The organism is Streptomyces goshikiensis (genome assembly GCF_014650555.1).
Classification (GTDB): domain Bacteria; phylum Actinomycetota; class Actinomycetes; order Streptomycetales; family Streptomycetaceae; genus Streptomyces; species Streptomyces goshikiensis.
In genome coordinates this window covers 221,291-273,149 of record NZ_BMVE01000011.1, presented here as the reverse complement: position 1 = coordinate 273,149, position 51,859 = coordinate 221,291, and the positions used below count along the sequence as shown (strand labels likewise).

Sequence of the window (51,859 nt, the reverse complement as noted above, 5' to 3'; positions counted from 1 at the left end):
AGTTGCTCGCGTCCACTGTGTTAGTTCTGAAGTAACGACCGTGTTGTCATCCGGTTGATATCTTCATAGTGTTTCGGTGGTCATAGCGTTAGGGAAACGCCCGGTTACATTCCGAACCCGGAAGCTAAGCCTTTCAGCGCCGATGGTACTGCAGGGGGGACCCTGTGGGAGAGTAGGACGCCGCCGAACAATCATTGTGGGAAAGCCCCGCACCAGGTAACTGGTGCGGGGCTTTTCTGCGTTTACGGACAATTTCCAGCTCGGTAGTATCCCGCGATATGAGCCAGCATGTGATTCGTTCCGTACGCGCCGATGAATGGGAGAGGGTCAAGCAGCTGCGCCTCGCCGCGTTGCGGGATCCCGCGGCTCCGGTGGCGTTTCTGGAGACCGTGGAGAGCGCCGAGTCGCACCCTGATGAGTTTTGGCGGGGGCGGGCCGAAGGGGCCTCGCACGGGCGGACCGCGCGGCAGTTCATTGCCGAGGCCGATGGTGGGGAGTGGGTCGGGTCGGTGGTCGTACTCGTTGAGGACGGCGGGACTTCCGACCTCTTCGGGTTCCCGATCGAGCGGACCCAGGGGCATCTGGTCGGCGTGTTCGTACGGCCGGAGCACCGGGGGACCGGGCTGACCGAGGTGCTGTTCGCGGCCTCGCTGGAATGGGCCTGGTCGTTGGAGGAGCCGGCGCTGGAGCGCGTACGGCTGTTCGTGCACGAGGAGAATGCGCGGGCCGGCGCGTTCTACCGGCGGTTCGGGTTCCGGGCGAGCGGGCGGAGCGTGCCGATGCCGGGGAATCCGTCGGTGAAGGAGCTGGAGTACGTGTACCCGCGGCCTTAGGGCAGGTCGGCGTGGGGCCAGCGGGAGCGGGCCTGTTCGCGGCTGCGGCAGAGGGCCAGGAGCGGGAGGGTCTCGTCTTGCAGGAGCTCCGGGAGCTGGGGGACGGGAGCGACCGCGGCGATGTCGTCCAGGACGAGCGCCAGTGGTGGGTCGAGCCGACCGTGGGATGACCGTGCGGCCACGCGGCGGCCGTGCTCGACCACGCTGGAGGCGAGTGCGGTCAGCAACGGCATCGCACCCGGGTGGGCACGGGGATCTTCCAGGGATTCACCCACCACATAGAGGGTGCCCCCTTCGGAGACGAACGATGCCAAGGTCAGCGCATCTGTTCGGTTGGGGTTGCAGGCCTCGCGGATGTGGATGGAGCTGAGGCAGGACAGGGCGCGGGTCGTGAGGTCCTGGGCCTGTTCGCGGCGTTCGGGGTGTGCGGTGAGGGCGCTCTCGAGTTCGCCGGCCGCGCCGGGGGCCGCCTGGGGGTGGGTGCGCAGGACGCGGACCGGGTCCTGCGCGTTGTTGCCCTGGGCCCAGCGGTGGAGCTGCTTGAAGGGGCGCTCGTCGAGCGCGGCCGCCTGGAGCCAGCTGCGGAGGAGGGTTTCGGCGGTATCGGCGACGGCGGCGTCCATGCGGGCCTGGGGGCGTACGGGGGCCAGCAGGGCGATCGCCCGGGCGGCGGCGGTGTCGCGGTCGGCGCAGCCGGCGGCGGGGTTCCAGTGCATCCGGGCCGGGGTGTCGCACAGGTGCGAGGGGTCGTAGAGGAGGACCGGGCCGAGTTTGGCGCGGGCGTCCTTGGTCTCGGCCCACAGGGCGGGGGAGGAGGTGACGATCAGCGCTGCCGACTCCGCCTCGTTGACGGCTTGGACGGCGGTGCGGTGGCGGGTGGCCGCGTCGGCGTAGGTCAGGCGGGGTGTCCGGGCCGGGACCGGGGCCGGCGTCGGGCTCGGGGCAGGCGGTGGCGGCGCGGCGGGTGCAGGCGCGGTCGGTGCGGGTGTCGGTGGGCGGGTTGCCGGGGCGTAGCGGTGGGCCTCGTTGGCCGGGGCCGGGGTGGCCTTGCGGTGTGCGGCTACGGGGGACGGGGGCACCGCGGCTGGGAGGGGCTGGGGCGGGACGTGGGGGAGCGGGCCCGGGGTCTTGGCCGGGGCGCGGCGGGACTTCGTACGGGCGATGACGCCCAGGGTGAAGATGACCAGGACCAGCAGGACGAGGAGCTGGCTGATGAACAGGCCCCAGAAGAGGCCCCAGCCGGAGAGGGCCGCCGGGTCGGTGTCGGGCCAGGCGGCCGGGATGTCGTGCGGTTGCGCTATCAGGGCGCGGATGGCCTCCGGGGTACGGGTGAAGGTGACCGTGGCCGGCCAGGCGCCCTTCGAGAAGAGGGCCGCGAGGCCGGTCGCGGACCACACCAGTACGGCCAGGCCGAGGAGGAAGGCCAGCAGGCCGACCAGGACGCCGTCCGGGACTCCGCCGCCGCCGGCGGGAGTCCCCGTAGGTCTTGGGTCGGGCATGGTTACGCCACCGTGGTCGCGGAGCCGGGGCCGTTGCGGCGGCGTTCGATGAGGAGGGCCCTTTCCTCCGCCTCCAGTTCCGCGGCCAGCAGGTCGTCCGGGAGCTGGTGGGCCGCGGAGGACTCGGTCATCGCGCGGTCGGTGTAGACGAGGGGGCGTTCGGCCTCGGTGATCAGGTGTTTGACCACCTGGACGTTGCCGTTGACGTCCCAGACGGCGATGCCCGGGGTGAGGGTGGGGATGATTTCCACCGCCCAGCGGGGTAGGCCGAGGACCCGGCCGGTGGCTCGGGCCTCGTCCGCCTTCTGGGCGTAGATGGTGCGGGTCGAGGCCATCTTGAGGATGGCCGCGGCTTCGCGCGCGGCCGCGCCGTCGACGACGTCGGAGAGGTGGTGGACGACGGCGACGAAGGACAGGCCGAGGCGGCGGCCGAACTTCAGCAGGCGCTGGAACAGCTGGGCCACGAAGGGGCTGTTGATGATGTGCCAGGCCTCTTCCACGAGGAAGATGCGCTTCTTGCGGTCCGGGCGGATCCAGGTGTGCTCCAGCCAGACGCCGACGATCGCCATGAGGATCGGCATCGCGATGGAGTTGCGGTCGATGTGGGAGAGGTCGAAGACGATCAGGGGGGCGTCGAGGTCGATGCCGACGGTGGTGGGGCCGTCGAACATGCCGCGCAGGTCGCCGTCGACGAGGCGGTCGATGACGAGCGCCACGTCGAGGCCCCAGGCCCGGACATCGTCTATGTCGACGTTCATGGCTTCGGCGGATTCGGCTTCCGGGTGGCGCAGCTGTTCCACGATGTCGGTGAGGACGGGCTGGCGGTCCCGGATGGTGTCGACGACGTACGCGTGCGCGACCTTGAGGGCGAAGCCGGAGCGTTCGTCGAGGCCGTGGCCCATGGCGACTTCGATGATGGTCCGGAGCAGCGCGAGCTGTCCGGTCGTGGTGATCGCCGGGTCGAGGGGGTTGAGGCGGATCCCGTCGTCGTTGGCGGCGATGGGGTCCAGGCGGATGGGGGTTATCCCCAGCTGCTGGGCGATGAGGTTCCACTCGCCGACGCCGTCTTCGCCCTGGGCGTCGAGGACGACGACCTGGCGGTCCCGGAAGCGGAGCTGGCGCAGGACGTAGGTCTTCTCCAGGGCTGATTTTCCGTTGCCGGATTCGCCGAGGACGAGCCAGTGCGGGGCTGGCAGCTGCTGGCCGTACAGCTGGAAGGGGTCGTAGATGTAGCCCTTGCCGCTGTAGACCTCGCGGCCGATGATCACGCCGGAGTCGCCGAGGCCGGGGGCGGCGGTGGGCAGGTAGACGGCCTGGGCCTGGCCGGTGGAGGTGCGGACGGGCAGCCGGGTGGTTTCGACCTTGCCGAACAGGAAGCTGGTGAAGGCGTCCGTCAGAGCGGACATGGGATCTCGCATGGGCGGCACTTCCCTCCAGCTAGCGTCGGATGCCGGTGGCGAACGGCAAGGTGTTGACGAAGGCGCGGTGGTGCTCTCGGTCGCACCACTCCAGCTTCAGGTACGACTTGCCGGCGGAGGCGCGGATCGTCCGCTTGTCGCGGGCGAGGGCCTCCGGTGAACGCGAGGACACCGTGATGTACCCGACCAGGTTGACTCCTGCCGCACCGCTGGCGAGATCTTCACCTCTTTGGTCGAGGCGGCCGTGGGCGGCGATGTCGCGGGGGTCGACGGTCCGGTTCATCTTGGCGGCGCGGCTGGCGTCGGCCTCGTCGTTGGTCTTCTCGGTGAGCATGCGCTCGATGGCCACCTCGGTGGGCTCCAGGTCCATGGTGACGGCGACGGTGCGGATCACGTCCGGGGTGTGGACGAGGAGGGGCGCGAGGAAGTTGACGCCGACCGGGGTCATCGGCCATTCCTTCACCCAGGCGGTGGCGTGGCACCAGGGGGCGCGGGTGGAGGACTCGCGGGTCTTGGCCTGGAGGTACGTGGGCTCCACCGCGTCGAGTTCGGCGGGCCAGGCGTTGCGCTTGGTCATGGCCTGGATGTGGTCGATGGGATGGTCCGGGTCGTACATGGAGTGCACGAGGGAGGAGAGGCGGCCCTGGCCGAGGGGCTGGCGGACGCGGATGTCGGCCTCGGCGAGGCGGGCGCAGATGTCGGTGAGCTCGCGGGCCATGACGATGGCGAGGCCGGCGTCGCGGTCGAGCTTGCGTCCCTTGGCGGGGGAGGAGGCGCGGGCGATGGTGTGGGCCTCGGCGGCGAGTTCGCGGCTGTAGTGCATACAGGCGACGAGGTAGGCGCGGTGCTGCTCGGATGAGGTGGACACCATCGACTGGAGCTGTTCGTACGAGTCGCGCAGCCAGCCGGGAGCCTGGGTGTTTCCGCGCTGGGCGACGTCCTTGGCGTGGGCGTCGGGGTCGGCGGGGAGGGTGCGGGCGAGCATCTGGAGGCGGGTGACGAAGCCGTCGCCGTTGGCGACGTGCTTGAGGAGGGTGCCGAAGCGGTCGACGAGGGCTTCCTGGTCCTCGCTGTCGCGCAGGCCGACGCCGGGGCCCTCGATCTCGATGGCGGCGGTGACGGTGCGGCGGTCGGCGTGCAGGAGGACGGCGATCTCGTCGGGGCCGAAGGGGGCGGCGAGCCAGGCGATGCGGCCGATGCCGGGGGGCGGGCCCACCTCGACCTCGCGGCCGTCGGCGGCGCGGATGCCGGCCTCCATGGTGCCCGAGCGGTACGTCGTGCCGCGGCGCAGCGTGCGCTTGTAGCTGCGGTTGATCTCGAACCACTTGTAGAAGGTGCGGCCCCGGTAGGGGACGTACACGGCGGCGAGCGCGAGCATGGGGAAGCCGGCGAGGCTGACGATGCGCAGGGTGAGGTCGGGGACGAGCAGTCCGCTCATCATGCCGAAGAACGCGCCGGCGATGATCAGGGCGATCTCGCCGGTTTCGCGGTTCTTGCCGACGATCGCGTTCGGCCGGGCGCGGCCGATGAGATACGTACGGCGGGGCGCGATCGGGTGGAGCTGGTGCGACTGGGTCGTCACCGCCCGTCACCTCCTGTGTTGCTCGTGCTCGAACCAGTGCGGGGCGGGGGTGTGGCGGGGGATCCGCCGCCGGAGCCGCCGCCGGAGGTGGGGCGGCTGCTGTGCGCGGCCACGCCTCCGGAGAGGGGGTTGGCGGGGCGGGAGGCGCCGCCCCCGCCGCCCGCGCCGTCGCCGCCGGCGCGGTGGGCGCCGCGGCTGCTGTGGGTCTTGATGCCCTGGGAGACGAGGGAGGCCGGGGAGCTGATGACGGCGGCTGCCTGGGCGCCGTCGGTGGCCTTGCTGCGGTTGGAGCGGGCGGAGGCGATCTCGTCGCCGAAGCCGGGGACGAAGCGGTAGATCATCGCGGAGGCGAAGATCGCGAGGAGGATGATGGCGAGGCCGGAGACGACGGCGGAGAAGGCGTTCGGGCCCTTGTCTCCGGTCAGGGCGCCGGCGAGGCCGAGGACGATGACGATGACCGGCTTCACGAGGATGACGGCGATCATGATGCCGGCCCAGCGGCGGACGTGGCCCCACATGTTGCGGTCGACGAGTCCGGCGTAGACGACGGTGCCGAGGAGGGCGCCGACGTAGAGGAGGGCGGCGCGGATGACGAGCTCCAGCCAGAGCACTCCGGCGGCCAGGACGGTGACGAGGGCGACGACGATCAGCATGATCGGGCCGCCGCCGATGTCGTCGCCCTTTTTGAGGGCTTCGGCGAAGGAGCCGAAGAAGACGTCGGATTTGCCGCCGGTGGCGGAGGCGATGACCTCGGTGACGCCGTCGGTGGCGGAGACGACGGTGTAGAGGACGAGGGGGGTGAAGGCGGAGGCGAGGACGGTGAGCCAGAGGAAGCCGATGGCTTCGGACATGGCGGTGGTGAGGGGGACGCCGCGGATGGCGCGTTTGGCGACCGCGAGGAGCCAGAGGACGAGCGTGAGGATGGTGCTCGCGGCGAAGACGACGGCGTACTGCTGGAGGAAGGCGGGGTTGGTGAAGTCGACGTTGGCGGTGTGGGTGACGGCGTCGCTGAGTTTGCCGACGATCCAGGAGGCGGCGTCGGCGCAGCCCTTGGCGAGGGAGGCGAGGGGGTTGAGGGCGTCGGCGCTGCCGTCGCTGGGGGCGAGGCCGGTTTTGGAGGTGCCGCCGGAGGCGCCGGTGCCGCTTTCGCAGTAGTCCCTGGAGGGCCCGGTCAGCAGGTCGCAAGCGTTCTTGCTGGCCTGCGGCGTGGGAGTCGGCGTGGGGGTGGGGGTTGGCGTCGGCGCGGAATAGGCGCGGCTCGCCAGCGCGGCGAGGGCGACATGCACCGAGGCGATCACCCCGATCCGGAGCCGGAGACTAGCGGGCATAGGTGAACCCTCCGAACTCCTTGATGGCCTTGCTCATGTCATCGGACGTAGAGGCGGTGCCATCACTGGGTACCGGAGTGGGTCCGTCCTGCTGCTTGTCGGAAAGGATCTTCCAGTCGTTGTCAGCCCAGGACAGCTCGAAGGTCCAGGTCATCCAGGTGGTCCGGACAGGGTCCGTGGACTTCTCGCCGGACATGCCGATCAGCCCGGTGTACCAGACGGCTACCTTCGCGGAGGCGTCCGAGTAGCTCTCGACACGCGTGCCTACCGGGACGGTTCGGGTGACGAACGTGCTGCCCCGCGGGGCGTCGCCGTTCGCGTCGAGCCCGAGTCTGGTGAGGAACGAGGTGGAGTAGGCCTCGTCCAGCGCACCCTTCAGCTTCCCTGCGGCGTCCTGTGTGTAGATGGCATCCACGATGGCCTGGCGGGAGTTCTTCTTGAACATTCCGTCGGAGCCGAGGGCGACCGCGTAGTTGGCGGCGGCCGATTGGGCGCCTTGCTCGTTGTGGGCGAAGCCCTTGGGGATGGTGCCCGGGGCGGCCGGGAGCGGGGTGGTGCCGGTGGCGGCCGTTGAGGAGGAGGTCGGGGCCTTGTCCGAGGACGGCTCCGAGGGGGTGTCCTGGGACTGGTTGGCGAAGGCGATCGCGGCGATCAGGAGGACCACGACGCCGACGACCGTGACGAGGCCGCGGGAGGCGCGGGGGGTGCGGCGGGGGGTGCCGTAGGCGTCGGAGGGGGAGTCCGGGAGGCGGGTACGGGTCTGGCCCGTGCCGCCGACCTCGCCGTGTCCGCCGCCGCCGTACTGGTCGTCGTTGCTCATTCCGTGTCCGCCCCCTCCGCGTCGTACGACGGTAGCGCTCGTTCCCGCGTGGATGCGGTGTGGTGAGTCCTCATCAGGTCCGGCAGCCGGTGGGCGGCCCGGCTAGACGGCCATTCCGTAGACGATGGTGAAGAGGGTGCCGAGGGAGCCGATGATGAACACGCCGGTGAGGCCGGCGACGATCAGTCCCTTGCCCTGTTCCGCGCTGAACGTGTCGCGCAGGGCCGTCGCGCCGATGCGCTGCTTGGCCGCGCCCCAGATGGCGATGCCGAGGCAGAGGAGGATCGCGACGGCCATGACCACCTCGATCATGACCTTCGCTTCGTTGCCGAGACTGCCGAACGGCCCCCAGTTCGGGGCGATTCCGCCGATGATGGTGGTGATGTCGCCCTTTTCGGCTGCCAGGATCATGTAACTCACCGCCCCTGTATGGGTAGTTCCGGTACCCCGTGCCCGATGGCAGGGGTCACGTACTATCTTCGCTGATGAAATCGCCGCCGTATGTCGACTTGGCGGCTCTCTTTGCCCGATCTCCGCGCCCGTGTCCCGTCCCTGTGCTCTGACCTGGGCGAGGGCGGTGTGGGGGCGAGAGAAACCTATGGTCACTCTGTGTATCACGGGGTGTGACCCCGGGCAATGAATTGTCGTCTCGGCGTACGGGGGTACGAGTGACGCGCCGCCGTTCGGCGCAGTGGGGGCGCGTGTCGGCGGGCTGACGCGCCGTCGTGTTCCTTGTGGCCGGGATGGGGTGGGTGACCGGATCGGGGCGAGCGCGTGCCGTGGCCGGGGAGCGGTGGGCCGCGGGGGCGTGTGGGTGTGCGAGGGGCGCACGTGTGTGTGGGGCGTACGTGTGTGGGCCCGGCCCCCGTTGTCAGTGCCTGGGGGCAGGCTGGGGTGATGACGACTCCTTGGACACTCGGTGATGTCGAAGCGGCCATCCGGGCGGGATGGTCGGCCGAGACGTGCTCGCCGGACGATGTCGAGCGGGCGCCGTGGACGGCCGGGAACCCGGCGTGGGGGCACTGCGACATCACGGCGCTGGTCGTGCAGGACCTGTGCGGGGGCGACCTGGTGGTCGGCGAGGTCTGGCTGGACGGCGAGCAGCAGGGGTTCCACACCTGGAACGTGCTGCCGGGGGGTGTCGTCATCGATCTGACGCGGGAGCAGTTCCGGCTCGGTCAGACGGTTACCGCGGGGCGGGCGATGGGGGAGCGGCCGGCGGGGCGGTTGCCGAGGCGGTGGGAGGAGTACCAGGTGTTGCGGCGGCGCGTTTTCGAGCGGTTGGGGCTGTAGCGCCGGTGCCGCCGGGTGGGGCGGGGCCGGGTCAGAGCCAGTGGGTGGGGTGGGTGAGGGATGGGGGGAGTTTGGTCTGGGGGGTGCCCTGGGCGGCGTTGAGCTGGGGTTGGGTGAGGAAGAGGGCATCGCGGAGGTCGGCGCCGCGGAGGTTGGTGTCGCGGAGGTCCGCGCCGATCAGGTCGGCGGTGCGCAGGTCGGCGCGGCTGAGGTCGGCGGCGATCAGGTAGGCGCCGCGGAGGTTCGCGCCGCGCAGGTCCGCGCCGGAGAGGCGGGCGCCCATCAGGTCGGCGCCGCGGTGGTTCTTCTTGCGGCCCGGGGCGTGCGCGCGGACGAGCTCGCTGGTTTCGAGGAGCAGCGTGTTGATCTCCTGGCGGAGGGCGCCGACGTCGAAGGGGGCCAGGGTCTCCGCGTCCGCGCGGGTGGCTTCCGTGGTCGTGGCGAGCGCCGCGCGCAGGGCGTCGTGCAGCGGGGCCGCGGCGGGGCGGGCGAGGGCCTCGGTGAGGTAGTGGAGCAGCTCGTGGAGTTGCCGCATGACCGGGAAGACCTCGAACATCCGGCGGGCGGTCCCGGGGTCGCCGCGCCAGTCGCGGCCGCCGAAGGTGACCTGGGAGACCTGCTGGCCGGCGCCGAAGCAGTCGAAGACGGTGCAGCCGGGGAAGCCCTTGTCGCGCAGCGCGGTGTGGATGCCGCAGCGGAAGTCCTGCCGGAGGTTCTTGCAGGGGGTTCCGGCGGCCTTGTTCACGGCGAAGTCGTGGGACTTGGCGAAGGGCAGGGCGACGCAGCACAGCGCGAAGCAGTTCGCGCAGTCGGCCTTCAGGGCTGGGGTGGAGGTCGGGGACACCGTCCTATTGTGGACCGTCCGGGGCGGGCAGGCGCATCTGGAGGGCGGTCCACCAGACGCCGTCGACCTGCTCGACGTCCCGGATGACCCGGTGGGTGCGGAAGCCGGCCTTCTCGTAGAGCCGGACGGCCGGGGTGTTGTGGGCGTAGACGCCGAGGTCGAGCTCGGGCAGGCCCAGCTCCCCGAAGGCGCGCTCGACCGCCAGGGTGAGGAGGGTCTCGCCGAGGCCCTGGCCGCGGGCGTCCGGGGCCAGGAGGACGCGGCCGACGCGGGCGCCCGGGGCGTCTTGGTGGCGGCGCAGGGAGATGTGGCCCACGGGCCGCCCGGTGCCGGGGGCGACGGCGGTCCAGGTGTGCCGGCCGGGTTCGGCGGCGTAGGCGGTGAGCTGAGCCTCGTCGAGGGGCCAGCTGAAGGCGGGGCCCGACCAGGTGAGGAGTTCGGTGGGGCCGGTGATCCAGTCGAGCAGGAACGCCGCGTCGGTCGCGGGGCGGTACGGGCGCAGGGTGAGGGGCAGGGGCAGCGGCAGCGGCATGTCTCAAGTATCCGTGTTCCGGAGGGGGTTGATCGGGAGGCGGCCGGTTGTGAGGATCCGTGCATGACAGAAGTGATCGCAGTCGCCGTCATCACGCTCCTGGCGGTGATCAGCCCGGGGGCCGATTTCGCCATGGTGGTCCGCAACAGCTATCTGTACGGGCGCCCGACGGGCCTGTTCGCGGCGGCGGGCGTCGCGGCCGGCGTGCTGGTGCACGTCTCGTACACGATGCTCGGGGTCGGGCTGCTGATCGCCTCCTCGACCGAGCTGTTCACGGCCATCAAGCTGGCGGGCGCCGCGTACCTGGTGTGGATCGGGATCCGTACGTTCCGGGCGCGGGCCGATCTGACCGTGGACCTGGAGGGGAAGGCCGGGCTGACGCCGCTCGGGGCGTTGCGGTCGGGGTTCTTGACCAACGTGCTCAATCCGAAGACCACGCTGTTCGTGGTGTCGACGTTCACGCAGGTGGTGGGCCCGGGCACGCCGGTGTTGCAGCAGGCCGGGTACGGGCTGTTCATGTCGGTGGCGCACCTGGGCTGGTTCGGCGCGGTGGCGCTGTTCTTCTCGAACTCCCGGCTGCGCGAGCGGATGCTGAAGGCGCAGAAGGCCCTGAACCGGACCATCGGGTCGGTGCTGGTGGGGCTGGGGGTGGGGCTGGGGTTCGCCCGCTGAGTTGCGCGGGCAGGTCCGGCAAGTGTCCGGAAGCCCTGGCGGGGTGGGTTACCTCTCGGTAGCGTCTGCGGCATGGGTTCTGCTGAGGCGTTCTTCGAACGGGTCGACACGGGGCGGTTCCTGGCGAGCGAGCACACGCGCGGGCCCTGGGATCCGCTCGCGCAGCACGCGGGGCCGCCGGCCGCGCTGCTCGGGCGGGCCGTCGAGGACCGGGAGGGCGCCCGCGAGGACATGCGGCTCGCCCGCATCACGTACGAGATCCTGCGCCCGGTGCCGATCGGGCCGCTGGAGGTCACCACCAGCGTGCTCCGTGCCGGGCGCAGTACCGAGGTGGTCGAGGCGGCCCTCGCGCCGCCCGGGGCCGCGCCGGTGATGCTGGCGCGCGCCCTGCGGATCCGGGTGGCTCCGGAGGCGGTGCCGGCCGCGGTGCCGGGGCCGGGGCTGCCGGCGCCGGGGGAGGTGGAGGTGACCCCGTTCTTCCCGGTGCCGTGGGAGACCGGCTACCACCGCGCCATGGAGACCCGGTTCACCGAGGGCGCGTTCATGGAGCTGGGCCCGGGCACCTGCTGGATGCGGATGAAGGTCGCGCTGATCGCGGGGGAGGACGTCAGGCCGCTGGACCGGGTGCTGGTCGCGGCCGACTCGGGCAACGGCATCAGCTCCGTCATGGACTTCGGCCGCTTCGTCTTCGTCAACAGCGATCTGACGGTCCACCTGCACCGCCACCCGGTCGGGGAATGGGCCTGCGTGGAGGCCCGTACGAGTGTGGACGCGGCCGGCATCGGGCTGGCCGACGCCCGGTTGCACGACGAGAAGGGGCCGATCGGCCGGAGCGCGCAGAGTCTGTTCGTCGCCCCCCGGTAGGTCCCCCGGTGGAGCCCCGGTAGGCGGTCCGGCCCGGGCGTCAACCCGCGCCGTGCGCCGAGGGGGTCTGGACGGCGGCGCTCTTCCGCGTCGAGGATGGTTACCAGGGGTGTGCTTCCGACTGGCCTAGCGGAAGGGACGACACGGACATTTCGCACCCGAAAACGGTGGGCATGGGGGAGGGTTGACGGGTGCGCAGATTCTGGATGGCAGGCGGAATCGGGATCGGGCTGTGCTTGAGCTTCCTCGTGCTGCTCGTGGTCGGGACGTATTCGGCCGCGGCGGGACTGGTGGGGGCCGGCGGCGGCCAGGCGGTCGGTCTGGTGAAGGGCGCGGTACCGGGCAAGTACCAGGCGCTGGTGCAGAAGTGGGGCGCGCTGTGCCCGGCGATCAGCCCGCCGCTGCTCGCCGCCCAGCTGTACTCGGAGAGCGGCTGGAACCCCACGGCCGTCAGTCCGGCGGACGCGCGCGGCATCGCGCAGTTCATCCCGGGCACCTGGGCGGGTCACGGGATCGACGGCGACGGTGACGGCGACCGCGACATCTGGGACCCCAACGACGCGATCCCGTCGGCGGCTTCGTACGACTGCGAGCTCGCCAAGGACGTGGCCCGGGTGCCGGGTGACGCGGCGAAGAACATGCTCGCGGCGTACAACGCCGGTGCGTACGCGGTCATCAAATATGGCGGGGTGCCGCCGTACAAGGAGACCCAGGGGTACGTGAAGACGATCACGACCCTGGCGCAGAGCTTCGCGAAGCCGGTCGGGCGGGTCGCGCCGTCCCAGCAGGCCGCCGGGGCCATCTACTTCGCGCAGAAGCAGCTCGGCACCCCGTACCTGTGGGGTGGCAACGGAACGCCCGACCAGGACGGGCGGTTCGACTGCTCGGGGCTCACCAAGGCCGCGTACGAGACGGTGGGGATCGAGCTGCCGCGCGTCGCCAACGACCAGTACAACGCGGGCGCCCATCCCTCGCGGGCCGAACTGCTCCCCGGTGACCTGGTGTTCTTCTCCGACGATCTGACGAACTCCCGCGAGATCCGGCACGTCGGCCTCTACGTGGGCGGCGGCTACATGATCAACGCCCCGTACACGGGCGCGGTCATCCGCTTCGACAAGATCGACACGCCCGACTACTTCGGTGCGACCCGCGTCACGAAGGACGGCGCGGAGGCCTTGCCGGACCCCAAGAGCTCAGGCCGGGCCGCTTCGTGACTGTCCGTTAAGCAAAGGCCCTGAGCTGCGACGATGAGTCACTCTTCGATAACGTTGGAGTGATCATTCCGTGGAGAGTGGAACCGGCCCCTCAGAACGGGCGTTCCATGGGCGCGGGGGTTGATCGACTGGGGGCGAAGGGGCGCACACCGGGGTGCGCCCGCAGGGAAACCCAGGCAAGGGCAAGGGGCCGCAATGCCGTGGCTGGACTCACGACCGGTGGGCCGAACGTGGACGTAAGCCTGCTGTACGCGATCAACGGGCTCTCCCGGCACGTCCCGAACGGGCTCGGCCGGGCGCTGGGCCTCATCAGCGAGTACGGGATCCTGCTGGCCCTGGTGCTGCTCGTGCTGTGGTGCTGGCGCGGCGCGCGCCGGCAGGACGAGACCACCGCCGCCGAATCGTTCGCCGCGCTGGTCTGGGCCCCGCTCGGCGCCGGGATCGCCCTCCTCGTGAACGTCCCGCTGCGCGGGTTCGTCGGGAGGCCGCGGCCGTTCGTGCAGCACACCGGGCTGGAGGTCCTCGAACCGGGCCTGTCCACGACCGACTTCTCCTTCGTCAGCGACCACTCCACCCTCGCCATGGCCCTCGGCGTCGGCCTGTTCATCGCGAACCGCAGGCTCGGCTTCATCGGCATCGGGCTGGCCCTGCTGGAGGGACTGTCCCGCGTGTACATGGGCGTGCACTACCCGACGGACGCCATCGGCGGCTTCGCCCTCGGTACCGCCGTCGTCCTGCTGTTCGCCCCGCTCGCGATGGCGCTGCTGACCCCGGTGGTGCGCGCGGTGGCCCGCTCCCCGCGCGCCGGGAGGCTGGTACGGGCGAAGGACCGCCCGCTGGCCCAGCCGGTCGGGCTGGCGACGCCGCCGCCGGCGGCTCCGCGGGAGCGCGACCTGGCCGCGTAGGAGGGAGCCGTCGCGGCCCGGCTCACCGGTGCGCGTAGGAATCCCATACGGAGAGCAGTACGGCCGCCAGCAGGCACAGCCCCGCCGCCCCGAAGAACAGCCGGATCGCCGCCGGGCGGGGGCGGGGGCGCGGGCGCGGGCTCAGGGGTCGCCGCCTTCCGTGCCCCGGTCGCCCTCGTCCTCGTCGCGTCGGTAGCGGGAGCGCAGCCACAGCCCGGTGGCGACGGCCGCGGCGGTGGTGAGCCCGACGGCCAGGGCCACGTCGGCCGGGCCGTCCGCCGTGCCCACGGGCCGGGCCCAGGCCGCGGCGGCCGGGGCGGAGGCGATGAGCAGGGCCCAGAGGAGGGCGGCGAGTCGGGGCGCGGGTCCTGGCATGAGTCCAGGGCATCCGCTCCCGCGCAGGCAGGCCAGCCGGGCCGTCCGAACGGGCTATCAGAACGCGCCACCGGGCCGCCGCGCCGCCCCGTCGCCGGGTCGGGGCTCCGCCCCTACCCCGCCGTGTGCAGTGTGGCGTCCTTGCGGGCCAGGTCGCGGGAGCGGCGGGCCGGGCCCCTCCAGCCGCAGGTGCACAGGGCCAGGCAGAACGACCCGCGCTCGGTGGTGCTCGTGCTGTGGCCGGCCGGCGGCTGTGCGGGCCTCTCGGACCGCGCGTCCGCACGAGGCAGCGGCAGGGTGGCGAGCGGCAAGGTGGCGAGCGGAACGGTCGGCGGCGCCTTGGGATGCGGGTCCACGCCACCACGGTACCCGGGTTCGGCGCGCCCGGACACGGCCCCGCACCGTGACGGGAAACCCCGGACCTCGTTAAGCGGAGCGGGTGGGGGCCTCGGGCAAGCAGCGGTCATGCGTTGGGGGTTGGCAGGCGATGGTGGTGCACCAGCACAGGCGGCGGCGAGTGCGTGCGGGTGGGGTGGTGCTCGCGGTCGGCGTGGCCGTCACCGTGGCCGCGCTGGCAGCGTGCGGCGGCGCGGCGGACGCGGGAGCGGGGGCCGGCGCGGGCGCCGGCGGCGACGGCAAACCGCCGGCGGACCCGGCCAGGGCCGTCGCGGCGGTGCGGGCGGCCGCCGACGCGCTGACGGCGGCCGGGAGCGCGCGGGTCCGTACGGCGATGGAGATGGCCGCCGGCGGCACCCGCGTCACGATCCGCGGCGAGGGCGGGGTGGACTTCGTGCACCGGATGGGCCAGCTCCTGGTGATGCTCCCCGCCGACGCGGCGGGCAAGGACGAGCACCGGCCGATCACCGAGCTCCTCGTCCCCGGCGCCCTCTACATGAAGAACCGGGGCGCGGGCGTGCCCGACGACAAGTGGGTGCGCGTCGACACGGCGACCCTCGGGGACGGGAACCTGGTCACGGGCGGGGCAACCGATCCGCTGGCGGCGGCCGAGCTGCTGCGCGGCGCGCAGGAGGTGACGTACGTGGGGGAGACCGAGGTGGCGGGCACCAGGGTGTGGCACTACCGGGGGACGACCGACCTCGGGCGGGCGGCGCGCAGTGCCTCGCCGGACATCCGGGGAACGCTGGAGGCCGCGGCGAAAGGGTTCAGCAAGGACTCCGTCCCGTTCGACGCGTACCTCGACGATGAGGGCCGGCTGCGGAAGGTCCGCCACCGTTTCAGTTACCAGAACAATGGCGTGATCGATGTCTCGTCGACGACGCTGCTCTACGGGTTCGGGACTCCGGTGACCGTCGCATTGCCCCCGAGCGGGGACATTTACGCCGGGAAGATCGCCGAGTAGTCGGTGCGATGGGTCTAGACCGGTGCCATCGGGTCATGGCCCGGTATCCGGAAATGGTCCATCCGTGTCATGCGCGCAGCGACCCGCGCTCCCTACGCTGAGAAGCCGATCGCCGACGACCTATGGCGGCGGGAAGAGGTGACACGCGTGACTCCCGGAGGCGGTACGACGGTGCAGGATTTCGTGGCCCTCGCCGAGATCGAGCTGTGCGGTGAGCTGATCATCGCGGCCTCCACGGCGGACGAGGAACGGCTCAGCCAGGACCGCATCGACGAGGTGCTGATGGTCGGCGTCAGCCGCTGACCCCGGCGCCAGGCCCGCAAGAACCCGCACGAACCCGCACGAGCCCGTGCCGGACCGGACCGTGCCGGTCCGACGCGGTGCGGGGAGGGGCGGGCAGCCGCCGCGCGCGGGGCCGGGTCCTCGCGCCGCCTCAGGTGCGCAGGAGGCGGGCGATCGCCTTCGTCGCTTCCTCGACCTTGGCGTCGATCTCCGCGCCGCCCTTGACCGCCGCGTCGGCCACGCAGTGCCGCAGGTGCTCCTCCAGCAGCTGGAGCGCGAAGGACTGGAGCGCCTTCGTGCTCGCCGAGACCTGCGTGAGTATGTCGATGCAGTAGACGTCCTCGTCGACGAGCCGCTGCAGGCCGCGGATCTGGCCCTCGATCCGGCGCAGCCGCTTGAGGTGCTCGTCCTTCTGGTGGTGGTACCCGTGCACCGCCGCGCCCGGGGTCTCCTCGGGGGCCGCGGCGACGCCGGCTCCGGAGCCCTCCGCCTCGATGGTCGTCATGCAGTCCTCCCGTGGTCCGGAAATGAGGGATGCATACCCCTCATGGGTATAGGTTACGTCGCCCTCGCCGTCCGGGCAGGGGTCCGTTCCGCCCACTGTGCCTGATGGAGCACACTGGTGAACGGCCGGTTAGCCCTCGCCGGGGGTTGCGCCTAGCATCAGCCTGACCGAATCCAATGCACCCCGAGGACCTCACGTGCGATTTCGTCTGACCCCCAGGGAGACGAGCTTCTACGACATGTTCGCCGCATCCGCGGACAACATCGTCACGGGCTCCAAGCTCCTGATGGAACTGCTCGGAGCGGATTCCTCCGCCCGGGCCGAGATCGCGGAGCGGATGCGGGCGGCGGAACACGCGGGGGACGACGCGACCCACGCGATCTTCCACCAGCTGAACTCCTCCTTCATCACGCCGTTCGACCGCGAGGACATCTACAACCTGGCCTCGTCGCTCGACGACATCATGGACTTCATGGAGGAGGCGGTCGACCTGGTCGTCCTCTACAACGTGGAGGAGCTCCCCAAGGGCGTCGAGCAGCAGATCGAGGTACTGGCGCGGGCGGCCGAACTGACCGCCGAGGCCATGCCGCACCTGCGGACGATGGACAACCTGACCGAGTACTGGATCGAGGTCAACCGCCTCGAGAACCAGGCCGACCAGATCCACCGCAAGCTGCTCGCCCAGCTCTTCAACGGCAAGTACGACGCCATCGAGGTGCTCAAGCTCAAGCAGATCGTCGACGTGCTCGAAGAGGCGGCCGACGCGTTCGAGCACGTCGCGAACACGGTGGAGACCATCGCGGTCAAGGAGTCCTGAACCTCGTGGACACCTTCGCTCTGATCGTGACCATCGGTGTCGCGCTCGGTTTCACGTACACCAACGGTTTCCACGACTCGGCGAACGCGATCGCGACCTCGGTCTCGACCCGCGCGCTGACCCCGCGTGCCGCCCTCGCGATGGCCGCGGTGATGAACCTCGCCGGCGCCTTCCTGGGCAGCGGCGTGGCCAAGACCGTCAGCAAGGGGCTCATCGAGACGCCGACCGGTGACCGGGGGATGTGGATCCTCTTCTCCGCCCTGGTCGGCGCGATCGTCTGGAACCTGATCACCTGGTACTTCGGCCTGCCGTCGTCCTCCTCCCACGCGCTCTTCGGAGGCATGGTCGGGGCGGCGCTCGCGGGCGGGATCGGCGTCATCTGGTCGGGAGTGCTCGACAAGGTCGTCATCCCGATGTTCCTGTCGCCGATCGTCGGCCTGGTCGTGGGCTACCTGGTGATGGTCGCGATCATGTGGATGTTCCGCAGGTCCAACCCGCACAAGGCCAAGCGCGGCTTCCGCATCGCCCAGACCGTCTCGGCGGCCGCCATGGCGCTGGGCCACGGCCTCCAGGACGCCCAGAAGACCATGGGCATCGTGGTGATGGCCCTGGTCATCGCCGACGTCCAGAGCTCCGACGCGCCGATCCCCGTATGGGTCAAGATCGCCTGCGCCGTGATGCTGTCGCTGGGTACGTACGCGGGTGGCTGGCGCATCATGCGCACGCTCGGCCGCAAGATCATCGAGCTCGACCCGCCGCAGGGCTTCGCCGCCGAGACCACGGGCGCCTCGATCATGTACACCGCGTCGTACCTGTACCAGGCGCCGATCTCCACCACCCACGTCATCACCTCGGCGATCATGGGTGTGGGCGCGACGAAGCGGGTCAACGCGGTCCGCTGGGGCGTCGCCAAGAACATCATCCTGGGCTGGTTCATCACCATGCCGGCCGCGGCGCTGGTCGCGGCGCTCAGCTTCTGGATCGTGGACCTGGCCATCGCCTAGGGTCCGCCCCGGGAAACGAAAGCGGGCCGGCTCCCCCCACCCAGGGGGAGCCGGCCCTTTTCTTTCGCCTTGCGGTGGCACCGCCATGCAGCACCGCAGGACGTGTCGCACATCCGCGGGGGGTCCGGGTTTAACCGAAGCGGCCCGAGATGTAGTCCTCGGTCGCCTGGACGGACGGGTTGGAGAAGATCCGCTCCGTGTCGTCCAGCTCGATGAGCTTGCCGGGCTGGCCGACGGCCGCGAGGTTGAAGAAGGCAGTGCGGTCCGAGACGCGGGCCGCCTGCTGCATGTTGTGCGTCACGATGACGATCGTGAAGCGCTCCTTCAGCTCGCCGATCAGGTCCTCGATGGCCAGGGTGGAGATCGGGTCGAGGGCCGAGCAGGGCTCGTCCATCAGCAGGACCTCGGGCTCGACCGCGATGGCGCGGGCGATGCACAGACGCTGCTGCTGGCCGCCGGAGAGGCCGGAGCCCGGCTTGTTCAGGCGGTCCTTGACCTCGTTCCAGAGGTTGGCGCCCTTGAGGGAGCGCTCCACGATCTCCGCGAGCGCGGCCTTCTTGAAACTGCCGTTCAGGCGCAGGCCCGCCGCCACGTTGTCGAAGATCGACATGGTGGGGAAGGGGTTCGGGCGCTGGAAGACCATGCCGACGGTGCGGCGGACCGCGACCGGGTCCACGTTCGTGCCGTACAGGTTCTCGTCGTCCAGCATCACCTTGCCCTCGACGCGGCCGCCGGGGGTGACCTCGTGCATCCGGTTCAGGGTGCGCAGGAAAGTGGACTTGCCGCAGCCGGACGGGCCGATGAAGGCGGTCACGGAGCGGGGCTCCACGGTCATCGAGATGTCGTCGATGGCCTTGTGGGTGCCGTAGAAGGCGGACAGTCCGCTGACGTCGATTCGCTTCGCCATGGGGGGTCACTTCGCTTTCATTGGTCGCGTCAGCGACCGGTCTTCGGGGCCTTCCAGCGGGCGATGCCGCGGGCCACCAGATTGAGGATCATGACGAAGGCGATCAGGACGAGCGCGGCGGCCCATGCCCGGTCGTAGGAGGCGTCACTGCCGACCTTGTACTGCTCCCAGATGTACAGGGGGAGCGAGGACTGGGCACCTTCGAAGGGGTTGTTGTTGATCAGCTGGGTACCGAAGACCAGCAGCATGATCGGAGCGGTCTCGCCGGCGATGCGGGCGACGGCCAGCATCAGGCCGGTGGCGATGCCGCCGATGGCCGTGGGGAGGACGACCTTGAGGATCATGCGCCACTTCGGCACGCCGAGGGCGAGGGCGGCCTCGCGCAGCTCGTTCGGGACGAGCTTGAGCATCTCCTCGGTGGAGCGGACCACGACGGGCATCATCAGGATCGACAGGGCCATCGAGCCGGCGAAGCCGGAGGGGCCGAAGCCGAGCGCCAGGTTCCAGGTCGTCAGGATGAACAGGCCCGCGACGATGGAGGGGATGCCGGTCATGACGTCGACGAAGAAGGTCACGGCCTTGGCGAGCGAGCCCCGGCCGTACTCGACCAGGTAGACGGCGGTCAGCAGACCGATCGGCGCGGCGATCAGGGTGGCCAGGGCGATCTGCTCGATGGTGCCGAGCAGCGCGTGGTAGACGCCGCCGCCCTCTTCGAAGCTGGTGACGCCGTTCATCGAGTGGCTGATGAAGTCCCCGTCGAGGACCTTCATGCCGCGGCTGACGGTGGTCCAGATCAGCGAGAGCAGCGGGATGACCGCGAGGACGAAGCAGACCCATACGAGGGAGGTCGTCACCCGGTCCTTGGCCTGGCGCCGGTTCTCGACGACCGCGCTGGCGGCGTACGTGATCCCGATGAACAGGAGGGAGGCGATCAGGCCCCACTGGATCTTGCTGTGCAGATCGGCGACGAGGCCGATGCCGCAGCCGAGGGCGATCGAGAGGACCGCGATGCCGGCCGGGGCCCAGCGGGGCAGGCCGCCCCGGGTGAGGCCGGCGGGTGCGGGGGACTTGCGGGCCGGAGCGGGCCGCTGGTCCTGGAGTGCGTGGCTCATCAGGCGTTCGCCCCCGAGAAGTCCTTGCGACGGGCGATGATCAGCCGGGCGGCGCCGTTGACCAGCAGGGTGAGCAGGAAGAGCACGAGGCCGGAGGCGATCAGGGCGTCGCGGCCGAACTCGTTGGCCTCGTCGAACTTCGCGGCGATGTTCTGCGCGAACGTGCCGCCGCCCGGGTTCAGGATGTGGCCGGAGATCAGGAAGCTCGGGGAGAGGACGGTCGCGACGGCCATGGTCTCGCCGAGCGCGCGGCCGAGGCCGAGCATCGAGGCGGAGATGACGCCGGAGCGGCCGAAGGGCAGCACGGACATCCGGATGACCTCCCAGCGGGTCGCGCCGAGGGCCAGGGCGGCCTCCTCGTTCATGCGCGGGACCTGGAGGAAGACCTCGCGGCTGACGCTGGTCACGATCGGCAGGATCATGATCGCGAGCAGGATGCCGACGGTGAAGAGCGAGCGGGCGACGCCGACCTGCGTCTTGTCGAAGACGTAGGTCCATCCCAGGTACTCGTCGAGCCAGAGGTTGAGGCCGGCGAGCTGCGGTACGAGGAAGAGGGCGCCCCAGATGCCGTAGATGATCGACGGCACGGCGGCCAGCAGGTCGACCACGTAGGCGAGGGGGGCGGCCAGCTTGCGCGGCGCGTAGTGCGAGATGAAGAGGGCGATGCCGACGGCGATCGGAACCGCGATGGCCATCGCGATGATCGAGCTGACGACGGTGCCGAAGAGCAGGACGGCGATGCCGAAGACGGGGGGCGTGGCGGATGCGTTCCAGTCGAAGGTGGTGAGGAAGTTGCCCTCGTTCTTCGACAGTGCGATCGACGCGCGGTAGGTGAGGAAGACGGCGATCGACGCCATGATCACCAGGAGCAGGATGCCGGAGCCCTTGGAGAGGCCCGCGAAGATCTTGTCACCGGCGCGGCCGGTGGACCTTCCGCTCTTGGAGACGGGCGGAGCCGTGTCTATGCGGGTGGGTGTGGTGGAAGCCATGATCTTTCCGGTCTGGATGGGGGGCAGGCCCCCTGGCGGCGGTGCACCGGATCCCCCGGGTGGAGGGGGAGGGTCCTCGGGTCCGGGCCGCCCGGACGGGGGCGGCCCGGACCAGAGGTTCTGGATCAGCTGAGCGACTTGATGACTTCGCGGACCTTGGCGTTGATCTCGGCCGGGATCGGGGCGTAGCCGTTCTCGGAGAGGACCTTCTGGCCCGCGTCGGAGGCGGTGTAGTTCAGGAAGGACTTCACGGTCGGGAGCGTCTCGGCCTTGTTGCCCTTGTCGCAGACGATCTCGTAGGTCACCAGGACGATCGGGTACGCACCCTCGGCCTTGGTGGTGTAGTCCAGCTTCAGGGCCAGGTCGGAGCCGGTGCCGGCGACCTTCGCGGCGGCGATGGCCTTGGACGCGGTCTCGGAGGAGGCCTTGACCGGGGCGGCGGCACCGGTGTTCAGGTCGACCGTCTTGATGCCCTGGGCGCTGGCGTAGGAGAGCTCGAAGTAACCGATCGCGCCGTCGACCTGCTTGACCTGGGTGGCCACGCCCGCGGAGCCGGAGGCACCGAGACCGCCCGGGGCCGGCCACTTCTTCGCGGCCTCGTACGGCCAGGCGTCACCGGCGGTGGCCTTGAGGTACTTGCCGAGGTTCTCGGTGGTGCCGGAGTCCTCGGAGCGGTGGAAGTGCTGGATCGGGGTCGAGGGGAGCGTGACGCCCGGGTTCAGCTTCTTGATCGCCTCGTCGTCCCACTTCTTGATCTTGTCGTTGAAGATGTTGGCGATCGTGGCGGCGTCCAGGTTCAGCTTGTCCACGCCGGAGACGTTGAAGCCGAGGGCGATCGGGCCGCCGACCATGGGCAGGTTGACGCCCTGGCCACCGGTGCAGATCTTCTTCGACTCCTCGACGGCCTCGGGCTTCAGCGCGGAGTCCGAGCCGGCGAAGCCCACGGTGCCCTGGTTGAAGGCGACGATGCCCTCACCGGAGGAGGAGGACTTGTAGTTGACCTCGACGCCCGAGCAGGCGGCCATGTAGTTCTTGACCCACAGGTCCACGGCGTTCTTCTGGGCGGAGGAGCCCGAGGCGAGCAGCTTGCCCTTGGCGTCGTCGCACTTGACGTCGCCGGCGGCGGGCGCCGAGGCCTTGGTCGCGCCGTCGGCGGTCTTCGTGTTGTCGTCCGAGCCGCACGCCGTGAGGACCAGGGCGCCGGACACGACAAGCGCCCCGAGGGCGGAGGCACGAAGCATGTTCTTGCGCTGAAGCTTCACTTTCGGGTGTTCCTTCCAGAAGCCGCCGGCCGCTTTCTGTGTCGGGGCGGCGTGCGAAGAGGACTACGGGGTGGCGGGGTGCGGGCCGGCGGTTTTCGTCGCGGCTCGCACCGTGCACTGCCGAAATTAGGCAGATCAGGTGAAGCCGTCGACGGCGCTTGGTGAACGGACGGTGAACCGTGGCGGACGGCCCGGTGCGGAAGGGGGCTTTTGTTCCAGGGCGTCATCTGCCGTTATCCCGCCGTTATCGGTGCGTGACCTTCCGCTCCCCGCCGGTGGCCGGATTTCGCCGGTCTGGTCGGGGGCGAAAGGAGCGGGGGGTGGGACGGGCGTACGCCCGCACCACCCCCTCCCGGATCAGACCGGCGCGGGCTGCCAGAGGTCCTGGAAGGCCGCGCGGGAGGCTTCGACCTCGTGGCGCTGGTCGGCGTGCAGGACGCCGAGGGCGTAGGCCGTGGCCGGGGCGATACGGGGGGTACGGGCCGCCGTCGCGGAGGCGGCGGCCGCCTCGGCGGCGTCGCGGTGGCGGTCCAGGGCCGAGCCCGCCGACGCGAGGCGGGTGACGTCCTCGCCCAGCGCCTCCCGCGCGTACCGGTGGACCCGCAGCAGCCGGCGCACCTCGTGCCAGGCGCCGTCCTCGTGCGGGGAGTACGGGGTGCCCGCCGGGAGCGGGAGCGCGGCGACAGCCGCCGACAGCCGGGTTTCGGCCACCGTTGCCAGCGGGACCAGTACCTCGTCCACCCGCCCGCGCGCCGCGACCGCGTCGAGCGGGACCTCCGAGGCCAGCACCGCCACCGCGTCCGCGACGGCGTGGAAGCGGGAGGAGCCGAGCGCCTGGAGGGTCGCCGAGTGGGCCCTCGTACGGGCCAGGGTGAGCTGGCGCTCCAGCAGGGCGCCCGCCCGCGCCGAGCCCACCGTCAGCGCCCCCGCCGAGCCCCGCGGGGACGGCAGTTCGGGGGTGCCGGAGAGCCGGTGCAGCGCCTCCATCAGGCGCTGTAGCCGGGCCCCGTGGGCGTGCTCGTCGGCCAGGGTCGAGGACAGCCACACCAGCTCGGTGCGCAGCCCGTCGGCCCAGGCGGAGTCGGTCACCACCCGGAACGTGGACAGCGAGCCCGAGATCCGGCGCGCGGCCCCCCGCAGGCCGCGCGCCGCCTCGGTGCCCTCCGCCGAGTCGGAGCCGTGGGCCCCGCTCTCGTCGTGCAGGCGCAGCGCCCGCAGGAACGCGGTGGCCTGGGCGCGCAGGTACGCGCCCAGCACATCGCCTGCGGTACCTGCCGTCAGGTCATGGTTTGGCTGAGCCACGCCGGCGCCTCCGCGCGTCTATGAGCATCTCCTGTACGTGCCGCAGCGGCTGGCCCTCGGCATCGGTGCTGTGCCGGGTCCACTCGCCGTCCGGGCCGAGGTGCCAGGAGGCGGTCGCGTCGGACATGCCCGTCTCCAGCAACCGGTCCAGTGCCGCCCGGTGGGCCGGGTCCGCGACCCTGACCAGCGCCTCGATGCGGCGGTCGAGGTTGCGGTGCATCATGTCGGCGCTGCCGATCCACACCTCGGGTTCGCCGCCGTTGCCGAAGGCGAAGACCCGGGAGTGTTCCAGGAAGCGGCCGAGGATCGAACGGACCCTGACGTTCTCCGACAGGCCGGGGACCCCGGGGCGCACGGCGCAGATGCCGCGGACCCAGATGTCGACGGGGACCCCCGCCTGGGAGGCCCGGTAGAGGGAGTCGATCAGGGCCTCGTCGACGATCGAGTTCATCTTCAGCCGTACGTACGCGGGGCGGCCGGCCCGGTGGTGGTCGGCCTCCTTGTCGATCCGCGCGATCAGCCCGTCCCGCAGCGAGCGCGGGGCGACGATCAGCCGGCGGTAGGTCTCGCGGCGCGAGTAGCCGGACAGCCGGTTGAACAGGTCGGAGAGGTCCGCGCCGACCTGCGGGTCGGCGGTGAGCAGGCCGAGGTCCTCGTACAGGCGGGCGGTCTTGGGGTGATAGTTGCCGGTGCCCACGTGCGAGTAGCGGCGCAGCGTGTCGCCCTCCTGGCGGACGACGAGCGACAGCTTGCAGTGCGTCTTGAGGCCCACCAGGCCGTAGACGACGTGGCAGCCGGACTCCTCCAGCTTGCGGGCCCACTTGATGTTGGCCTGCTCGTCGAAGCGGGCCTTGATCTCGACGAGGACGAGGACCTGCTTGCCGGATTCGGCGGCGTCGATCAGGGCGTCGACTATCGGGGAGTCGCCGGAGGTCCGGTACAGCGTCTGCTTGATCGCGAGGACGTCCGGGTCGGCGGCGGCCTGCTCCAGGAAGGCCTGCACCGAGGTGGAGAAGGAGTCGTACGGGTGGTGCAGCAGGACGTCGCGCTCGCGCAGCGCGGCGAAGATGTCGGGCGCGGAGGCGGACTCCACCTCGGCGAGGTCGCGGTGCGTGCCGGCGACGAACTTCGGGTACTTCAGCTCGGGCCGGTCCAGCGAGGAGATCCCGAAGAGGGCCGTCAGGTCCAGCGGGCCGGGCAGCGGGTACACCTCGGCGGCGGACACCTTCAGCTCCTGCACGAGGAGGTCCAGTACGCCGGGATCGATGGACTCCTCGACCTCCAGGCGCACCGGCGGGCCGAAGCGGCGCCGCATGAGCTCCTTCTCCAGGGCCTGGAGCAGGTTCTCGGCGTCGTCCTCCTCCACTTCGAGGTCTTCGTTGCGGGTCACGCGGAACATGTGGTGCGCGAGCACCTCCATGCCGGGGAAGAGCTCCTCCAGGTGCGCGGCGATGACGTCCTCCAGCGGGACGTAGCGCTGCGGGGAGGCCTCCAGGAAGCGGGAGAGGAGCGGTGGGACCTTGACCCGGGCGAAGTGGCGGTGGCCGCTGACCGGGTTGCGGACGACGACGGCCAGGTTGAGCGACAGCCCCGAGATGTACGGGAAGGGGTGCGCGGGGTCCACGGCCAGCGGGGTCAGCACCGGGAAGATCTGGTTCCGGAACAGCGTGAAGAGGCGGGCCTGCTCCTTCTCGGTGAGGTCGGGCCACCGGATGAGGTGGATGCCCTCCTCGGCGAGCTGCGGGGCGATGTCCTGCTGGTAGCAGGCGGCGTGCCGGGCCATGAGCTCGCGGGAGCGGGTCCAGATCAGGTCCAGCACCTCGCGGGGCTGGAGGCCCGAGGCGGAGCGGGTGGCGACGCCGGTCGCGATGCGGCGCTTGAGGCCGGCCACGCGGACCATGAAGAACTCGTCGAGGTTGCTCGCGAAGATGGCCAGGAAGTTGGCGCGCTCCAGCAGCGGGGTCGTCGGGTCCTCGGCGAGCTCCAGGACGCGTTCGTTGAAGGCGAGCCAGCTGCGTTCGCGGTCGAGGAACCGGCCGGGGGGCAGTTCGCCGTCGCCCTTGTCCTCGTAGGCGTCCAGATCGGCGTCGAGGTCGGGATCGAGATCGGCGTGGGGCCGGTGCGCGGCTATGGATCCGATGCGCGCGGTGGCGGGGGCCGAGGGCGACGCGGAGGCCGCGGCCGACGTGTGAGACGGGTGCTGCGCGGGGACCTCGGTGGGGCCGGCGCTGGACTTGTGGCTCATGACTCCATTCTTCCGCGCGCGCGGCAGGACAGGCGCGTCGGAAGTGTCGGCCGTCAGGCGGAGTCGGGGGTGCATGGGGGGAGAGTCGCAAGGCCGTCTGAATGCCCGGTTAATGGTGTGTGGCTTCCAGGGTCCGGGTGGCGCACGAAATGCGCAGTGCGCGCGGCTCCCGTGCCCCCGATGCCCCCAAATGGGTCCCCGGGGGCCCGGCCGGTACCCGCCGGGGCCCGGGCCGGGCTGGATTCAGTCCGGTTCCGGACGGAATCCAGCCCGGAGGTGCCGGGGCGGGTCAGCTTTCGGTGCGGTACATGAGGTCGACCTCGTGGGTGGTGAAGCCGAGGCCCTCGTAGACCGCGAGCGCGGCCGGGTTGTCGGCGTCCACGTACAGCATCGCCGTCGGCATGCCGGCCGCTTCGAGGTGCCGGAGGCCGATCGCGGTGAGGGCCTTGCCGAGGCCGCCGCCCTGGGCGCCGGGCCGGACGCCCACCACGTAGACCTCGCCGAGCCGCTCCGCCGAGTGGATCTTCGTCCAGTGGAAGCCGACGAGCTCCCCGTCGCGCTCCGCGAGGAAAAAGCCCTTGGGGTCGAACCAGGGCTGGGAGATCCGGTCGTCGAGGTCCCGCTGCGTCAGCGCGCCCTGCTCGGGGTGGTGGGCGAAGGCGGCCGCGTTCGCCGCGAGCCAGGCCGCGTCGTCGGCGCCGGGCACGAAGGTGCGGACGCTCACGCCGGCCGGGAGCGCCGGATCGGGCAGCGGGGCCGCCTGCGCGCCCAGCGGGCGGCGCAGCTGGCGCAGCTCGCGGAAGAGGGTCAGCCCGAGCACCTGGGCGAGGTGGCGGGCGGCGGACTTGCCGCCGTGCGCCCACACCCGGATCCGCTTGCCGGAGGCGGCGAGCAGCGCCTGGCCGAGCGCCCGGCCGTGGCCGCGCCCGCGCAGCGCCGGGTGGATGACGAGCTCGGCGGCGGGCGCCTCCACCGGGTCGGTGTCCTCCAGCTGCCCGTATCCGCAGAGCCGGCCCCCGTCGGTGAGCAGGAGGTGCCGGATCCCCTCGCGCGGTCCGCCGCGCAGCTGGAGCCGGCCCTGTTCGGACACGGCGGTGGTGCCGTCCGTACGGGCCGCCTCCTCGATCAGGGTCAGTACGGCCGCGGCCTGTTCCTCCGTCAGCTCGTCGAGGGTCACAATCTGCCGTCCCGGCTCGGGGGCCGCTGCTGCGTCAGTCATGCCACGAGCGTACGACCGTGACGGGGGCGCGGGAGTGTTGCCCCTGGGGCGGATCCGTCCGGATCCGAACTGTTTGGCGGGGAACCGACTTGTGCATGTAACCAGCTCGATACCCGGTATCCCTGTCGTGCTACGCGCGTTGACCATAGGCTGCGGCGGACCTCCATGTTTTACCGCTGTCACATAAGGGGACTAAATGTCAGCGACGCCACAACGGAACCGCCGAGCCCGCCGGTTGACCCTCGCCGCCCTCGCCGTCACGGCCGGGGCCGGGGCGATGGTCGCCGCCGCACTGCCGGCCGGGGCCGCGAGTGGTGGCGGTGCCGCCAAGAGCCGGACCGTCGATGTGCAACTCCTGTCGTTCAACGACTTCCACGGCACCCTGGAGGCCCCGCAGGGCTCCTCGGGCACCGTGACGGAACGTCAGGCGGACGGCACCACCAAGGCCATACCCGCGGGCGGTGTCGAGTACCTCGCGACCGGCCTGCGCGAGGCCCGCAAGGGCCACGAGTACTCCGTCACCGCCGCGGCCGGCGACATGATCGGCGGCAGCCCGATGCTGTCCGGTCTCTTCCACGACGAGCCGACCGTCGAGGCGCTCAACAAGCTGAAGCTGGACGTCACCAGCGTCGGCAACCACGAGTTCGACGAGGGCAAGGCCGAGCTGCGCCGCATGGCGTACGGCGGCTGCCACCCGGTCGACGGCTGCTTCGAGTCCGGCAAGGAGTACACGGGCGCCGAGTTCAAGTACCTCGCCGCGAACGTCACGGACGAGAAGACCAAGCGTCCGATGCTGAACCCGACCTTCATCTGGCAGAAGGGGGACGTGAAGATCGGCTTCATCGGCGTCACCCTGGAGGGCACGCCGGACGTCGTCACCGCCGACGGAGTCAAGGGCCTGAAGTTCGGCGACGAGGTCGAGACGATCAACAAGTACGCCGCGGAGCTGAACAAGCAGGGCGTCAAGTCGATCGTCGCGCTCATCCACGAGGGCGGCCTGCCCGCGAGCGGCGCCTACAACTACGACTGTGACGTCCCGGGCGCCGGCGCCGGCGTCTCGGGCGCGATCGTGGACATCGCCAAGAACGTGGACCCGAAGGTCGACGCGCTGGTGACCGGCCACACCCACCAGGCGTACGCCTGCAACATCCCGGACCCGGCGGGCAACCCGCGCATGGTGACCTCGGCCGCCTCGTACGGCCGCCTGTTCACGGACACCACGCTGACGTACGACCGCCAGACCAAGGACATCGTCCGTACGGCGGCCGTGGCGCCGAAGCCGGTCAACAAGATCGTCAGCCGGGACCTGCCCAAGGCGCCCGACATGACCGAGCTGATCACCCGCTGGAACGCGCTGGCCGCCCCGGTCGCCAGCCGCCCGATGGGCTTCATCTCGGCGGACATCGCGGGCCGCGGCTCCGAGGCTCCCGAGAAGCCGCTCGGCGACCTGATCGCCGACGCCCAGCTGGAGGCCACGGCCCCGGCCGCCAAGGGCGGTGCCCAGCTGGCCATCATGAACCCGGGCGGCATCCGCGCCGACCTGGCCTACAAGGCCGCGGGCGCCGAGGGCGACGGCGTCGTGACGTACGGCGAGTCCTACACGGTCCAGCCGTTCAACAACCTGATGAACATCGTGGACCTGACCGGCGCCCAGCTGATCACCGCGCTCCAGCAGCAGGTCAGCGGCACGGTCAACGGCCCGAACCCGAAGATCCTCCAGGTCTCGAAGGGCTTCACCTACACCCTGGACATGACGAAGACGGGCGCGGACCGCATCGTCGTGGACTCGGTGAAGCTGAACGGCGCGGCGATCGACCCCGCCAAGACCTACCGGGTCGCGATGAACGAGTTCCTCGCGGGCGGCGGTGACGGCTTCACCGTACTGAAGGACCACAAGAACAAGCTGGTCGGCGTGCCCGACCTGGAGGCCTTCAACGCCTACCTGGCGAAGTCCACCGAGGCGTCCCCGATCGCCCCGCCGGCGGCGGACCGCATCACCGTCGTCAAGTAACACCCGCGTAGAGCACGCCCGAAGGGGCGGTGGGCCTTCCCGGCCCGCCGCCCCTTCGGCGTTCTCACAGCCCGCCGAGGAACTTCGCGACGGCCCCGTGGAACTCCCCGGGGTGGGTGAACGGCAGGAAGTGGTCCCCGGCCACGGGGGCGTACGAGGTCCCGGGCCGCCGGGAGACCATCGCGTCGGCCGTGTCCTGCCGGAGGGACTGGCTCTGGGCGCCGTGGACCAGCAGCGCCGGGCAGTCGCTCCCGAGCCAGGCGTCCCAGTGGTCGCCGCGGCAGGCCTCGGCGGAGTCGAGCATGTCCTGCGGGTGGAACGGCAGCCGCCAGCCCCCGTCGGGGAGCGGCCGCAGCGCCTGCTCGACGAAGGGCGAGCCCGCCGGCCCGGCCGCGGCGAGGAGTTCCTCGCGGGTGGCGGCGGTGTACCGCATGCCCCGCAGGAAGCCGAAGAGCCCGCTCGCCGTGTCGGGGTCGATCTCCACGGTGGCGTCCACGTTGACGAGGGCGGAGACCCGGCCGGGGTGGGCGGCGGCCAAGTGGTAGGCGTTGAAACCGCCGAGGGAGTAGCCGAGGACCGCGACGGGGGCGTCGAGGCCGAGGTGGTCGAGCAGCGCGACGGCGTCGGCGAGGTATCCCTCGCGGCGGTAGTCGGGCGCCCGGTCGGAGTCCCCGTGCCCGCGCTGGTCGGGGGCGATCACCCGCCACCCGCCGCCGAGGGTCTCGGCGAGCCCGGCGAAGGCGAGGCCTTCGGACATGCCCCCGTGGAGGGCGAGCAGCGGACGGCCCGTGCCCCCGAAGTCCAGGTACGACAGTGTGCGGCCGTCGATCGTCAGCGTGTGGCGCATGTTCCGCTCTCCCCTGTGTGTCCGTGTCCTGCGGTGACGGTGCGGTTACCGGTACGGGTACGAGCCTGACAGGATTTGGGCGGTTGCGCAATACGTTCGTTTTGGGCACTTGCCCAAAACGGGGCGCGGATACGATCCCGGCATGGGAAATCGCGAGGACCTGCTGGCCGGAGCGCGCCGCTGCCTGGAGGAGAAGGGCTACCTCCGCACGACCGTGCGCGACATCGCGGCGGCCTCGAACGTGAGCATGGCGGCCATCGGCTACCACTTCGGCTCGCGCGACGCCCTGCTCAACCTGGCCCTGTCCGCCGCCATGGACGAGTGGGCCGCCGGGTCCGGCCGGCTCGCCGGCGAGGGCGACACCGCCGAGGAGCGCTACGCCGACACCTGGGACCGCAAGATCCGGGACTTCGGCGAGATGCGCTGGCTGTGGACCGCCTCCGTCGAGGCCTTCGTCCACGCGCAGTCCTCGCCCGAGCTGCTCGCGCCCCTCGCCGAGAACCAGCGCCAGGCCCGGCGCATGGTGGCCGCGCAGCTGCGCGGGGTCCCCGTGGACGCGGTCGCGGAGGAGGACGTACGCGCCCTCGGGTCGTTCCACATCGCCCTGCTGAGCGGGGTGATGGTGCAGGCGCTGACCGACCCCGGGCAGGCGCCGACCGGACGGGAACTCGCCCAAGGGCTCCGCGCCATGGCCGAGTTGCTCGAAAGCTGAGCGCTACCGGAGGGTAGTAAAGCCGCGCCCCGCACGCCAGAATCCCGGAGGCAGCACCCCAGCGGAGGCTGGGAGTCCATCACCGGGCACGCAAAGGGGCGGGCATGGCACTGGATCGTCGGGCATTTCTGGTCGGGGCGATGGCGGCGGGCGCGGCCGCGGGGCTAGGAGCGGCGGGGACGGCGTCGGCCCGCACCCTCGGCACGCAGGACTGGATGGCCGGGCTCCCGGACGCCACCGCGCTCCAGCGGATGACCATCCCCGGCACCCACGACTCGGGCGCCACCAAGGGCGGGCTCTACGTCGCCTGTCAGAACACCTCGATCGCCCAGCAGCTCGACTCCGGGATACGGTTCCTGGACGTCCGCTGCCGCGTCACCGGCGGCTCCTTCGCGATCCACCACGCGGCGTTCTTCCAGGACCTGATGTTCGGCGACGTCCTCGTCGCCTGCTGGAACTTCCTCGCCGCGCACCCGTCCGAGACGGTGCTGATGCGCGTCAAGCAGGAGTACTCGGGGGAGAGCGACGCCACCTTCCGGGCCGTCTTCGACGACTACCTCGACCACCGCGGCTGGCGCCCGCTCTTCCGGATCGGGGACGCGCTGCCCACCCTCGGCCAGGCCCGCGGCAAGGTGGTCCTGCTGGCCGACAACGGCGGTCTGCCCGGCCTGCGCTACGGCGACGGCAACGTCTTCGACATCCAGGACGACTACAACACCGAGCCCTTCGCCAAGCGGGGCCGGATCGAGAACCACTTCCGCAAGGCCGTCCAGCAGCCCGGGAAGCTGTTCGTGAACTACGTCAGCACCGCCGCCTACATGCCGCCGCGCTGGAATTCCGACCGGCTGGGCCCGCAGGTGCACGGCTTCGTCGACGGCGGGGAGCTGGCCGGACGCACCGGGCTCGGGATCGTCCCGATGGACTTCCCGAACACCCGGTCGGGCCTGGTGTCCTCACTGATCCGGCACAACTGACGGCTGCTCCGGCGGCGGCGCCGGGGCGCCCGGGACGCGGAGCACCGCCTCCGTGCCCGGGCCGCCGTCCGGGGCCGCCCGCAGCTCCACGCTGCCGCCCGCGCGGCGCACCGTACGGTCCACGATCGACAGGCCCAGCCCGCTGCCGGGCAGGGCGCGGGCCGAGGAGGAACGCCAGAACCGCTCGAAGACGTGCGGCAGGTCCTCGGCCGGGATGCCGGGCCCGTGGTCCCGTACGGTCAGCTCGCCCGCCCGCAGCGACACCTCGACCGTGCCGGCGGGCGGGCTGAACTTCACCGCGTTGTCCAGCACGTTGACCACCGCCCGCTCCAGCGCCGCCGCCTCGCCCCGTACGTACCAGGGCGCGAGCTCGTCGGTGAAGCGCAGCTCGGGGCCGCGCAGCCGGGCGCGGGAGAGGGCGCTGCGCGTCACCTCGTGCAGGGCGACCACCTGGAGCGGGCCGTGGCCGTGCGCGTCCGGGCGGGAGAGCTCCTGGAGGTCCCCGATGAGCGAGGCCAGCTCGGTCATCTGCGCCTTCACCGAGGCCAGCAGCTCCCGGCGGTCCTCGGGCGGGATGGCCCGGCCGGTGTCCTCACTGCGCGCGAGCAGCTCGATGTTGGTGCGCAGGGAGGTCAGCGGGGTGCGCAGCTCGTGCCCGGCGTCGGCGATCAGCTGCGCCTGCCGCTCCTGGGAGGAGGCGAGCGCGGCCGTCATCGCGTTGAAGGACCGGGAGAGGCGGGCGATCTCGTCCTCGCCCTCCACGGGGATCCGTACGGTGAGGTCCTCGGTGCGGGCGATGTGCTCGACGGCGTCGGTGAGCTCGTCGACCGGCCGCAGTCCCGTCCGGGCCACCCACAGGCCGGCCGCGCCGGCGCCGACCACGCCGATCCCGCTGACCAGCATCAGCACCCAGGCCAGGGTGGAGAGCGGGTCGTCGATGTCGGCGAGCGGTTTGGCGATGGAGATCGCGAACAGCTGGCCGTTCGTCTGCGCGGTCAGCGTGTAGACGCGCATCGCGGTGCCGTCGGTGGTCGTCACGTCGTGCAGGGTGGGCAGGCGTTTGCCCGCGGCGACCGCCCGGTCGACCGGGGTGACGGGGAGGGTGGACAGGCCGCCCACCCAGCAGTGGCCGCCGTCGGCGGTGACGATCTGGACGGTCGCGTTCAGGTTCCCCGCGATCTCCTGGGTCGGCCGGGCGGGCGCGGTGACGCACCCCTCCCGCAGCACCCGTACGACCTGGGCGTTGGGGTTGGTCGCCATCAGGGAGCGGTCGAGCTGGTCGCGCAGCTGGGTGCGCACCATCACCCACGAGACGGCGGCGACGGCGGCGACCGCGACCGCCACCGCGACCGCGACCAGCAGCGCGAGGCGGGACCGCAGGGGCAGGGCGCGGAACCGGGCGACGGGGCTCACTCGGGACCGCTCTCCCCGGCGCGCAGTACGTAGCCCACCCCGCGCACGGTGTGGACGAGACGGGACTCGCCGCCCGCCTCGGTCTTGCGGCGCAGGTACATCACGTACACGTCCAGGGAGTTGGAGCTGGGCTCGAAGTCGAAGCCCCAGACGGTCTTGAGGATCTGCTCGCGGGTCAGGACCTGGCGGGGGTGCGCGAGGAACATCTCCAGCAGGGTGAACTCGGTGCGGGTCAGCTCCACCGGGCGGCCGGCCCGGGTGACCTCGCGGGTGGCCAGGTCCATCCGGAGGTCGCCGAAGGTCAGCGCGTCCTCGGGCTCGGCGCTGCCGGCCGCCGGGGCGGCGTAAGCGCTGCGGCGCAGCAGGGCGCGGACGCGGGCGAACAGCTCGTCCAGCTCGAAGGGCTTGACGAGGTAGTCGTCGGCGCCCGCGTCGAGGCCGGTGACGCGGTCGCCGACGGTGTCGCGGGCGGTCAGCATCAGGATCGGGGTGGTGCTGCCGGCGGAGCGCAGCCGGCGGGCCGCCGTCAGGCCGTCCATCCGGGGCATCTGGATGTCGAGGACGATCAGGTCCGGGGCGTACGAGGCCGCCTTGTCGAGGGCGTCGAGGCCGTCGACGGCGGTCTGTGCCCCGTATCCCTCGAAGGCGAGGCTACGGCGCAGGGCCTCGCGGACGGCCGGTTCGTCGTCGACGACGAGGATGCGCTGCGGGTCGCCTTCGGCGGTCATCTCGGTCCTTCGGGGTGCGGGGTGCGGTCGGGGTTACAGGCTAGGCGCCGGTGCCGCCGCTGCCGCCTCGGAGGGACTCCAGGTCGGCCTTGATGGTGTTCACCGGGATGGCGAACCCGAGGCCGACGCTGCCCGCGGTGGAGCCTTCGCTGGAGGGGGAGTAGATCGCGGAGGGCATGCCGACGATCTCGCCGTTCAGGTTGACGAGGGCGCCGCCGGAGTTGCCGGGGTTGAGGGAGGCGTCCGTCTGGATGGCCTTGTACGAGGTGGTGTCCGAGCCGGTGTCCCCGTTGAACTCCTGGCCGTCGTACGAGAAGGGCCAGCCGCCGCCGCCCGAGCCCTGGCGGTTCTGGCGGTTCTGGGGGGTGCGCTCCTCGGACTTCGGGACGTTCACCTCGCGGTTCAGCGCGGAGACGATGCCGCTGGTGACGGTGCCGGTGAGGCGGTCGGGGGAGCCGATGGCGACGACCTGCTCGCCGACCTTGAGGCCGTCGGAGTCGCCGAGCCTGGCGGGCTTCAGGCCGCTCGCGCCCTGGACCTTGATGAGCGCGAGGTCCTTGCCGGGGTCGGTGCCGACGAGCTTGGCCTCGTACTTCTTGCCGTCGCTCATGGTCACCTGGATCTGGGCGGCGCCGCTCACGACGTGGTTGTTGGTGACGACCTCGCCGTCGGCGGTGAGGACGATGCCGGAGCCGGTGCCGGTGCCCTGGGCGGTGCGGGTGTCGATGCGGACGACGGAGGGGCTGACCTGTTCCGCGACGCCGGCGACCGAGCCGGTGCTGGACTGGGAGACGTTGGTGCCGGGGAAGCCGCCGGCGGCTGCGGGGGCCTTGTCGCCGAGGAACTGCTCGACGCCCGCGGCGGCGCCGCCGCCGACGAGGGCGGCGACGAGGGCGACGGTGGCGAGGAGGGTGACGGGGCGCTTGGCGCGGGCGGCGTGCGCCGGGCCGGCCGGCGGGCCGTGCAGCTCGTGCGCCGCGTGAGCCTCGTGTGTCTCGTGGGCCTCGTGCGTTTCGTGCGCCTCGTGCCAGCCGGGGGCGTAGGCGGGGGGCGGCGGGTAGGCGGCGTCCTGGGCGAGCCGGTCGCGTCCGCGCTGCCAGTCGTCGCCGAACGGCGCGGGCTGGGCCGGGGAGTTCTCCTGCGGGTGCTGCGGGTACTCGCCTTCGCGGCGGAAGCTCTCGGTCATGGCTATGACTCTGCTCGCGAATGATGAGAGCTTCCTGAGCGCCCGCTGAGAAGCCCGACAGAACCGTGTATGCCGGATATAAGCGAGCCCGGCCGCGGGCGCCCCGCGGGACCGTCCCCGGCCCGCCCTTCACCGGCCGAGGAGCCGGTGGGGACGGTGGGTCAGCGGCAGCCGCAGGAGCGGCGGATGACCAGGGCCGACGGGAACTGCTTCAGGCGTTCCCGGCGGGAGCCGGCGACGCGGAGGCCGTCGTCCAGCACCAGGTCCACCGCGGCGCGCGCCATGGCGGGGCGGTCCGAGGCGATCGTCGTCAGCGGCGGGTCCGTCAGGGCCGCCTCCTTGACGTCGTCGAAGCCGGCCACGGCCAGCTCCCCCGGCACGTCGATCCGCAGCTCGCGGGCGGCCCGCAGGACGCCGATCGCCTGGTCGTCGGTGGCGCAGAAGATGGCCGTCGGGCGGTCCGGCCTGGCCAGGACCTCCAGGGCGACGGTGTACGCGTCGTAGCGGTTGTACGGGGCCTCGAAGAGCCGGCCCTCGGTCGAGCGGCCCGACTCCTGCATGGCCCGGCGCCAGCCCTCGACGTGGTCGGCGACCGGGTCGCCGACGGAGGGGGTGTTCTCGACGCCGCCGATGCAGGCCACGTACGCGTGCCCGTGTTCCAGCAGGTGCCGCGTCGCGAGCTGGGCGCCGCCGATGTCGTCCGTGACGACCGCGACGTCGTCGATCGCCTCCGGGCGCTCGTGCAGGAGCACCACCCGCGCGTCCCACGCCTCGATCTCCGAGGCGGCCCGCTCGCTCATGCCCTGGCTGACCAGGATCAGCCCGGACACCCGCATGCCGAGGAACGCCCGCAGGTAGTGGACCTCGCGCTCGTCGCGGTAGTCGGAGTTCCCGACCAGCACCATCTTTCCGCGCTCGGCGGCGGCCTGCTCGACCGCGTGCGCCATCTCCGCGAAGAACGGCTGCCGGGCGTCCGGGACGATCATGCCTATGAGGTCGGTGCGCCGGGACGCCATCGCCTGCGCGACCCGGTCCGGGCGGTAGCCCAGGTCCTTGATCGCGGCGAGTACACGCTCGCGCGTGGCCGGGGCAACCGGCCGGGGTCCGTTGTTGATGACATAGCTCACGACGGCGGTAGAGGTACCCGCAAGTCGCGCCACGTCATCCCGCGTCACCTTGGCCACGCGCGGCAGTCTACGCGGGGTGACCTACCTCTGGGCAGGCCGTCCTCCGGACGGGACGATCGCGGGTGATTCCTCCGTCCGGGTGACGGACGCCGCGGCCTGCCGGGCGCTCTGCGCGGCCGCCTGCCGCTCCGCCTGCGCGGCCGCCTCCGCCGCGGCCCGTTCCACCTTCTCCGGCGTGACGAAGCGGTAGCCGACGTTGCGGACCGTGCCGATCAGCGACTCGTGCTCGGGGCCCAGCTTCGCGCGCAGCCGCCGTACGTGGACGTCGACCGTCCGGGTGCCGCCGAAGTAGTCGTAGCCCCAGACCTCCTGGAGCAGCTGGGCGCGCGTGAAGACCCGGCCCGGGTGCTGCGCGAGGTACTTGAGCAGCTCGAACTCCTTGAAGGTGAGGTCGAGGACCCGGCCCTTCAGCTTCGCCGAGTACGTCGCCTCGTCGACCGAGAGGTCGCCGTTGCGGATCTCCATCGGGGAGTCGTCCGAGCCGAGCTGCTGGCGGCCGGTGGCCAGCCGCAGCCGCGCCTCGACCTCGGCGGGACCGGCGGTGTCGAGGAGGACGTCGTCGATGCCCCAGTCGGCGGTGACGGCCGCCAGCCCGCCCTCGGTGACCACGAGGATCAGCGGGCAGCCGGGCCCGGTGGAGCGCAGCAGCTGGCACAGGGAGCGCACCTGCGGCAGATCGCGGCGGCCGTCGATGAGGATCACGTCGGCGCCGGGGGTGTCCACGAGGGCCGGCCCCTCGGCGGGCGCCACGCGTACGTTGTGCAGCAGCAGGCCGAGGGCGGGCAGCACCTCGGTCGACGGCTGCAGGGCGTTGGTCAGCAGCAGGAGTGAGCTCATGCCCGAACACCTGCCCAAGTCGGACGGTTCTGCACGGTTCGCTGGTCCATCACGTCGGTTCCTCCTCGGTCCCGTCGAGGACTTTCGCGGTACTGCTTCGTACGTTCGCAGCGCGCCGCGTCCTGCCCGTGCGCTGCGTCCTGCCCGGTGCCCCTCCGGCCCCGCGCCCTGAGGCCCGGATCGGCACCAGTGTTCTCGTTCCGTTCAACGGTCTGAAAGCACAAAAGGACCCGGGGGCTACGTTGCCCGGATCCTCTACGCCGCCAGAATAGCCCACCGCGCCTTTCCGGGCCGAGGTCTCTCCGTCCCTGTTCTGTGGTTCACGCCACGCCCGATATCAGGCTATGCCCCGTTTTCACCGGATCGGCGGCTTGGCGGGTGCTCCGGTCGGGGCGCCCCGGCAGGCGCGGGCCGGGCGGAGGCACGCCGGGCCGGCCGGCCGGAGGGTTCATGATGGACGCCGACGGTAGAGAGCCGACGATAGGAGCTGCAGTGGCAACCGGAACCATCCGCTACTGGGCGGCGGCCAAGGCCGCGGCCAAGACGGCGGAGGAGCCGTACTCGGCGCGGACACTGGCCGAGGCCCTCGACGAGGTGCGCGAACGCCACCCCGGGGAGCTGACCCGAGTCCTGCTGCGCTGCTCCTTCCTCGTGAACGACGAGCCTGTGGGCAAGCGCCCGCACGATGCCGTCCTGCTGAGCGAGGGGGGCACCGTCGAGGTGCTCCCGCCGTTCGCGGGCGGGTGAGCGGAAGCCGATGAGCACTCCCGAAGAGCAGCACCAGAACCAGCAGAACCAGCAGCAGCGGCCCCCGGAGCAGGACCCGTACGGGACCCAGACCTGGCAGTCGGAGACCTGGGACACCAGCTACCAGCCGGTCCACCCGCCGCTGGGCGGCGTCCCCGGGCGGCCGGCGGAGCCGGCGCAGCCCGCGGCGCCCGAGGGCTGGTTCCGCGACGAGGCCCCCGCGCCGTGGCCGGAGGCGGTCGGCGAGACCGCGTACCTGCCTCCGTACCAGGAGCAGTACCAGGCCCCGTACCAGCAGCCGCAGCAGCCACAGTCGCCGCAGCAGCAGACGGCCGCGCCCGACAGCTGGTTCCGCGAGGAGGCCCCCGCACCCGCCCAGGCCTCCGCCGAGACCACGTACCTGCCGCCGTACCAGGAGCCGCAGCCGTACCAGCAGCCGCAGCAGCCGCAGTCGGCCGCGCCCGACGCCTGGTTCCGCGACGGCGCACCGGCGGCGCCCGCCCCGGCCCCCGGCCAGGAGTGGGCCGAGACCGCCTACCTCCCGCCGCAGACCGCCGCGCCCGCGCAGCCGGCCGCCCCGGCGGCGCAGAGCGCCGAGCGGGCCGAGTACTCGCCGCCCACGCTGGGCGGCAACACGCTGCGCGCCGTCGACCCGGCCCAGGCCCGCGCCGAGGGCCGCTCGCCCATCATCGACCCCGGTCCGCAGCCGGCGCTGCTGACCGCCGCGCTCGGGATCCTGCTCGCGGTGGCCGCCGCCCTCGGCCAGTACGCCCTGCTGGTGCCGCTGATCGCCCTCCAGGGCCTGACGGCCGCCGGCTGGTTCCGCCTCAACGGCATGTGGCCCGCCCGCCAGGGGATCGCCCTCGCCTTCCTCGGAGCCCTCGTCTCCGACGTCGCGGTGCTCGCGGTGGACCACGAGTACGGACCCGGCGCGATCATCGGCACCCTCGGTGCCTGGGTGCTGCTCACGCTGGTCCTCCAGCTGCGCAGCCACGCGGATCCCGACGAGCGGATGTACGGCCTGATGGCCTCCGTGGCCTCGGCCGCCCTCGCGATCGTCTGCGCCGGCTACCTGGCGGCCGAGTCCGAGGCCGTCAGCGTGGGCGCCGCCGCCGTCGCGGTGGCCGTCTTCGCCCGTGCGCTGCCGCTGCCCACCGCGCCCTCCGTCGGCGTCTCGCTGGCCGCGGCGGCCGGCGCGGGCATCGCCCTCGGCACCCTCACCGGCATCGGGGCGGGCGGGGCGCTGCTCGGCCTGGCCGCCGGGGTGTGCGCGCTGGTCGGCCTGCGGGTGGCCGCGTACGACTACCCGTCCAAGTTCGTGCACATGACGGCCGGGGTCGCGCTGCCGCTGGCCGTGGCCGCGCCCGCCGTGTACCTCATCGGACGGGTGGTGGCCTGAGGGCCGCGGCCCGCGGGTCCGGACCGGCGGTGCGCCGCCGGTCCGTCCACCCCCAAGGTCACGGCACGGTCACGGCGTGGTCCACTAGGGCGCACGTATCGATCTACAGGGGGAGGGACACGTGCGTGCACTGCGTGTCGTTGTGATCATCGGAGTGATCCTGGGGGCGCTGTTCGCGGGCGCCGACCGCTGGGCGGTCGGCTACGCCGAGAACCGGCTGGCCGAGCGGATACAGCAGGCGCGGCCGGGGCAGGTGGGCGGCGCGGAGGTGGAGATCCACGGATTCCCCTTCCTGACGCAGGCGCTCAGCCACGACCTCGACCAGGTCGACCTGAGGCTCAAGGACGTCGAGGCGACCGCCGACGGCCGCAAGACGCGGCTCTCGCAGGTCGACGCCAGCTTCCGCGGGGTGAAGCTCAACGGGAGTTACAGCGGGGGGACCGCCGAGCGGGCGGAGGGGACCGCGCTCCTCACGTACGCGGACCTCACCGAGGCCTCGCAGAACGGCGTGACCCTGACCTACGGCGGTGCGCCGGGCAAGGTGAAGGTGACCGCCACGGTGGACGTGCTCGGCAAGAAGGTCACGCGCAGCGTGGTGTCGACCGTCACGCTCGTGGACGCCCCGGGGGCCAAGGGTGCGAACGGCGAGAAGGTCGTGCGGGTGCGCGCCGACCAGGTTCCGGGTGAGGGCATCCCCGGGATCGAGGGCATGATCCGCAAGAAGACGGACTTCGACCGGCGCCTCGACGAGGGCCTGCCGAGCGGGCTCCAGCTGTCCGCGCTGACCTCGGACGAGAGCGGCGTCCACCTCACGCTGGCCGGTAAGGACGTGTCCCTGGCCGGATCGTGAGACGGAGTGGTCCGATCCGCAGATGGCCGGACCGCCGGGAGGTGCCCCGGGGGCGGCCCCGCGGCCCCTCCGGGTCTTCTGATCCCACTATCCGGACGATCCTGTCTCGATATATGACACGCCGGTGACAGGGCGGCCGATTCGTCCCTACGATCCATGGCTATGAAGCATCAGCAGGCGGACCTCACGAAGCGGCGGGCAGTAGACCTGTGTCGCGTCGCCGCCATGCTCTGTCGATCCATGTGACAGCCGAGCGCGTCGCGTGCGGCATCGGAGACTCCGCGCCCCGGAACTCGGAGACTGCCCCCGACGGATCCCGCTCCATCGACCGGACGACGGCCCTTTGGGCCCTCCCGCGTGACGACTCCCGCCTCCGCCCCTGACGCGTCCCCGCACAGGCTCGGAGCGCGATCCGGAGACGTACGCACCAGCGCCACCCCGCAGCAGCACCAGCACCGCCCCGCCGCACACTGCCCCGGAGGAGAACACCATGAGCCGCAGCGACGTCCTCGTAGACGCCGACTGGGTCGAGGCCCACCTGAACGACGCCAACGTCGTGATCGTCGAGGTGGACGAGGACACGTCCGCGTACGACAAGAACCACATCACCAACGCCGTCCGGATCGACTGGAAGCAGGACCTCCAGGACCCGGTCCGCCGCGACTTCGTGGACCAGGAGGGCTTCGAGAAGCTCCTCTCCGCCAAGGGCATCTCCAACGACGACACCGTGGTCCTCTACGGCGGCAACAACAACTGGTTCGCGTCGTACGCCTACTGGTACTTCAAGCTCTACGGCCACCAGGACGTCAAGCTCCTCGACGGCGGCCGCAAGAAGTGGGAGCTCGACTCCCGCGACCTGGTCGACGGCAAGGACGTCCCGAACCGGGCGGCCACCCAGTACAAGGCCAAGGCCCAGGACGCCTCCATCCGCGCCTTCCGCGACGACGTCGTCTCCGCGATCGGCTCGCTCAACCTGGTCGACGTCCGCTCGCCCGACGAGTTCTCCGGCAAGCTGCTCGCCCCGGCCCACCTCCCGCAGGAGCAGTCGCAGCGCCCCGGCCACGTGCCGAGCGCCCGCAACATCCCGTGGTCGAAGAACGCCAACGACGACGGCACCTTCAAGTCGGACGAAGAACTGACCGCCCTCTACGAGGCCGAGCAGGTCGACCTGGCGAAGGACACCATCGCCTACTGCCGCATCGGCGAGCGCTCCGCGCTCACGTGGTTCGTGCTGCACGAGCTCCTGGGCCAGGAGAACGTCAAGAACTACGACGGTTCCTGGACCGAGTACGGCTCGCTCGTCGGCGTGCCGATCGAGCTCGGCGCCAACAAGTAACTCCCGGGCACGCGACGCCCCGTAGGCAGTACGACCCCTCCAGGACAGGACAGAGAACATGTGTGGAGCACAGATCGGCGGGCCCGACCTCGCCACGCTCAAGCCCGGTGAGACCGCCATCCAGGGTCAGGTGACCCGCGGCGGCGAGCCCGTCAGCGGCTACGTCCGCCTGCTGGACTCGACCGGCGAGTTCACCGCCGAGGTCCCCACCACGGCGACCGGCCAGTTCCGCTTCTACGCCGCCACCGGCACCTGGACGCTGCGGGCGCTGGTCCCGGGCGCGCAGGCCGACCGCGCCGTCGTGGTCGCCCAGGCCGGCGGAGTGACGGACGTGGCGATCGCGGTCTGAACCGCCCGCGTGCGCCGCGCGCGCTGAACGACCGGCCGGAGGGCCGCACCCCAGGGGGTTGGACGCCACTGGAACGGGGTGCGGCCCTCCGTGCCGTTCCGGCCGGGCACCGGCGGCTCTACCCTGGAGGCATGTACGCCCGGCGTCGCCGCGTCTACTTCCTGCTCATGGGCGGATGCCTGTTCCTCTTCGTCTCCGCCTGGACCTTCGTGCGCCTCCTGTCGGTGGAGGCGGCCGTCGCGCTGTGCGTCGTCGCCATGGTCATCCCCCCGGTCGCCGCGATGGTCGCGAACCGGCGCGGACCGGAAGACCGCTGGTGGGACGACCCCTCCGGCGATCAGAAGTCCGACGAGTGGTGGGACGAACTGGACGGAAAACGACGCCACGAAGACTGACGGGCCCCTACACCAAACCGTGATGAGGGCGCGTACAACCGGGTTCCGCCGGGGTGGGTCATGTGTGTGCCCGGGTATCCACACCCGGTGCGCACAGCCGTGTGGGGGACTCTCTTTTGGAACACGCACAGATCATTCCCGAGGCGCGCGAAGGGGGAGGGACCGACCCGGAGACCGCATCCGCCCTCCCGCGCCGCCGCCGGGGCCGCACCACGCTCCTGATCGCCGGAGCCGCCGTGCTCGGCGTCCTCGCCGGCACGGTCGCCGGGTACGCCGTCCAGTACGACCGCGAGCCCACCCCGCTGCCGCCGCTGGCACAGCCGCTGCCGGCCGGGCCCAAGGCACTCGCGCCGGACGACACCACGACCAGCAAGACGATCAACGCCAACCGCTGGCACAAGACGGACGACGACCTGGCCAAGCTGCTGGTCGAGGCCCCCGGCGGGGCGAAGGTCGCGGGCACGGGCTACGAGCCCGCCGACGCGTTCGCCGCGGAGTTCTTCACGGCCCCGGACCGGGCCCTCACCAACCTGGTGCAGACCGGCTTCCGCCGGGTCGCCTCCACCGTGTGGGCCCAGGACGACAAGGTGTTCGTCAAGATCCGGCTGCTTCAGTTCCAGAACCGCTCAGGGGCGGACGACTACCAGGTGCAGCAGTCCGCCTACATGTCCGACAAGGACCGCGCGGGCAACGACGGCGTCGCCGTCCCGGGCCTGTCCGGAGACCTGGGCCGCGTCTGGGTGGACTCCAAGGCCGAGGAGACGCCGGGCTACCTCCCCGTCCGCGGGGCGCGCGCCATCGCCCGCCGGGGGGACGTCGTCATGGACATCGACTACTACGACAACCGCGGCAAGATCGCGGAGCGCGACGTCATCGACCTGGCCAAGCGACAGCTGGAGCGACTGTGACCGAGACTCCAGCGACCGAGACCCCCGCCGTCGAGACCCCCGCGGCCGCGCCCCCCGCCGTCGAGACCCCTGCCGCACGCCCCGGCCGTCGGCGCCGGGTGGCCGCCCTCGTCACCGGCGTCGTCGTCCTCGGGGTCCTCGCCGGCGCCGGCGTGTGGGCGCGGTCCGCGCTCGCCGAGGCTGACCGCGAGACGCCGACCCGCTACTGGGAGGCGGCGGGCAAGTCCGCGCCGCTCCGCAAGACGCCGGACGCCGTCCCCGCCAACGAGCTCTCCGGCAAGCTGCTGCCGGTCCCGCCCGGTTACGTCCTCGGACCCGACCTGGACGCGGACGGCAACAACTTCTTCATCGCCGGCGACAAGGCCGTCGAGGGCTTCAAGGAGTCCCGCAAGGGACTCTCCAGCAGCGACCGCAAGAAGCGCGACGAGATGTTCGCGGAGCTGAAGCTCAAGGGCCTCGCCGGCCGGACGTACGCCGACAGGGACGGCGCCAAGATGGTCGCCGAGGTCCGCATCATGCAGGCGGACCCGAAGGCCGTGGGGAAGTTCTCCGAGGTGTCCAAGAAGGTGCTCGACCAGCTCAAGGACGGGCGCGAGGCGCCGAAGGTGGAGGGGTTCCCCGACGCCAAGTGCGGGCTCTTCACCGTCGGCGAGAAGAAGGAAGCGAAGATCGAATCGGTCTTCTGCGTGGCCGTCGAAGGCGATGTGATGGTCACCTTCCGCGCGTACGGGCCCAAGCCGCTCTCCCAGCCCACCGCCGTCCAGTTCTTCCGGAACCAGATGAGCCACCTGAAGTCCCCCGGGGAGTCCGCGTGACCGAGCAGAACACCACCGGAACCCCGACCGAACCGACGCCCCCGGCCCCCGAGGCTCCGGCGCCCGCCGCGCCCGCGCCGAAGGACCGGCGGAGGCTGTTCGCGGCGCTCCGCTGGACGGCCGCCGTCGTCGTCTTCGCCGCCGTCGGCGCCGCCTGCGCGTACGGGATCGTCCGGTCCGACCGCACCGACGTCCCCGGGCTCTCCACCCGGTCCGACGGCCGCTGGGACTACCCCGCGCTCGTCAGGCCGACCCCGCCCCCCGGCGCGGCCGTGCCCTTCGCCGCGGACAACGCGGACGGCATCCACTACGCCGGCCTCACCCAGCTGCTCCTGCCGGCCCCGCGGGGCGCCGCGCCGGACGCGAAGCTGAAGCTGGAGAAGGACTCCGTGGTGGCCGTGGACACCTTCCTGGAGGAGTACGAGCCGACCGCCCGCGAGAAGATGAAGCAGGCGTTCACGGACGAGGGGCTGCGCCAGATCGTGGGCCGCGGCTGGACCACCCCCGACGGCACCCGCACCCGCGTCTACCTGCTGCGCTTCCACTCGTCCGGCTTCGTGAACGCCTTCACCGGCTGCGGCCGCGACATGAACCTCAGCGGAGTCAACCGGATCGACGCGGATCCCGACTGGAGCAAGGCCAAGCTGGCCCAGTCGGCGCCGGACAGCAACGAGCGCCAGCTCTTCGAGGAGGTTCCGCCGGTCGGCGACGAGCAGGTCAAGGCCGGGTGCATCCAGTCCGGTGACGTCCAGGCCGTGATCCTGCAGAGCCGCAAGGACGCGGTGGCGGCCGTTCCCTTCCACCAGACGGTGATCCTGCAGAACCAGCTGCTGGGCTGAGGGAGGAACGGCGTACGGCCCACCTCACGGAGTGCTCCGGTCCCCGGGCCAGTAGGCTTGGGGACCGGCCCCGTACACGCCCACATCATCGCGAGGAGCACACCGTGCTTGAGGCAGTCTTCACCTCCCTGCTGGTCCTGGTCTGCGTCGGCGTCCTCGCCTTCACCGGCCTCGCCGTGAAGAAGCTGTACCAGGGCCAGCGCTGATCACCACCTGATCAGCCGCTCGCCCCGCCCCGGATGCCGGAATCCCTCCCTACAGATCGCCTGAGCAGCCATTCATGATCCAGATCCCGTCCGACCTGAACCCGGGCCTCGTCCCGCTCGCCTTCCTCCTCGGTACCTGGGAAGGTGCGGGCGTCTTCGACTTCCCCGGTGAAGAGAAGTGCAACTTCGGCCAGGAAGTCGTCTTCAGCCACGACGGCCGGGACTTCCTGGAGTACACCTCCCACACCTGGGCGCTCGACGCCGAGGGCAACAAGGTGCGGCCGCTGGAGTCGGAGTCCGGCTACTGGCGCATCGACAAGGACCGCCAGGTCGAGATCGTCATGGTCCGCGACCAGGGCGTCGTCGAGGTCTGGTACGGCGCGCTCGCCGACCAGAAGCCGCAGATCGACATCGTCACCGACGCCGTCGCCCGTACCGCGGCCTCCGGCCCGTACAGCGGCGGCAAGCGGCTCTACGGCTACGTCAAGGGCGACCTGATGTGGGTCGGCGAGAAGTCCACCCCGGACGTCGAGCTGCGCCCCTACATGTCGGCGCAGCTGAAGAAGGTCGTCACGCCCGAGGAGGTCGCCGAGATGGCGCGCAACCTCCCGGACATGCCGGACGACGGCATCGCCTTCTTCCGCTGAGGCGGACACGGCCCCTACCGGGCGATATCCACAGACTGTGAGGGAAGGGGACCACGGCCAGGGCCGCGGTCCCCTTCCCGCGCTTACACTGGCCGGGTGGGCAGCAGCGTGGACACCGAAAGCTCTGACTGGAAGAGCGACCTGCGGCAGCGCGGATACCGCCTGACGCCGCAGCGCCAGCTCGTGCTCGAAGCCGTCGACCACCTGGAGCACGCCACTCCGGACGAGATCCTCGCCGAGGTGCGCAAGACGGCCTCCGGCGTGAACATCTCCACGGTCTACCGCACGCTGGAGCTCCTGGAGGAGCTGAAGCTCGTCTCGCACGCCCACCTCGGGCACGGCGCGCCCACCTACCACCTCGCCGACCGGCACCACCACATCCACCTGGTCTGCCGCGACTGCACCGAGGTCATCGAGGCCGACGTGGACATCGCCGCCGAGTTCACCGCGAAACTGCGCGCCACCTTCGGTTTCGAGACCGACATGAAGCACTTCGCGATCTTCGGGCTCTGCGCGAAGTGCGCCGCCGAGCACCGCGCCGGGCAGGCCTAGGGCAGATCCGGGCGGGGTCGTACGCTTGGTGCCATGACCAGCAGCCCCTTGCTCCATCTCCCCGGTGCCGTCCAGGCCGAAGGCCGTGACGAGGGCGTCGCCGCCCACTACGGCGAGCTGTACGGAGAACAACGCTCCCTCGCCGACGGCCGCGGCTTCGTCGACCTCTCCCACCGCGGCGTCATCACCGTCACCGGACCCGAACGGCTGAGCTGGCTGCACCTGCTGCTCACGCAGCACCTCACCGAGCTGCCCGCCGGGCAGGCCACCGAAGCGCTGATCCTCTCGGCGAACGGGCACATCGAGCACGCCCTCTACCTCGTCGACGACGGCGAGACGGTCTGGGCGCACGTCGAGCCCGGCACCCAGGAGGCGCTGCTGGCCTACCTGGAGTCGATGAAGTTCTTCTACCGCGTCGAAGTCGCCGACCGCACCGCCGACTTCGCCGTCGTGAACCTGCCGGCCGGCTCCATCGCCGAGGTGGCCAAGGAACTCGTCGTGCGCGAGACCCCGTACGGCCGTGACGTCTTCCTGCCGCGCGCCGAGCTGGAGGCCTTCGCCGCGAGCCACGGCCCGGCCGCCGGTCTGCTCGCCTACGAGGCGCTGCGCGTCGAGGCGCACCGGCCGCGCCTGGGCCAGGAGACCGACCACCGCACCATCCCGCACGAGCTGGGCTGGATCGGCACCGCCGTCCACCTCCAGAAGGGCTGCTACCGCGGCCAGGAGACCGTGGCCCGCGTCCACAACCTGGGCAAGCCCCCGCGCCGGCTCGTCTTCCTGCACCTGGACGGCTCCGAGGTGCTGCTCCCCGCCCACGGCACGCCGCTCCGGCTCGCCGCAGACGGGGAGGAGGGCCGCCAGCTGGGCTTCGTGACCACCGCGGTCCGCCACCACGAGCTCGGCCCGATCGCGCTCGCGCTGGTCAAGCGGAACGTGCCGGTGGACGCGCCGCTGCTGGCCGGGAAGACGGCCGCCGCGCAGGAGGTCGTCGTAGCGCCCTGAGCGCCCCGACCCCTCGGATCGTTCAGACCGCTCAGACGTCGATGACGATGGTGAACGGGCCGTGGTTCGTCAGCGAGACCCGCATGTCCGCGCCGAACCGGCCCGTCTCCACCGTCGCCCCCAGCGCCCGCAGCTGCGCCACGACCTCGTCGACCAGCGGCTCGGCCACCGGCCCCGGCGCCGCCGCGTTCCAGGTGGGGCGGCGGCCCTTGCGGGCGTCCCCGTAGAGCGTGAACTGGGAGATCACCAGCAGCGGCGCGGCCACGTCGCTACAGGACTTCTCCGCCTCCAGGATCCGTACGGACCACAGCTTGCGCGCCATCAGCGCGGCCTTCTCCGGGGTGTCGTCGTGGGTCACCCCCACCAGCACGCACAGTCCCTCGCCGACGATCTCGCCCACCGTCTCGCCGGCCACCACGACGCTCGCGCCGTCCACCCTCTGCACCACTGCTCGCATACCACCTGTGTACCAGGCGTGCACCCGTCCGGGGCCGATCGGGTGCACTGAGACTGCACCGGTACCACGGAGAGTGGCACGATGCACGCAGGCGGTGCTTCCCACGGCCCTCAGGCCCCGGGGAGACCCCATTCACCGGTCGAGGGGACGGACCCGTTCGTATGAATACCTCTGGTACCTCCGTACCTGCATCACCCGCTGCACCCGCTGGAGCCACCACTGCCGCGGTACGACCGCCCGCGCAGCGCACCGGCGACCCGCAGGAGCCGCTGACCCCGGCCACCGCGCTCGGCCTCCCGGAGCTGCGCGCCCTGCGCCGCGACGCGCAGCGCGACGAGGCCGACCTGAGCTACATCCGCAGACTCCTCCAGGGCCGGATCGACATCCTGCGCGCCGAACTGGCCCGCCGCCGCGACCGCCTCCCGGCGGTGCCCGGGGCGGTCCCGGCGGCGGATCCCGATTCGGTGGTGGAGCGGCTCTCGGAGATCCTGGCGGACGCCCCCTCGCGGCGCAGCGCCTCGGCCCGGCACGTCACGCTCGGCACCCCGCACAGCGAGGAGTTCCGGCTGCTGGCCTCGGAGATGCTCGCCGAGGTGGAGCTCTCCGACCTCGCCGCGCGCACCGACGCCGAACTCCACGACGCGATGGGCCGGCTGGTGCGGTACGAACAGCAGGTCTCGCGGCGCCGCCAGCATCTCCAGCGCACCGCCGACGACTCCAGCGCGGAGATCACCCGGCGCTACCGCGAGGGCGAGGCTCAGGTGGACGACCTGCTGGCATAGAGACGGGCCCCGGGCCGGTCTCCCGGAAAATCGCGGGACTCGGGGCCGGGGCGGCGGTTAGCGTGGCCGGTCATGAGCACCGAGGTCCGGCAGATCACCGCCACCGAACATTCCGCGTGGGCACAGACGTTGAACAGGGGGTTCCTGCGTGCGGAGCCCGTGACGCCCGGCGATGTCGCCCTGCGGGCCGCGGCCGGCGAACTCGGCCGGGTCCAGGGCGCCTTCGACAGTGAGACCGGCGGCTGCGTGGGCACCTTCCGGTCCTTCACCCAGGAGCTGACCGTCCCGGGCGGCGCCACCGTCACGGCCAGCGCCGTCACCAACGTCAGCGTGCTGTCCACGCACCGCCGACAGGGTCTGCTGACCCGGATGATGGCCGCCGAGTTCGCCGCCGCCACGGCGCGCGGCGACGTGCTGTCGACCCTGATCGCCGCCGAGTACCCGATCTACGGGCGGTACGGGTACGGGCCCGCCGTGTACGTCGCGGAGTGGGAGATCGACGTAGCGCGCACCGGCCTCGATTCGCGCCGGGCCGCGCCCGCCGCCGGCGGCGGCCGCATCGAGCTGGTGGACGTGGCCGAGGTCCGCCGGAGCGGTCCCGCGCTGCACGAGCGGATCCGGGCGACCCGGCACGGCATGACCGGCCGCACCGCGCGCTGGTGGCGACTGGCCACGGGGGAGGAGGAGTTCTCCTTCCGCCCGTACAAGCCGAAGCTGCACGCCGTGTACCGGACGGCGGCGGGCGAGGTGGCCGGCCTGGTCTCCTACCGGAGCGATGACCACTGGACGGACGCGAAGGTCCCGCTGAACACCCTCCGCGTCGAGGAGCTCCTCGCGGCCACCCCGGAGGCGGAGCGGGCGCTGTGGCACTTCCTGTGCTCCGTCGACTGGGCGCTGAGGATCCGCACCGGGCTGCGCGCCACCGACGACCTCGCGCCGGGCCTGCTGCCCGATCCGCGCGCCGCCGCGATCCTGACCCACGCCGACTTCCTGTGGGTGCGCGTGCTGGACGTCGTACGGGCGCTGGGCGCGCGGACGTACGAGGTGCCGGGCGTCCTCGTCCTGGAGGTCACCGACCCGGCGGGCCTGTCCGGGGGCCGCTTCCGGCTGGACGCGGGCACGGGGCGGTGCGAGGCCACCGGGGACCCCGCCGACCTGCGGCTCGACGTGGCCGCGCTGGGCTCGCTGTACCTCGGGGACGGCTCGGCGGTCCGGCTGGGCGCGCTGGGGCAGATCACGGAGCTGCGGCCGGGGGCGCTGGCGCTGGCGGACGCGGTGTTCCGTACGTCGAGCAAGCCGTGGTCCCCGGACGTCTTCTGATCCGGCCGGGCCGTCACACGGACGGGCCGGCGTCCGTCAGAGAGGCAGGGGCGGGAACGACCGGACGAGACGAGGGAACAGGACGATGACAGGCAGCACGAACGGCGCGGCGGCGAGCGGGGCGGCGGCGGACGGCGCGGACCGCGGGGATTTCCTGGCGGAGCGCTTCGAGGAGAAGCGCTCCCACCTGCGGGCCGTGGCGTACCGGATGCTCGGCTCGCTGACCGAGGCCGAGGACGCCGTCCAGGAGGCCTGGATCCGGCTCGACCGCGCCGACACCCGCGAGGTGGAGAACCTGGGCGGCTGGCTGACCACCGTCGTCGCCCGCGTCTGCCTGGACCAGCTGCGTGCGCGCAAGGCCCGCCGCGAGGAGTCCCTTCAGACGCCCGTCGGCATCCCGGAGCCGCTGCTGAGCCCGCCGGACGGGCTCGATCCCGAGCAGGAGGTGCTGCTCGCGGACTCGGTCGGGCTCGCGCTGCTCGTCGTACTGGAGCAACTGGCGCCCGCCGAGCGGCTGTCGTTCGTCCTGCACGACATGTTCGGGGTGCCCTTCGACGAGATCGCGCCCATCGTGGAGCGCACCCCGGCGGCCACCCGGCAGCTCGCCAGCCGGGCCCGGCGGCGGGTGCGGGGGCAGGCACCGGCCCCGGACACGGACCGGGGCCGGCAGAAGGAGATCGTCGGCGCGTTCCTGGCGGCGGCGCGGGGCGGCAGCTTCGACGGCCTGATCTCCGTCCTCGACCCGGACTGCGTGCTGCGCGTGGACCTGCGGGAGACGGCGCTGGGCGCGGAGGCGGTGGCCCGGCAGGCGCTCACGTTCCAGCGGCTGGCGCCGTACGCGCGGCCCGCGCTCGTCAACGGGGCGCTGGGCGTCGTCACGATCCCGCCGGGCGGCAGGGCTGTGGCGGTCCAGGGCTTCACCATCGCGGGCGGCCGTATCGTCGCCATCGACATCGTCGCGGACCCGGCCCGCCTGGAGGGCCTGGACGTCACGGTCTTGGAAGGACTGGACTGTTGATCTCACTGGTGGAACGCCTGCGCGCGGCCGGCTGCGTCTTCGCGGAGGAGGAGGCGGATCTGCTCGTCGGCGCCGCCAGGGACGACGGGCACCTGTCGCAGATGCTGGCCCGCCGGGTCGCCGGCGAGCCGCTGGAGATCGTCGTGGGCTGGGCGGGGTTCTGCGGGCTGCGCATGGAGGTCGGCGAGGGGGTCTTCGTACCGCGCCGGCGCAGCGAGTTCCTCGCCTCCGAGGCGGCCGCGCTCACCCCCCGGTCGGGCGCGGTCGTCGTGGACCTGTGCTGCGGGGTGGGCGCGCTGGGCGCGGCGGTGGCGGACCGGGTGGGCGGCGGGGTGGAGCTCCACGCGGCCGACATCGACCCGGTGGCGCTGGCGTACGCGCGGCGCAACGTCGCCCCGTACGGGGGCCGGGTCCACGAGGGCGATCTGTACGCGGCGCTGCCCGCGGCCCTGCGGGGCCGGGTGGACGTGCTGGTGGTCAACGCCCCGTACGTGCCGACGGGGGAGCTGGGGCTGCTGCCGGCGGAGGCCCGCGACCACGAGCCGCTGGTCTCCCTGGACGGCGGGTCGGACGGCCTGGACATCCACCGCCGGGTGGCGGCGCAGGCCGCGCACTGGCTGGCGCCGGGCGGGCACCTGCTGATCGAGACGGGCGAGCACCAGCACCCGGTCACGGCGGCGGCCCTGACGGCGGCGGGTCTGACGACCCGTACGGTCACTTCGCAGGAGCTGTACGCGACGGTGGTCATCGGCGCGGCCGCGCCCTAACGGGCTGGCATACGCAGGCATACGACAAAGGCAAGGAGCTCGGGTACCTGGTACCCACTCCTTGCCACTCTCAACTTATAGCGCACAGGGGGCCTTGCGGCAAGGCCCCCGTACTGCCGCAGAATCTCCCCTCTGAGCCGGTGGAATCGGGGGATCTGAATGATTGACGTGATCGTGGTCGGCGGCGGGCCGACCGGCATGATGCTGGCCTGCGAGCTGCGGCTCCACGGCGTGCACGTGGTGGTGCTGGAGAAGCTGACCGAGCCGACCGGGGAGTCCCGCGGACAGGGTCTGCACGCGCGCAGCGTCGAGGTGATGGACCAGCGCGGCCTGCTGGAGCGGTTCCTCGCGGTCAGCAAGAAGTTCCAGGTGGGCGGTCTCTTCGGCGGGAT

Annotated in this window: 56 protein-coding genes and 1 rRNA gene (1 of these 57 only partly in view); 32 read left to right on the top strand and 25 right to left on the bottom strand. The window is 71.7% G+C overall.

What is annotated here, in order from left to right; translation table 11 throughout:
- The first annotated feature begins 72 nt into the window (after positions 1 to 72).
- Both rrf and IE248_RS27925 read left to right on the top strand, forming a co-directional pair.
- Positions 73 to 189 (top strand): 5S ribosomal RNA (gene rrf / locus IE248_RS27930).
- Between the two features lie 89 nt (positions 190 to 278).
- The gene (locus IE248_RS27925) at positions 279 to 833 is read left to right on the top strand and encodes a GNAT family N-acetyltransferase (RefSeq protein ID WP_190032037.1); all 555 of its coding nucleotides are present in this window, start codon (positions 279 to 281) and stop codon (positions 831 to 833) included.
- On the opposite strand, the gene IE248_RS27920 is transcribed toward IE248_RS27925, so the two are convergent.
- From IE248_RS27920 to IE248_RS27895, 6 genes are all read right to left on the bottom strand, one after another.
- Positions 830 to 2,332 carry a P-loop NTPase family protein gene (locus tag IE248_RS27920; RefSeq protein WP_190032036.1) on the bottom strand — a complete coding sequence of 501 codons (1,503 nt, stop codon included), beginning with the start codon at positions 2,330 to 2,332 and terminating at the stop codon, positions 830 to 832. The genes IE248_RS27925 and IE248_RS27920 overlap by 4 nt on opposite strands.
- Before the next feature lie 2 nt (positions 2,333 to 2,334).
- The gene (locus IE248_RS27915; RefSeq protein ID WP_037797845.1) at positions 2,335 to 3,750 is read right to left on the bottom strand and encodes an ATP-binding protein; all 1,416 of its coding nucleotides are present in this window, start codon (positions 3,748 to 3,750) and stop codon (positions 2,335 to 2,337) included.
- A 19-nt stretch (positions 3,751 to 3,769) separates the two neighbouring features.
- Positions 3,770 to 5,332 (bottom strand): SCO6880 family protein, encoded by a 1,563-nt coding sequence (locus tag IE248_RS27910; protein WP_073775259.1) that lies wholly within the window; start codon positions 5,330 to 5,332, stop codon positions 3,770 to 3,772.
- A complete protein-coding gene (locus IE248_RS27905; protein WP_190032035.1) occupies positions 5,329 to 6,660 on the bottom strand; it encodes a hypothetical protein in 1,332 nt (443 codons plus the stop codon). The genes IE248_RS27910 and IE248_RS27905 overlap by 4 nt, the downstream gene beginning before the upstream one ends.
- Positions 6,650 to 7,480: a hypothetical protein gene (locus IE248_RS27900; RefSeq protein WP_190032034.1), complete on the bottom strand. Its 831-nt coding sequence runs from the start codon at positions 7,478 to 7,480 to the stop codon at positions 6,650 to 6,652. Before IE248_RS27900 ends, IE248_RS27905 begins: the two co-directional genes overlap by 11 nt.
- A gap of 102 nt (positions 7,481 to 7,582) precedes the next feature.
- Positions 7,583 to 7,891, bottom strand: a complete 309-nt coding sequence (locus IE248_RS27895; protein ID WP_008742356.1) for a DUF8827 family protein — start codon at positions 7,889 to 7,891, stop codon at positions 7,583 to 7,585.
- A gap of 486 nt (positions 7,892 to 8,377) precedes the next feature.
- Here IE248_RS27895 and IE248_RS27890 point away from each other — a divergent pair, with 486 nt between their 5' ends.
- A complete protein-coding gene (locus IE248_RS27890) occupies positions 8,378 to 8,773 on the top strand; it encodes a YunG family protein (RefSeq protein ID WP_190032033.1) in 396 nt (131 codons plus the stop codon).
- Positions 8,774 to 8,804: 31 nt separating this feature from the next.
- Here IE248_RS27890 and IE248_RS27885 read toward each other — a convergent pair whose 3' ends face one another.
- Together IE248_RS27885 and IE248_RS27880 are read right to left on the bottom strand one after the other, a co-directional pair.
- Positions 8,805 to 9,617 carry a pentapeptide repeat-containing protein gene (locus tag IE248_RS27885; RefSeq protein ID WP_190032032.1) on the bottom strand — a complete coding sequence of 271 codons (813 nt, stop codon included), beginning with the start codon at positions 9,615 to 9,617 and terminating at the stop codon, positions 8,805 to 8,807.
- Positions 9,618 to 9,621: 4 nt separating this feature from the next.
- On the bottom strand, positions 9,622 to 10,149 hold the full coding sequence (locus IE248_RS27880; RefSeq protein WP_190032031.1) for a GNAT family N-acetyltransferase: 528 nt from the start codon (positions 10,147 to 10,149) through the stop codon (positions 9,622 to 9,624).
- A 63-nt stretch (positions 10,150 to 10,212) separates the two neighbouring features.
- Between IE248_RS27880 and IE248_RS27875 the strand changes: the two genes are divergently transcribed.
- The 4 genes from IE248_RS27875 (at position 10,213) to IE248_RS27860 (ending at position 13,804) form a co-directional block, all read left to right on the top strand.
- Positions 10,213 to 10,821 carry a LysE family translocator gene (locus tag IE248_RS27875; protein ID WP_037794019.1) on the top strand — a complete coding sequence of 203 codons (609 nt, stop codon included), beginning with the start codon at positions 10,213 to 10,215 and terminating at the stop codon, positions 10,819 to 10,821.
- Between the two features lie 72 nt (positions 10,822 to 10,893).
- Entirely contained in the window at positions 10,894 to 11,685 is a 792-nt protein-coding gene (locus IE248_RS27870) for a thioesterase family protein (protein WP_008742361.1), read from the top strand.
- 206 nt (positions 11,686 to 11,891) lie between these two features.
- Positions 11,892 to 12,899, top strand: a complete 1,008-nt coding sequence (locus tag IE248_RS27865; RefSeq protein ID WP_100582832.1) for a C40 family peptidase — start codon at positions 11,892 to 11,894, stop codon at positions 12,897 to 12,899.
- A gap of 200 nt (positions 12,900 to 13,099) precedes the next feature.
- Complete coding sequence (locus IE248_RS27860; protein ID WP_190032030.1) at positions 13,100 to 13,804, top strand: phosphatase PAP2 family protein; 705 nt, start codon at positions 13,100 to 13,102, stop codon at positions 13,802 to 13,804.
- Between the two features lie 141 nt (positions 13,805 to 13,945).
- Here IE248_RS27860 and IE248_RS27855 read toward each other — a convergent pair whose 3' ends face one another.
- Both IE248_RS27855 and IE248_RS27850 read right to left on the bottom strand, forming a co-directional pair.
- Positions 13,946 to 14,179 carry a hypothetical protein gene (locus tag IE248_RS27855; protein ID WP_073775243.1) on the bottom strand — a complete coding sequence of 78 codons (234 nt, stop codon included), beginning with the start codon at positions 14,177 to 14,179 and terminating at the stop codon, positions 13,946 to 13,948.
- Between the two features lie 113 nt (positions 14,180 to 14,292).
- A complete protein-coding gene (locus tag IE248_RS27850; protein WP_124288995.1) occupies positions 14,293 to 14,535 on the bottom strand; it encodes a hypothetical protein in 243 nt (80 codons plus the stop codon).
- A gap of 131 nt (positions 14,536 to 14,666) precedes the next feature.
- Here IE248_RS27850 and IE248_RS27845 point away from each other — a divergent pair, with 131 nt between their 5' ends.
- On the top strand, positions 14,667 to 15,539 hold the full coding sequence (locus tag IE248_RS27845) for an SCO4651 family lipoprotein (RefSeq protein ID WP_190032029.1): 873 nt from the start codon (positions 14,667 to 14,669) through the stop codon (positions 15,537 to 15,539).
- A gap of 147 nt (positions 15,540 to 15,686) precedes the next feature.
- A complete protein-coding gene (locus IE248_RS27840) occupies positions 15,687 to 15,842 on the top strand; it encodes a hypothetical protein (protein ID WP_164495869.1) in 156 nt (51 codons plus the stop codon).
- A gap of 130 nt (positions 15,843 to 15,972) precedes the next feature.
- On the opposite strand, the gene IE248_RS27835 is transcribed toward IE248_RS27840, so the two are convergent.
- Positions 15,973 to 16,326: a metal-sensitive transcriptional regulator gene (locus IE248_RS27835; RefSeq protein ID WP_008742368.1), complete on the bottom strand. Its 354-nt coding sequence runs from the start codon at positions 16,324 to 16,326 to the stop codon at positions 15,973 to 15,975.
- Positions 16,327 to 16,522: 196 nt separating this feature from the next.
- Between IE248_RS27835 and IE248_RS27830 the strand changes: the two genes are divergently transcribed.
- Positions 16,523 to 17,143, top strand: coding sequence for a DUF47 domain-containing protein (locus tag IE248_RS27830; protein ID WP_008742369.1), 621 nt, complete (start codon positions 16,523 to 16,525; stop codon positions 17,141 to 17,143).
- 5 nt (positions 17,144 to 17,148) lie between these two features.
- Positions 17,149 to 18,147: an inorganic phosphate transporter gene (locus IE248_RS27825; RefSeq protein WP_008742370.1), complete on the top strand. Its 999-nt coding sequence runs from the start codon at positions 17,149 to 17,151 to the stop codon at positions 18,145 to 18,147.
- A 130-nt stretch (positions 18,148 to 18,277) separates the two neighbouring features.
- On the opposite strand, the gene pstB is transcribed toward IE248_RS27825, so the two are convergent.
- From pstB to mshD, 7 genes are all read right to left on the bottom strand, one after another.
- The gene (gene pstB / locus IE248_RS27820; RefSeq protein WP_008742371.1) at positions 18,278 to 19,054 is read right to left on the bottom strand and encodes a phosphate ABC transporter ATP-binding protein PstB; all 777 of its coding nucleotides are present in this window, start codon (positions 19,052 to 19,054) and stop codon (positions 18,278 to 18,280) included.
- A 29-nt stretch (positions 19,055 to 19,083) separates the two neighbouring features.
- Entirely contained in the window at positions 19,084 to 20,166 is a 1,083-nt protein-coding gene (gene pstA / locus IE248_RS27815; RefSeq protein WP_008742372.1) for a phosphate ABC transporter permease PstA, read from the bottom strand.
- Complete coding sequence (gene pstC / locus IE248_RS27810; RefSeq protein WP_073775232.1) at positions 20,166 to 21,155, bottom strand: phosphate ABC transporter permease subunit PstC; 990 nt, start codon at positions 21,153 to 21,155, stop codon at positions 20,166 to 20,168. The genes pstA and pstC overlap by 1 nt, the downstream gene beginning before the upstream one ends.
- 125 nt (positions 21,156 to 21,280) lie before the next feature.
- Positions 21,281 to 22,417, bottom strand: coding sequence for a phosphate ABC transporter substrate-binding protein PstS (gene pstS, locus IE248_RS27805; protein WP_073799665.1), 1,137 nt, complete (start codon positions 22,415 to 22,417; stop codon positions 21,281 to 21,283).
- A 357-nt stretch (positions 22,418 to 22,774) separates the two neighbouring features.
- Positions 22,775 to 23,719 (bottom strand): CHAD domain-containing protein, encoded by a 945-nt coding sequence (locus IE248_RS27800; RefSeq protein WP_073799664.1) that lies wholly within the window; start codon positions 23,717 to 23,719, stop codon positions 22,775 to 22,777.
- Positions 23,700 to 25,964, bottom strand: a complete 2,265-nt coding sequence (locus IE248_RS27795; protein WP_008742377.1) for an RNA degradosome polyphosphate kinase — start codon at positions 25,962 to 25,964, stop codon at positions 23,700 to 23,702. Before IE248_RS27795 ends, IE248_RS27800 begins: the two co-directional genes overlap by 20 nt.
- A 289-nt stretch (positions 25,965 to 26,253) precedes the next feature.
- Positions 26,254 to 27,183, bottom strand: coding sequence for a mycothiol synthase (mshD, locus tag IE248_RS27790; protein WP_073799663.1), 930 nt, complete (start codon positions 27,181 to 27,183; stop codon positions 26,254 to 26,256).
- A 196-nt stretch (positions 27,184 to 27,379) separates the two neighbouring features.
- Here mshD and IE248_RS27785 point away from each other — a divergent pair, with 196 nt between their 5' ends.
- Positions 27,380 to 29,194, top strand: coding sequence for a bifunctional metallophosphatase/5'-nucleotidase (locus IE248_RS27785; protein WP_073799662.1), 1,815 nt, complete (start codon positions 27,380 to 27,382; stop codon positions 29,192 to 29,194).
- A gap of 64 nt (positions 29,195 to 29,258) precedes the next feature.
- Here IE248_RS27785 and IE248_RS27780 read toward each other — a convergent pair whose 3' ends face one another.
- Positions 29,259 to 30,041: an alpha/beta fold hydrolase gene (locus tag IE248_RS27780; RefSeq protein ID WP_190032028.1), complete on the bottom strand. Its 783-nt coding sequence runs from the start codon at positions 30,039 to 30,041 to the stop codon at positions 29,259 to 29,261.
- A gap of 142 nt (positions 30,042 to 30,183) precedes the next feature.
- Between IE248_RS27780 and IE248_RS27775 the strand changes: the two genes are divergently transcribed.
- Both IE248_RS27775 and IE248_RS27770 read left to right on the top strand, forming a co-directional pair.
- Complete coding sequence (locus tag IE248_RS27775) at positions 30,184 to 30,753, top strand: TetR/AcrR family transcriptional regulator (protein WP_037794026.1); 570 nt, start codon at positions 30,184 to 30,186, stop codon at positions 30,751 to 30,753.
- Positions 30,754 to 30,857: 104 nt separating this feature from the next.
- Positions 30,858 to 31,727, top strand: coding sequence for a phosphatidylinositol-specific phospholipase C (locus IE248_RS27770; RefSeq protein WP_037797837.1), 870 nt, complete (start codon positions 30,858 to 30,860; stop codon positions 31,725 to 31,727).
- Here IE248_RS27770 and IE248_RS27765 read toward each other — a convergent pair.
- From IE248_RS27765 to IE248_RS27745, 5 genes are all read right to left on the bottom strand, one after another.
- Entirely contained in the window at positions 31,707 to 33,140 is a 1,434-nt protein-coding gene (locus tag IE248_RS27765) for a sensor histidine kinase (protein WP_037797836.1), read from the bottom strand. The two genes, IE248_RS27770 and IE248_RS27765, sit on opposite strands and share 21 nt — an antisense overlap.
- Entirely contained in the window at positions 33,137 to 33,868 is a 732-nt protein-coding gene (locus IE248_RS27760; protein WP_073799660.1) for a response regulator transcription factor, read from the bottom strand. The genes IE248_RS27765 and IE248_RS27760 overlap by 4 nt, the downstream gene beginning before the upstream one ends.
- A 40-nt stretch (positions 33,869 to 33,908) precedes the next feature.
- Entirely contained in the window at positions 33,909 to 35,054 is a 1,146-nt protein-coding gene (locus IE248_RS27755; protein ID WP_190032027.1) for a S1C family serine protease, read from the bottom strand.
- Positions 35,055 to 35,215: 161 nt separating this feature from the next.
- Complete coding sequence (locus IE248_RS27750; protein WP_037797835.1) at positions 35,216 to 36,238, bottom strand: LacI family DNA-binding transcriptional regulator; 1,023 nt, start codon at positions 36,236 to 36,238, stop codon at positions 35,216 to 35,218.
- A 24-nt stretch (positions 36,239 to 36,262) separates the two neighbouring features.
- Positions 36,263 to 37,078 carry a response regulator transcription factor gene (locus IE248_RS27745; RefSeq protein ID WP_073799657.1) on the bottom strand — a complete coding sequence of 272 codons (816 nt, stop codon included), beginning with the start codon at positions 37,076 to 37,078 and terminating at the stop codon, positions 36,263 to 36,265.
- Positions 37,079 to 37,570: 492 nt separating this feature from the next.
- On the opposite strand from IE248_RS27745, the gene IE248_RS27740 reads away from it, so the two are divergent.
- The 13 genes from IE248_RS27740 (at position 37,571) to ygfZ (ending at position 47,123) form a co-directional block, all read left to right on the top strand.
- Positions 37,571 to 37,825, top strand: coding sequence for a MoaD/ThiS family protein (locus IE248_RS27740; protein WP_008742389.1), 255 nt, complete (start codon positions 37,571 to 37,573; stop codon positions 37,823 to 37,825).
- Between the two features lie 10 nt (positions 37,826 to 37,835).
- Positions 37,836 to 39,224, top strand: a complete 1,389-nt coding sequence (locus tag IE248_RS37680; protein ID WP_229895564.1) for a hypothetical protein — start codon at positions 37,836 to 37,838, stop codon at positions 39,222 to 39,224.
- A 121-nt stretch (positions 39,225 to 39,345) separates the two neighbouring features.
- Positions 39,346 to 40,074, top strand: a complete 729-nt coding sequence (locus tag IE248_RS27730; protein WP_008742391.1) for an LmeA family phospholipid-binding protein — start codon at positions 39,346 to 39,348, stop codon at positions 40,072 to 40,074.
- A 156-nt stretch (positions 40,075 to 40,230) separates the two neighbouring features.
- Positions 40,231 to 40,320, top strand: coding sequence for an Ms5788A family Cys-rich leader peptide (locus IE248_RS38610; protein ID WP_350875872.1), 90 nt, complete (start codon positions 40,231 to 40,233; stop codon positions 40,318 to 40,320).
- A gap of 244 nt (positions 40,321 to 40,564) precedes the next feature.
- The gene (locus IE248_RS27725; RefSeq protein ID WP_008742392.1) at positions 40,565 to 41,410 is read left to right on the top strand and encodes a sulfurtransferase; all 846 of its coding nucleotides are present in this window, start codon (positions 40,565 to 40,567) and stop codon (positions 41,408 to 41,410) included.
- A gap of 58 nt (positions 41,411 to 41,468) precedes the next feature.
- The gene (locus IE248_RS27720; protein WP_008742393.1) at positions 41,469 to 41,759 is read left to right on the top strand and encodes a DUF1416 domain-containing protein; all 291 of its coding nucleotides are present in this window, start codon (positions 41,469 to 41,471) and stop codon (positions 41,757 to 41,759) included.
- Positions 41,760 to 41,890: 131 nt separating this feature from the next.
- On the top strand, positions 41,891 to 42,154 hold the full coding sequence (locus IE248_RS27715; RefSeq protein ID WP_037794038.1) for a DUF3099 domain-containing protein: 264 nt from the start codon (positions 41,891 to 41,893) through the stop codon (positions 42,152 to 42,154).
- A gap of 116 nt (positions 42,155 to 42,270) precedes the next feature.
- Positions 42,271 to 43,062, top strand: coding sequence for a hypothetical protein (locus IE248_RS27710; RefSeq protein ID WP_229895563.1), 792 nt, complete (start codon positions 42,271 to 42,273; stop codon positions 43,060 to 43,062).
- Entirely contained in the window at positions 43,059 to 43,877 is an 819-nt protein-coding gene (locus IE248_RS27705; protein WP_190032026.1) for a hypothetical protein, read from the top strand. The genes IE248_RS27710 and IE248_RS27705 overlap by 4 nt, the downstream gene beginning before the upstream one ends.
- Complete coding sequence (locus IE248_RS27700; RefSeq protein ID WP_190032025.1) at positions 43,874 to 44,716, top strand: hypothetical protein; 843 nt, start codon at positions 43,874 to 43,876, stop codon at positions 44,714 to 44,716. The genes IE248_RS27705 and IE248_RS27700 overlap by 4 nt, the downstream gene beginning before the upstream one ends.
- A gap of 280 nt (positions 44,717 to 44,996) precedes the next feature.
- Positions 44,997 to 45,569 carry a heme-binding beta-barrel domain-containing protein gene (locus IE248_RS27695; protein WP_008742399.1) on the top strand — a complete coding sequence of 191 codons (573 nt, stop codon included), beginning with the start codon at positions 44,997 to 44,999 and terminating at the stop codon, positions 45,567 to 45,569.
- A gap of 96 nt (positions 45,570 to 45,665) precedes the next feature.
- The gene (locus tag IE248_RS27690) at positions 45,666 to 46,121 is read left to right on the top strand and encodes a Fur family transcriptional regulator (RefSeq protein WP_229895562.1); all 456 of its coding nucleotides are present in this window, start codon (positions 45,666 to 45,668) and stop codon (positions 46,119 to 46,121) included.
- Between the two features lie 33 nt (positions 46,122 to 46,154).
- The gene (gene ygfZ / locus IE248_RS27685) at positions 46,155 to 47,123 is read left to right on the top strand and encodes a CAF17-like 4Fe-4S cluster assembly/insertion protein YgfZ (protein WP_008742401.1); all 969 of its coding nucleotides are present in this window, start codon (positions 46,155 to 46,157) and stop codon (positions 47,121 to 47,123) included.
- 31 nt (positions 47,124 to 47,154) lie between these two features.
- Here ygfZ and dtd read toward each other — a convergent pair whose 3' ends face one another.
- Positions 47,155 to 47,580, bottom strand: coding sequence for a D-aminoacyl-tRNA deacylase (gene dtd, locus IE248_RS27680; RefSeq protein WP_037794041.1), 426 nt, complete (start codon positions 47,578 to 47,580; stop codon positions 47,155 to 47,157).
- A 161-nt stretch (positions 47,581 to 47,741) separates the two neighbouring features.
- Between dtd and IE248_RS27675 the strand changes: the two genes are divergently transcribed.
- The 5 genes from IE248_RS27675 to rox form a co-directional block, all read left to right on the top strand.
- On the top strand, positions 47,742 to 48,362 hold the full coding sequence (locus IE248_RS27675; protein ID WP_008742403.1) for an RsiG family protein: 621 nt from the start codon (positions 47,742 to 47,744) through the stop codon (positions 48,360 to 48,362).
- A 72-nt stretch (positions 48,363 to 48,434) separates the two neighbouring features.
- Entirely contained in the window at positions 48,435 to 49,682 is a 1,248-nt protein-coding gene (locus IE248_RS27670) for a GNAT family N-acetyltransferase (protein ID WP_073799651.1), read from the top strand.
- 85 nt (positions 49,683 to 49,767) lie between these two features.
- Positions 49,768 to 50,700 (top strand): sigma-70 family RNA polymerase sigma factor, encoded by a 933-nt coding sequence (locus IE248_RS27665; protein ID WP_079196443.1) that lies wholly within the window; start codon positions 49,768 to 49,770, stop codon positions 50,698 to 50,700.
- Positions 50,694 to 51,467: a putative protein N(5)-glutamine methyltransferase gene (locus IE248_RS27660; RefSeq protein ID WP_100582842.1), complete on the top strand. Its 774-nt coding sequence runs from the start codon at positions 50,694 to 50,696 to the stop codon at positions 51,465 to 51,467. Before IE248_RS27665 ends, IE248_RS27660 begins: the two co-directional genes overlap by 7 nt.
- 159 nt (positions 51,468 to 51,626) lie before the next feature.
- Positions 51,627 to 51,859 carry the 5' portion of a rifampin monooxygenase gene (gene rox / locus IE248_RS27655; RefSeq protein WP_190032024.1) on the top strand. It continues 1,201 nt past the right edge of the window, so only the first 233 of its 1,434 coding nucleotides appear in the window; its start codon is at positions 51,627 to 51,629; the stop codon falls past the right edge of the window.

Excerpts from the sequence above, each read along its gene's own strand:
- pstC (WP_073775232.1), bottom strand. The coding sequence starts at position 21,155 with ATGGCTTCCACCACACCCACCCGCATAGACACGGCTCCGCCCGTCTCC.
- IE248_RS27845 (WP_190032029.1), top strand. The coding sequence starts at position 14,667 with ATGGTGGTGCACCAGCACAGGCGGCGGCGAGTGCGTGCGGGTGGGGTG.
- dtd (WP_037794041.1), bottom strand. The coding sequence starts at position 47,580 with ATGCGAGCAGTGGTGCAGAGGGTGGACGGCGCGAGCGTCGTGGTGGCC.
- IE248_RS27875 (WP_037794019.1), top strand. The coding sequence starts at position 10,213 with ATGACAGAAGTGATCGCAGTCGCCGTCATCACGCTCCTGGCGGTGATC.
- IE248_RS27720 (WP_008742393.1), top strand. The coding sequence starts at position 41,469 with ATGTGTGGAGCACAGATCGGCGGGCCCGACCTCGCCACGCTCAAGCCC.
- IE248_RS27870 (WP_008742361.1), top strand. The coding sequence starts at position 10,894 with ATGGGTTCTGCTGAGGCGTTCTTCGAACGGGTCGACACGGGGCGGTTC.
- IE248_RS27855 (WP_073775243.1), bottom strand. The coding sequence starts at position 14,179 with ATGCCAGGACCCGCGCCCCGACTCGCCGCCCTCCTCTGGGCCCTGCTC.
- mshD (WP_073799663.1), bottom strand. The coding sequence starts at position 27,183 with ATGACTGACGCAGCAGCGGCCCCCGAGCCGGGACGGCAGATTGTGACC.
- IE248_RS27780 (WP_190032028.1), bottom strand. The coding sequence starts at position 30,041 with ATGCGCCACACGCTGACGATCGACGGCCGCACACTGTCGTACCTGGAC.
- IE248_RS27695 (WP_008742399.1), top strand. The coding sequence starts at position 44,997 with ATGATCCAGATCCCGTCCGACCTGAACCCGGGCCTCGTCCCGCTCGCC.
- IE248_RS27925 (WP_190032037.1), top strand. The coding sequence starts at position 279 with ATGAGCCAGCATGTGATTCGTTCCGTACGCGCCGATGAATGGGAGAGG.
- IE248_RS27795 (WP_008742377.1), bottom strand. The coding sequence starts at position 25,964 with ATGAGCCACAAGTCCAGCGCCGGCCCCACCGAGGTCCCCGCGCAGCAC.
- IE248_RS27745 (WP_073799657.1), bottom strand. The coding sequence starts at position 37,078 with ATGAGCTCACTCCTGCTGCTGACCAACGCCCTGCAGCCGTCGACCGAG.
- IE248_RS27900 (WP_190032034.1), bottom strand. The coding sequence starts at position 7,480 with ATGAGCAACGACGACCAGTACGGCGGCGGCGGACACGGCGAGGTCGGC.
- IE248_RS27675 (WP_008742403.1), top strand. The coding sequence starts at position 47,742 with ATGAATACCTCTGGTACCTCCGTACCTGCATCACCCGCTGCACCCGCT.
- IE248_RS27920 (WP_190032036.1), bottom strand. The coding sequence starts at position 2,332 with ATGCCCGACCCAAGACCTACGGGGACTCCCGCCGGCGGCGGCGGAGTC.
- IE248_RS27895 (WP_008742356.1), bottom strand. The coding sequence starts at position 7,891 with ATGATCCTGGCAGCCGAAAAGGGCGACATCACCACCATCATCGGCGGA.
- IE248_RS27715 (WP_037794038.1), top strand. The coding sequence starts at position 41,891 with ATGTACGCCCGGCGTCGCCGCGTCTACTTCCTGCTCATGGGCGGATGC.
- IE248_RS27775 (WP_037794026.1), top strand. The coding sequence starts at position 30,184 with ATGGGAAATCGCGAGGACCTGCTGGCCGGAGCGCGCCGCTGCCTGGAG.
- IE248_RS27670 (WP_073799651.1), top strand. The coding sequence starts at position 48,435 with ATGAGCACCGAGGTCCGGCAGATCACCGCCACCGAACATTCCGCGTGG.
- IE248_RS27725 (WP_008742392.1), top strand. The coding sequence starts at position 40,565 with ATGAGCCGCAGCGACGTCCTCGTAGACGCCGACTGGGTCGAGGCCCAC.
- IE248_RS27785 (WP_073799662.1), top strand. The coding sequence starts at position 27,380 with ATGTCAGCGACGCCACAACGGAACCGCCGAGCCCGCCGGTTGACCCTC.
- IE248_RS27865 (WP_100582832.1), top strand. The coding sequence starts at position 11,892 with ATGGCAGGCGGAATCGGGATCGGGCTGTGCTTGAGCTTCCTCGTGCTG.
- IE248_RS27770 (WP_037797837.1), top strand. The coding sequence starts at position 30,858 with ATGGCACTGGATCGTCGGGCATTTCTGGTCGGGGCGATGGCGGCGGGC.
- IE248_RS37680 (WP_229895564.1), top strand. The coding sequence starts at position 37,836 with ATGAGCACTCCCGAAGAGCAGCACCAGAACCAGCAGAACCAGCAGCAG.
- IE248_RS27760 (WP_073799660.1), bottom strand. The coding sequence starts at position 33,868 with ATGACCGCCGAAGGCGACCCGCAGCGCATCCTCGTCGTCGACGACGAA.
- pstB (WP_008742371.1), bottom strand. The coding sequence starts at position 19,054 with ATGGCGAAGCGAATCGACGTCAGCGGACTGTCCGCCTTCTACGGCACC.
- pstA (WP_008742372.1), bottom strand. The coding sequence starts at position 20,166 with ATGAGCCACGCACTCCAGGACCAGCGGCCCGCTCCGGCCCGCAAGTCC.
- IE248_RS27880 (WP_190032031.1), bottom strand. The coding sequence starts at position 10,149 with ATGCCGCTGCCGCTGCCCCTGCCCCTCACCCTGCGCCCGTACCGCCCC.
- IE248_RS27915 (WP_037797845.1), bottom strand. The coding sequence starts at position 3,750 with ATGCGAGATCCCATGTCCGCTCTGACGGACGCCTTCACCAGCTTCCTG.
- IE248_RS27665 (WP_079196443.1), top strand. The coding sequence starts at position 49,768 with ATGACAGGCAGCACGAACGGCGCGGCGGCGAGCGGGGCGGCGGCGGAC.
- IE248_RS27890 (WP_190032033.1), top strand. The coding sequence starts at position 8,378 with ATGACGACTCCTTGGACACTCGGTGATGTCGAAGCGGCCATCCGGGCG.
- ygfZ (WP_008742401.1), top strand. The coding sequence starts at position 46,155 with ATGACCAGCAGCCCCTTGCTCCATCTCCCCGGTGCCGTCCAGGCCGAA.
- IE248_RS27905 (WP_190032035.1), bottom strand. The coding sequence starts at position 6,660 with ATGCCCGCTAGTCTCCGGCTCCGGATCGGGGTGATCGCCTCGGTGCAT.
- IE248_RS38610 (WP_350875872.1), top strand. The coding sequence starts at position 40,231 with ATGGCTATGAAGCATCAGCAGGCGGACCTCACGAAGCGGCGGGCAGTA.
- IE248_RS27835 (WP_008742368.1), bottom strand. The coding sequence starts at position 16,326 with ATGACGACCATCGAGGCGGAGGGCTCCGGAGCCGGCGTCGCCGCGGCC.
- IE248_RS27755 (WP_190032027.1), bottom strand. The coding sequence starts at position 35,054 with ATGACCGAGAGCTTCCGCCGCGAAGGCGAGTACCCGCAGCACCCGCAG.